The following is a 57671-nucleotide window of genomic DNA, read 5'->3' as shown; positions in this document are numbered from 1 at the left end:
CATGACCTGGGCCTTTCGGAAACCGACCTGTTGCCCCGTGGCACCCGGGGTTCAACGCTATTCGCCGCGGATATGGTCTGCGTGCTGCCGGAAGGTCACGAACTGCTGGCCAGGTCCGAACTGACTCTGGCCGATTTCCAGGGTCGTCCGTTCATCAGCCTGTCCGGCCTGGATATCTACCGGCAAAGCCTGGACGCCCACTTCCTCGCCGCAGGAGTGGAACGCCGCATGGTGGTGGAAACCAGCACCGCTGCCTCGCTCTGCGCCCTGGTTCGCCAAGGGCTCGGCCTGGCCATCGTCAACCCGCTGAGTGCGCTGGACGAAGCCGGGCGTGGGTTGCAGATACGCCGTCTGCGAACCTCGATTCCGTTCCGCGTGCAGTTGGTCCGGCCGGAGTATCGGCCCTCATCGGCATTGGTGGATGAGGCGGAGGACGTGTTGAAGGATGTAGCGGCGGGATTCCTGGAAAGGCTGGAATCCCGGCTGCGCGGACTCATTCCGTAGGGTGCGCCGCGCTGTGTATGAATTGAGTGCTGCAAGTAGCTGCATTGCCTGTAGGAGCTGGCTTGCCAGCGAATGGCGCCTCTTCGCTAGCAAGCTAGCCCCTACAAGGCTCCTGGAACGTCGATTTCTGGCAACAGCTAACGCAGATACAGCCAATTCATTCGCCAAGCAGGCCGTCAGGCCTGCCCCATTCCCTCACTGCGCGCTGTTCTGCACCGTCGCCTGGCGAATCTGGTTGTCCCTGTACTGGCGGTAGTTCTTCGCCGCCGCGGGGACCGGGCCGCTCTTGCCGGTTTCCAGCCAGCGACGCATGCGCGTGGCGTCGGCCACATGGGTGTACTTGCCGAAGGCATCCAGCAGCACCATGGCCACCGGACGGCCATTCATCTGGGTCAGCATCACCAGGCAGTGGCCGGCTTCGTCGGTAAAGCCGGTCTTGGTCACCTGGATGCTCCAGCCTGGCTTGCGCACCAGGTTGTTGGTGTTGCGGAAGCCCAGGCTGTAGCGCGGCTTGACAAAGGTGATGGTCTTTTCCGGGGTGGTACTGAGCTGGCTCAGCATTGGGTACTTGCGCGCTTCCTTGAGCAGCAGCACCAGGTCGTGGGCGCTGGACACGTTGTGCAGCGACAGGCCGGTGGGTTCGACATAGCGGGTATTGCTCATGCCGATGGCGCGGGCCTTGGCGTTCATCGCCTTGATAAAGGCCGGGTAGCCGCCCGGATACGCCGTGGCCAGGGCAGTGGCGGCACGATTTTCCGAGGACATCAGGGTCATCAGCAGCATGTCGTGGCGATTCACCTGGCTGCCCACGCGTACCCGCGAATACACGCCTTTCATGTCCGGGTTGTCGCGGATGGTCACGGTGATGATCTCGTCCATCGGCTGCTTGGCGTCCAGCACCACCATGGCGGTCATCAGCTTGGTCACCGAGGCGATAGGGGCAACCAGATTGGAATTTCGGGAATACAGGATCTTGTCGGTATTCAGGTCCAGCAGCATCACGCTGCCGGAAGCCAGGTGCAGCTGTGCCGGGTCGCGAACCGGCAGTGGCGCCTCCTGAGCTTGAACGGGCGAGCCTGCAAGAACGAACAGGCAGGAACCGAGAACGAACAGCTTGGCGATCGAACTGCGAATTTTCACGATGCGTCCAGTAACAAAGATGAAGGAAAAGAGAGAAATGAAGAGTAGGACCTATACCGTAGAAGTATAGGAACGAAGGCGCTGAATACTCAGCGCCTTCTGTCGTCGGGGCGCGATTTTGCGCCTTTGGTCGAATGACCGCCAGAGGGAAGTTCGCGGCGAAATCGCCTGGGAAATCAGCGAATCGAGGCGCCGCGCTCAGCCAGCAATTGACGCAGCACGGAGCGATGGCAATGTGCCTCATCCTCGCAGTAGCAGCCGACTGCGAAGTGGCTGCTGTGGGAAAGCGCTGACAGCAGGTCCAACACCCGGGCCCCTTCCCCGCCCTCCATCTCGGCGCGATAGCGCTTGGCAAAGCGCGCCCAATCGGCATCGCTTTCAGCGGCCTTGCCCTCGGCCATCAGCTCGGCGCTCGGTGCCAGCAATGGCAGCCAGGTGTCGTAGTAGTCACGGCTGGCGAATTCGGCCTTGGGTACACCCCTTGGCGGCCGGCGCACGGTGCCGATGCGCAGCCCTTCTCCGTCTGCTCGCGGCGTTCCCAGCTGGACGATGCTGATACTCATCTCCCCTCCTCCTCAGCGGCTGCTACCGGGCAGTACGCGGAAATCCTCACTCTCTTCCAGGGCCTGAAGTGCCTCCAGCAGAGCGGGTGGTGGAACCACGAGCTTGCGTTGCTCCAGGTCGAACCAACCGGCGGTGGAGGTGACCCGCGCCGCCAGGGTGCCGCCACGATAGAACTCGTTGCGCAGCATCATCCGGCTGCCGTCCTCGGACAGGCCGGACAAGCGCATGCTGATGTCCATTTCGTCCAGCAGGTGGAATTCGCGGAAGTACTCGATCTCGTCCTTCATGATCACCGGTCCCAGGCGCAGGCGGCGGAACTCCGACATCGGAAAGCCGCGATCGGCGAAATACATCATGCGCACGTCGGCGGACTTGTCGAGGTAGGCGGTGTTGCGCATGTGGGAATTGAAGTCCATGTCGCCCCAACCGGCGATAAGGGTCTTCCGGAACATGATGAGTCTCCGCAGCAAGGGGGTGTGGGGCTCACTTTATGGCCCATCGCCCCTTTGCCATACTGGCGCGATTGACAACTTTGGTAGCGATCTCGCCATGAAGATCACCGTCCTCGCCCTCGAAGGGGTGTTCGATACTGGCCTGGCCACCGTCCTCGATGCACTGACCACCGCCAACGAACTGGCCGCCCTGCATGGCCTGCCCTGCCCCCAGTTCGAGGTGGCTCTCGCGGGGGTACGGCCGCAGGTGCAAAGCTCCCTGGGGTTCGGCGTTCCTGTGCGTCCAGCCATGGATTGCCCGACGCCGGAATGGGTGATTGTCCCGGCCATGGGCTACAAGATGCCCGAGCCGTTGCAACAAGCCCTGACGCGCCCCGACGTCGCCGATGCTGTCGCTGCCCTGCGCGGCTGGGCCGAAGGCGGCGCACGCATCGCCGCAGCCTGCATCGGCACCTTCGTACTGGCGGAAACCGGTTTGCTGGACGGCCACGAAGCCACCACCACCTGGTGGCTGACACCGCTGTTCCGGCAACGTTATCCACAGGTGCAGCTGGATGCCGGTCGGATGATCGTCAACTCCGGGCAACTGGTGACCGCTGGCGCCGCCCTGAGTCATCTGGACCTGACCCTGTGGCTCATCCGCCAGACCAGCCCGGAGCTGGCCGCCCTCGTGGCACGCTACCTGATCGTCGACTCGCGGCCGTCGCAATCAGCCTATGCCCTCTCCGACCACCTGGCCCATGCCGACCCGCTGGTACAACGCTTCGACCGCTGGGTACGTGAGCGCCTGGCGGAAGGCTTCAACCTCGATGCCGCAGCCGGCGAACTGGCCACCAGCAAGCGCACCCTTGCCCGGCGCATTCACGAAGTGCTGGGCAAGACACCCCTGGCCTACGTCCAGGACCTGCGCATCGAACGCGCCGTGCACCTGCTGAAAACCAGCGAGCACAGCGTCGACCAGGTCGCTGGCCTGGTGGGCTACGCCGACGGCGTGACCCTGCGCACCCTGCTGCGCAAACGCCTCGGCAAGGGCATTCGCGAGCTTCGCGCCGGCTGAGCGGCGATCGTTAGTCCCCTCGGACGATGCCGCCTCCGAGGTTGGGTGGGAGTTTTGCCCCGGCAATACCCCATCCATGAGGAGCAGGAGAAACAGCCGATGAAAATGCTGGAAGGCAAGGTGGCATTGGTGACGGGCGGTGGTCAGGGCGTGGGCCAGGGGATCGCCCTGGCGCTGGCGGCCGAAGGCGCGCACGTAGCGGTGGCCGGGCGCACCCTGGCCACACTGGAACAGACCTGTGGGCAGATCACGCAACGCGGAGGCCGCGCCCTGGCGGTGACCTGCGACGTGATGGACGCGGGGGATATCGAGCGCTGCGTCAGCGAGGTGGTGGACACCTTGGGTGGCCTGAATATCCTGGTGAACAACGCGCAGATCGTGCCGTTGGGACGCATCCTCGACGTCACCGACGAGGAGTTCGGCAAAGGTCTCGACTCCGGCCCGGTGGCGACCCTGCGGCTGATGCGTGCCTGCTATCCGCACCTCAAGGGCGACGGTGCGGTGATCAACCTGGCGTCCTCCGCCGCCGTGCGCTGGGACGCCTCGGGCTACGGGCACTACGCCGCCACCAAGGAAGCCATCCGCGCACTCAGCCGCGGCGCGGCCTGCGAATGGGGGCCGGACGGCATCCGCGTCAACGTCATCGCCCCCCACGCCCTGTCACCCGGTCTGCGTGGCTGGATGGAGGCCTGTCCGGAAGAAGCCGCAGCCTTCGTCCGCAGCATTCCGCTGGGCCGGGTCGGTGATTGCGAGGACGATATCGGCCGCACCGTGGCCTTCCTGGTCAGCGACCATGCCCGCTACCTGACCGGAGCCACCATCCCCCTGGACGGCGGTCAGGCGTACTGGGGCTGATGGATGGAACGAAAAAGGGGCGCTACCAAGCGCCCCTTTCTCCTTCGTCTCAGATCACCCGTGCCGGGTGCTGCTGGCGCGGACTGCCCAGCATTTCACGGTAGGACGGCGGCTGCCGGCCTTCGGCTTCGCTGATGCCATATCCCTCGGCCAGCTCGGCAGTCACCAGGGTCTGGCCGGACAGACCGGAGAGTTGCGGGTCATTCAGCAACGCGTGGATCACCCGGCCGTTGAATTCCGGCGTTTCCGCCACGGCGAGGAAGGCCTCGTACTGGTCGGCCCGCTCGGCGCCGGCAATGGCGGTGCGCTCGGTACGCTGCGGCCCCAGCCACAGGGACACGGCGCTGACGCCTGTACCTTCGAAGTCCACCGCCATGTCCGCAGCGAACTTGTCCACACCCGCCTTCTGCGCGCCATAGGCCGGACCGTGCATGTAGCAGCCGGCGCCGTACGACGAGACGAAAGCGATCAGACCGTGGCCGTTCTTCACCAGCAAGGGTGCCGCATGGTAGCTGGCGATATAGGCCGAGCGCAGACCGACGTCGAGGATGTCCACCAGCTCCAGGGGCTTCTCCCAGAACGGGCCGGGATCGATCAGGTTCTCGTGGAGGAAGGCGGCATTGTTCACCAGCAAATCGAGACGGCCTTGCTCCCGTTCGATACGGGCGAAAAGTTCACGCACTTGCTCGTCGTCGCGATGGTCGCAAGGCACGGCTATGCCCTGGCCGCCGGCACGGGTTACTGCTTCTGCGGTTTCGGCGAGACTGCCGGGCAGCAACTGGCCACGCAGACGGCTGGCGCTTTCGATGCCGGAGCGACCGCTGAGGTAGACGGTCATACCGGCGGCGCCGAGGGCAAGGGCGATGCCCTTGCCGACGCCACGGCTGGCACCGGTGACCAGGGCGATGCGGGGTTTATCGGTTGTCATCGAGAGAACTCCTTTGAATGGGTTGCTCTGTTGTGGGGAGTGAACTCATTGGCTATGTCTGCATTAAGTGTTGTAAGCAGCTGCATTGCCCGTAGGAGCTGGCTTGCCAGCGAATGACGCCTTTTCGCTAGCAAGCTAGCTCCTACAAAATGGCGGCGAAGCTGCCCTCAATTGGCGGTCAGGAGGGCAGACCTGCGGCCTGCTTGGCGAATGAATTAACCCCTACAGGGTTCTGCTCTGCGTCGTGGATATGACTGGCAGCCAGGAAGCCGAACACCATGGCCGGGCCGATGGTGGAGCCGGCGCCGGGATAGGTGCGGCCCATCATCGAGGCGGCGGTGTTGCCGATGGCATAGAGGCCGGCGATGGGGCTGCGATCTTCGCGCAGCACGCGGGCATGCACATCGGTGAGCAGGCCGCCCTTGGTGCCAATGTCGCCGGCGTCGACCTTCACGGCGTAGTAAGGCGCCTGCAGCAGCGGTGCGAGGCAGGGGTTCGGCTGCGCGGTGGGGTCGCCGTAATAGCGATCGAACAGCGAGTCGCCCTTGTGGAAATCTTCATCCCGGCCCGCTTCGGCCATGGGGTTGAAGCGTTCGACGGTGCGCAACAGCCCGGTCGGATCGACGCCGATCTGGCCGGCCAGTTCCACCAGGCTGTCGGCCTTGTGGAAGTATCCCTGCAAGTGCTTCGGCAGCCGGCTGTCGGGCATCGCGTAACCCGGTAACAGCGCACCGCAAGGGTACTTGCGGCGGAACTCGGCATCGAACACCAGCCAGCACGGCACACTGCGTGCGCTTTCGCTGTCGTGCTGGTACATCGCGTAGACGATGTCGGTGTAGGGCGCGGCTTCATTGACGAAACGCTGGCCGGCGGAATCGACCATGATGCAGCCCGGCAAGGTGCGCTCGACGAACAGCGCGCGCTGCTTCTCCTCGCCTTCCACATGGGTGGTCGGTGCCCACCAGCTGTGGTCCATCAACGCGGTAGCCGCGCCCAGGGACTGGCCGGCGCGAATGGCGTCGCCGGTGTTATAGGGCGGCGTGGCGCTCCAGGTGCTGCGGGACGGCTGCGGATGATACTGGCCGCGCATCTCCTGGTTGCGCTCGAAACCACCGGCGCCGAGCACCACCCCACGGCGGGCGCGAATCAGCAAGCGTCGGCCATCACGAATCACCTCGGCGCCCAGCACCCGACCGTCCTCCTCGATCAGGCGTTCGAGCCGGCAGTTGAGCCACAGCGGCACCTCGCGGTCCAGCAGGGAGCGGCGCAAGGCGGCGATAAGGGCGTTGCCGAGGGTCAGGAAGCGGTCGCGCTTCGAGAGCAGGCGCCCCGGCAGGTCGCGCCAGTAACGCCAAAGAATCTTCAGGGTCAGGCCGAACCAGCCGGGACCACGGCACAGCAGCACCTGCGCCTCTTTCATGGTCATGGTCATGCGGCCCATCATCAGGGTGCCGGGAGAAGGCTCACGCATGCGGGCGAACTCGTCCCCCAGCAGACGCGCGTCGAAGGGCAGCGGGTCCATGGAGCGGTAGCCGGGCTTGCCGCCGGGCACTTCCGGGTAGTAGTCGGCGTAGCGTGGCTGGGCTTCGAAACGCACACGTGAATTGGCTTCGAGGTAGCGCACCACCTGGTGCCCGTGTTCCACGTATTGCTCGATGCGACCGTCATCGATCTCGCCATGGGTTACGGCGCGGATGTAGGCAATGGCTTCCTCCGCCGAATCCTCGCCGCCGAGGGCTTCGATGCGGTGGTTGCAAGGTATCCAGATACCGCCACCGGACACCGCCGAGGTGCCGCCATAGCGGTCGCTTTTCTCCACCACCAGCACCGTCGAACCGAGGTCTCGGGCCCGGAGCGCAGCGGTCATGGCGCCGGCTCCCGATCCCACCACCAGTACGTCGCAACTCTCGTCCCATTGCAGGCTGTTCGCGCTCATCGGGTTACTCCCTTGTTGTTCTGTATGCGCAATCCAGCCGGATTCTCGACAGCCCTCCGCGCAGCAACATCGTCCGTTGGGACTAGCGGCGACGGGGCTGCGACTCACCCAAGGCGCTTAGTCTTTTCGGACGATGTTGCTGTCGTTCGCTGACCACATAGTCGGGCCGCCTCATCCACCAACCCCTAGGTGCGGTCCGCGTGCGGCTGCGCCACGACTCCCCGGAGAGGGACCCGATGATAAAAACAACAATCGCCAACACTAGAACTCCGCTCAGCAGGGCAATCCATATCGCCCTGGTAGGCCTGCTCGGCGGGCTGGCCACACAGAGCCAGGCAATGAGCTTCAACCCCAATCCCGATATCAAGGTCGACTGGGATACCACCCTGAGCTATGGCCTGGCCTGGCGCCTGGAGGACCGCGACCATCAGTTGAGCGACGAGGCACGCAATCCCAACGGCAACGACGGCGACAACGCCTTCGACAAGGGCAGCCTGATCAACAACCGGGCCAGCTTCCTCACTGAAGCCAACCTCAGCTGGCGCGAAGACTTTGGCGTGTTCGTGCGCGCCACCGGCTTCTACGACGCGGTCTATGACCAGGGCAATGACAACGGCACCGGCACCTCCAACTGCTTCGCCGGCGGCAAGTGCTCACGCCCCGACCGCTTCTCCGATGAGACCATCGACCAGCACCGCGACGACCTGCGCTTCCTCGACTACTACGCCTACGGCACCTGGGACGTGGCTGGCCACGCCTTCAACCTGCGGGTCGGCGACCAGGTCGTGAGCTGGGGCGAGAGTCTCTTCTACCAGGGCATCTCTTCCGCCCAGAGCCCGGTGGACGCAACCAAGGCCACCAGCCCCGGTGTCGAGGTCAAGGAAATCCTCCTGCCGGTTGGCCAGGTGTTCGCCCAGTACAGCCTGACCGACGACCTCAACCTGCAGGCCTACTACCAGTACGAGTGGGAGGAGACCCAACTCTTCGGCGTTGGCAGCTACCTGTCCACCACCGACTTCATCGACGAAGGCGGCTTCAACGATGCCTCCGGATTCGTGCGCCGCTTGCACGACGACAAACCGTCCGAAAGCGGCCAGTACGGCGTGGCCATGACCTACACCGCCGAGTCGCTGAACAACACCGAGTTCGGCCTCTACTACTCGCGCTTCCACGCCAAGACCCCGATGCTCGACTTCCAGACCGACCTCGGCAGCTACCGCGCACGCTACTTCGACAACATCGACCAGTACGGTGCCAGCTTCGCCACGGTTCTCGGTGACACCAGCTTCGCCGGTGAAGTCAGCTACCGCGACGGCCAGCCGGTGTTGGTCGACAACGCCTTCAGCAGTGCCGTGCGCGGCCAGACGCTGCAAGCGCAGACCTCGCTGATCCATGTGGTCGGCCCCACCTCCTTCGCCGACAACACCACCCTGGTTGGTGAGCTGGTCTACAACACCGTGCTCGACAACGACGAGTCGGAACCCTTCAGCCCCTTCCCCGGCTTCAGCTTGCCGGGTACCGACACCCTGGTCGGCGACCGCGACGCCTGGGGTTACACCGTGCAGGCCTCGTTCGATTACAACAACGTGTTCAGCGGCTGGGACCTGACCGTACCGCTCACCTACAGCACCGCTGCGCAGCACGACAGTGCCCTGCTCGGCTCGATCAACAACGGACAGGGTGACGACCGCATGAGCGTCGGCACCAACTGGCGCTACCTCGGCAACTTCTCGGTCGAGGCGCTCTACAGCGCCTACCTCGGTAATGCCAACAACGCGCCGCTCGCGGACCGCGACAACATCGCCCTCACCTTCAAGTACCGCTTCTGAAGCCCCCATGGAGGAGCGCAGCATGTCCATGATCACCCCCACCCTGTTTCGCACGACCCTGGCGGTCGCCCTGCTCGGCAGCAGCCTGACCATCCAGGCCAAGGTCAGCGAATCGGAGGCCGCACGCCTCGACCAGGATCTGACGCCGATGGGCGCCGAGAAAGCCGGCAACGCCGACGGCAGCATTCCAGCCTGGAGCGGCAAATGGCGCGGCACCCCGCCGCACGTGAAATTCGGCGGTGCCGGCAGCGCCTACCCGGACCCTTACGCCGACGAGAAGCCGCTGTTCGTCATCACCGCGCAGAACATGGAGCAGTACGCCGAGAATCTGTCTGACGGCGAGAAAGCCCTGCTCAAGCGTTATCCGGACACCTTCAAGATGCCGGTCTATCCGAGCCACCGCGACTTCCGTCTGGACGCGAAGATGGAGGAGGCCATCAAGAAGAACGCGCTGCAGGCCGAACTGTCCTCGGACGGCTACGGCACCAACAATGCCTGGGGTGCCTCGCCGTTCCCGATTCCGAAGAGCGGCAACGAGCTGATCTTCAACCACACCATGCAGGGACGCGCCGCCACCGAGGAAGCGACCTACGTGCAGGCCGTCAACTATGCCGACGGCAACAAGGTGTTCGAGAAGGTCAACTACAAGATCTATTCGATCTGGTCGTCGGCCGACCATGACCTCAGCAACTCCGAAGGCATCCTCTCGCACTTCCTGCTGACCAACCTCGAACCGGTCCGCAAGAAAGGCGAGATCATCGTCGGCCACGAGTACATCAACGCCGTCACCCAACCCCGCCAGGCCTGGCAATACACGCCCGGACAGCGCCGCGTGCGTCGCGCCCCCACCGTTGGCTACGACTCGCCCACCGGCGCCGGCGGCTTCCGCGTGTACGACGAGGACCGCCTGTTCAACGGCGCGACTGACCGCTACGACTGGAAAATCGTCGGCAAGAAAGAGGTGTACATCCCGTACAACAACTACAAGATCGACGACCCCAGCGTAAGCCAGGCACAGTTGCTCTCCAGCACCGGGCACATCAACCCCGAGTACATGCGCTACGAGAAGCACCGCGTCTGGGTGCTGGAGGCCAAGCTCAAGCCAGGCGCCCGGCATATTTACGCCAAGCGCGTGCTCTACCTCGACGAGGACAGCTGGGCCGCCACCCTGGCCGACAACTACGACAGCCGCGGCCAGTTCTGGCGAACCAACATGCAGACATCGATCTACGCCTACGACATGCAGCGCTTCCACGCCCGCCTGGGCATGTACCACGACCTGATCGCAGGCTCGTACATGGTCGACCGCCTGCTCGACGAGCAGAAACCCGCGCTGCTCAACGCCAGCGGTTTCAACTCCAGTGACTTCACCCCGGGCAACCTGCGCAAGCTGGGCACGCGTTGACCCGCTTTCCGGCCGGCGCCCTGCGGCGCCGGCCGGACGGCCTCCCCTGAGCGCAGGACAGCGCCCCGCCCTCACGTCACCTGGTGAGCGGCCTGACAACAAGGAAACCGGACATGAAGAAACCCGCCTTTCTCTGGTCGATTTCCACACGGGTCACCGCGATCCGAGGTGGCCTGCCGACCCTTTCCCTGTTCCAGGCAATCTCGCTTGCCGCGTGGTGCCTCGTCCAGGCTTCACTGGTACAGGCCGGCGATGCCGCCGCGAAGCAGATCGATCCAACCCTGACACCGACTGAAATCCGCCAGTTGAGCAAGCAGGCCTTCTTCTGGGGCATGCAGCAGGCGGGCTTCTACGAGCTGCGCTACCTGTTCACCCAGCAAGACAAGGCCCCGACCTACCGTGGGCTTAATCGCCTGCAGCACGGCCGCCAACTGTTCACCGCCAAGCAACGCTTCGCCACCACGCCGAATGCCTCGACCCTGTACTCCGGCGGCTTCTTCGACCTGCGCGAAGGGCCGGTGGTGGTCCTCTCCCCTGAGGTGAAGGACGGCCGCTACTGGAGCATCCAGGGCATGGACCAGTACGCCCGCTGGTTCTTCATGAGCGGCAGTCCGTTCAGCGGCAACGGGCCGCAGCAATACCTGATCGTAGGTCCGGACTGGAACGGCAGTTTCCCAGCCGGATTCAGCGCCACCGAGATCGTCCGCGCGCCGTCCAACGCCATCGTGATGACGCTGCGCCTCGCGGTGAAGGACAAACACTCAGCGGCAGACCTGGCCGCCGCCGGCAAGATCATGGACGGCGTGGCCATCCTCCCGCTCAAGCTCTGGCTGCAGCACGACCGTCAGGCGCCGGCCCTGGAAAAGCAGCCCATCGTCAAGGCGAGCTACGCCAGCTTCCCGCGCATGGCGCAGATCGGCGACCTGACCCGAAGCATGACGCCGATGGATTACCTGCAACTGGTCAGCCTGGTGCTCAACGATGCCTCGATGACCCCGCGCAACGACTCGCAAAAGGAACTGGAAACCCTGCGCGATCTGGCACGCATCGGCCTGCGCCCCGGAGTGATATTCGACCCCGCGGGTCTCAGCGACAGCCAGCGCAGCGCCCTTGAAGCGGGTTTCCTCGAAGCGCGCCAGGAGGCACGCCAAGCCTTCCAGCACGCCTTGCGCGACATGAAGGGCTGGAAGCTGCAAACCAGCCTCGGCTACGACGACAACGATTACGTACTGCGCGCTGGCGCCGCCGAGATCGCCTGGGGCAGCCCCGTTCCCTACCAGTCGCACACCATCGCCTACGGCCTGCAGGATGCCGACGGGCAGCCTCTCGATGGCCGGCACCGCTACACCCTGACCTTCAACCTCGACCAGCTGCCGCCAGTGACGGAATTCTGGGAGCTGCCGATCTATGACGACTACGGCTATTTCGTCGACAACCCCATCGACCGCTACAGCACCACCAGCTACATGCATCGCAACGGAGATTTCACGGTCCACGACGGCAAGCTCACCTTCTACTTGCAAAGCACCCGGCCAGAGGTCCCGGAGCAGGCGCGCAACTGGCTGCCGACACCGAGCAGCGGTCAGTTCCGCCTGGCGCCGCGATTCTACGGGCCGACGTCGGCCCTGATCGACGGCTCTTACCCGATGCCGAAAATCGTCCGCGTGCCTGACTGACACACGAACCCGATATTCGATCCGGCTGAATCAACTTCACCTACCCGTGCAGGAGCCTTGCATGCGCCGTCTCACTCAACTTGGACTCACCTTCTGCCTGTCCTTCGGCCTGCTGAGTGGAACGCCCCAAGCGAACGTCCTCGACGCCGAGCAGAAGCTCATCAGTGAGGCGTTCTACTACACCTATCCGCTCTACAAGCTGTCCGACTACCGCTGGATCGCCCTCAACGACGCGACAGCCCGTACCCATACCCAGCTCAACAAATTCACCCATTCCCGCGAGATCACGACGCCGGAAGATCGCTGGGCCAATGCGCCAATTGTCGATGCGCTGTACTCGACCGCCTGGATGGACCTCGCCAGCGGCCCGGTCACCTTGCACGTACCCAATACGGGCAAGCGTTACTACGTGCTCACCCTGATCGACTTCTACAGCAACACCTTCTCCTATACCGGTACTCGCGCGACCGGCAATGCTGCTCAGCGCCTGTGGCTGGTCGGGCCTGACTGGAAGGGCGACGTGCCGGCGGACGTGCGCCTGGTGCGGGCGCCAACCAACGATGTCTACGTGAACCTGCGGGTGCTGGTGGATGGCAAAGCCGACCTCCCGGCGGCGCACGCCGTGCAGGATGGCTTCCAGATCGAGCCCGCCAGCACGGCCAGCGCCAACACGCCGGTTCGCCCCCAGCCCCTGCGCGACGATGCCGAACGCTATCTGCAAGTGATCAACCAGATGCTCGAGCTGGATCCACCACCGCTGGAGCAGCGTCAGAAGCTGCAGGCGTTCGCCAAGGTTGGTGTCTGCGGCAAAGCCTGTAGCTGGGACAAACTGTCCACGTCGCAACAGCAGGCCTGGCGTACAACGCTGCCGAAACTGCAGGCTGCCTTCATGCAGACCTACCTGCAGATCAGTGCAGCCAACAGCTGGATTGACTACAGCCCGCCCGGCTCGCTGCTGGGTACCGACAAGCAACGGGACTTCCAGCAGCGGGCCTACGCGCTTGCCCTGGGCATGGGCATGCTTGGCCTGCGCAGGGAAGAGGCCAACTACTGGATCACCCTGCGTGACGGACGGGGCCACGCCCTGAAAGGTGATGCCCGCTACCGCTTGCGCCTGCCACCAGGCGGCCTGCCCGCGCAAGCGTTCTGGTCGATCAGCCTGTACACGGCCGGCAAGGACGGACAGTTCCTCTACGCCAACCCATTGAAGCGCCACCACCTGGGTGATCGCACCGGTCTCACCACCAACCCGGACGGTAGCGTCGACATCATCCTGCAGCCGCTGCCGCCCGCCGAGCTTCACAGCAACTGGCTGCCAACACCGGCCGATGGCCAGGAATTCGAACTGTTCGTCCGCGCCTACATACCCGCGTCCGAGGTACTGGCAGGCAGCTTCAAGATGCCGCCGGTGCACCGGGTGGACTGAACCTGGAACCGAACCTCTTCACCCTGGCGAACCTGCAAGGCCGGTTCGCTGATCCCGGGCATGCCGGGAGGCGGGCGCCGCGATGGCGCCGCCGCCCGGCAGTAGTTGCAACAGCACGTTGGAAGACCTGAAACAAACTGTCCGTAAAGTCAGCATTTCCTAACAGCTCACCTCACGAGGAAAACAACAATGAGAACACTGCTCCGCGCAGGCCTCGGCCTCGCCGCGCTCGGCCTGTCCGTGCACGCCAGTGCCTTGAACATTCTCCTGACCAACGACGACGGCTGCCGCGCCCCCGGTATCGATGCCGTCTACCAGGCGCTGGTCGCCGCCGGCCACCAGGTGACCCTGGTCGGCCCGCAGAACGACAGCAGTGGCATCGGCGCGGCCAGCGTCGTGGTGCCCGGCCAGGCCGTCGCCATCACCCAGCTCGCCCAGGGCAAGTACTGCGTCGGCGCTCCTGCCGGCTACACCCCGCCGGCCGGCAAGACCTCGGCCATCGGTACGCCGGTGGACGCGGTGAACGTGGGCCTCGACCTGCTGCTGAAGGACAACCGCCCGGACCTGGTGGTCTCCGGCACCAACTTCGGTGACAACGTCGGCCCGCTGACGCAGATGTCCGGCACCGTGAACGCCGCTGTCCGCGCCATGTTCAAGGGCGTGCCGGCGGTGGCAGTCTCCACCGCCATCGACCTGCAGCTGATCGCACAGAACCCGCAGGCCGGTTACCAGAAAACCCTCAACGCCATGGACGACACCGCGCGCTTCGCCGTTCGCGTGATCAACCGCGCCGCCGCCATCGGCGCCGAGGCCAAGCGCATCTGCGACAAGAGCCACGGCAAGGCCAAGCCCCACTGCGAGACCAACGTGATCGGCCTGCCGGGCAACACCGGGTTGAACATCAACTATCCGGCGCTGGAGTCGGGTGAAGTGACAGGCGTGGCCTTTGCGCCGATCAGTGACTGGGGCAACGTGGTCTTCCAGCCGCAGCAAGGCGCTGACGGCGTGGTACGGGTGAACCTCGTCCCTCCGCCCGCCCCCACCGCCGAGCAGAAGCAGGGTGACTCCTACCAGCTGTCCCTCGGCAAAGCGGTGATCACCCCCATCGACGGCAACTACACTGCCTCGCCACTGGTCCAGGCGCAGGCGAAGCTGATGCTGGGTGGCGTGAAGCCCTAAGCTTTCGGTGATGAAAAAAAGAGCCCCGCAAATGCGGGGCTTTTTTTGTGCGGCCTGTAGGTGGTGGCTGAGCTACGCGAAGCCCAACGGTGCCGACCTGATACCACGCCATGTTGGGCTTCGCTGCGCTCTGCCCAACCTACGAAAGGCGAATCGTGCGTTGTGGAAATTCTGGATGAACCACGAATGGTGGACCGGTGAAGCGTGGTCCACCCTACAAAAGCGCATCGTGCGTACAAGGGTGGATGTCGCTCTTCACATCCACCAGCGGAGTTCGGGTGAACCCCACGTCTTATGCGTCAAACGCCGTATCCCCCATCCACCGCCAGCACCTGCCCGGTGGTGTAACCGGCGCGATTGGAGGCGAGGAAAGCCACCGCTTCGGCCACCTCTTCCGCCATGCCCCAGCGCTTGATGCAGAGCTTGGCCTGCACCGCTTGCTTCCACTGCTCGTCGAAGGTGCCGTCGGCCCAGAGGCGGTGGAAGATACCGGCGTCGATCACGCCGATGGCCACGCTGTTGGCACGGATGCCGTGGCGGCCTTCTTCCTTGGCGATGCCCTGGATCAGTGATTCGATGGCCGCCTTGGGTGCCACGGACAACACGTCGCCCTCGGGCCAGCGGAACAGTCCGGCGGAGCTGATATGCACGATCGAGCCCCCGCCCTGCTCGCGCATATGCGGCAACAGGCACAGAACCAGGTTGAGGAAGCCGTTGAGGTCGGCGTCGATCACCCGCTTCCACTGCGCGAGGTCGAGATCGCCGATGCGCGGCTGGCTGATGTCCGAACCGGAGGCAATCACCAGGGTATGAATGCGCCGGCCGGCGGTGAGATCCTTTAGCGTCGCGGTAACGCCCGCTTCGTCGCCCAGCGTCAATTGCACCGCCTCGGCACGACGACCGCGCTCCATCACCGCGCCCACCACGGACTGCGCGCGTTCGGCGTTGCGGTGGTAGGTGAGTACGACATCGCTGCCAGCTTCGGCCAGGCGCTCGCAGATCGCCTGGCCCATGCCACCACTGCCGCCCACTACCAGGGCGACGCCGTCGGGGAATGCTTCACGAGTCATGGGGGTTCCTTGTTGTTGTGAATAACTCGGAGTCAAAGCTTCTTGTTGTGGGGGCGAATTCATTCGCTAAGCAGGCCGCAGGTCTGCCAGGGAGACTGCTTCGCAGTCCATAGCGAATGAATTCGCCCCCACAAGGGAAAAGCAGCGTCGAGTCAGGCAAACACCGACGGCTGGTTGAGCACGCAACGAATCCCACCCGGCAACCCCATGCTGGCCACGCACTGGTTGCAATGGGTGCAGGCGCTGCGCCAGGTCGAGCCTTCGTGCTGCAGGCGCTGCGGCAGCTGCGGGTCATTGAGCAGGGCGCGTCCGAGCGCGAGGAAATCGAAGCCTTCCTCCGCTGCCTTCGCCATGCCTTCGCCGCTGGCCACGCCGCCGAGGTACACCAGCGGCATGCTCACGGCACGCCGCATCTGCCGGGCGAGTTCGAGGAAGTACAGCTCCTCGAATGGCAGGCTGGGGAAGCTGGCGCCGCCGAACCATTTCATGGCGGTGCGCTGCAACGGGTTCTTCTCCAACGGCACCATCTGCGCCAGCGGGCTGTCGCCGCGGAAGAGGAACATCGGCGTGCGGCTGACCAGCCCGCCGCTCATGACGATGGCGTCCAGTCCCGCCTCTTCCAACAAGCGCGCGGCCTGGCAGGCTTCCTCGATCTGCAGGCCACCGGCAAAGCCATCGCTGAGATTGAGCTTGGCCAGAATGGGGAAATCGCGCCCCACCGCTCCACGCACGGCTGCCAGCACCTGCAGTGGCAAGCGCATGCGGTTCTCCAGTGCGCCGCCGTAGGAATCGCGGCGCTTGTTCAGGGCCGGCGAAATGAACTGGCTGAGCAGGTAGCCGTGTCCCATGTGGATTTCGATGGCATCGAAGCCCGCATCGCGGACCAGGCTGGCCGCTGCTGCGTACTCAGCAACGGTGCGGCCGATGTCGGCGATACTCATGGCACCGCCGAAGGGAATGCCGGAGAACAGGCCGTACTGGTTGATGCAGGCACTTGGGCCGCGAGGACGTGGAATGTTCTGCGGACGGTTGCGGCTGAAGTAGCCGCAGTGGGCCAGTTGGGCGGAAATGGCGCCGCCTTCGGCGTGCACAGCCGCCGTCAGGCGTTGCAGCTGCGGGAAGATGCCGGCGTGCATCCACATCTGGTCGGCGAAGGTCAGGCCGTCGGGCGAGACACCACAGTAGGCCACGGTAGTCATACCGACGCCGCCGCGAGCCATGCTCGCGTGATGGTTGATCAGGTCGTCGCCGGGAATTCCGCCGGGGCACATGCCCTCGAAGGTGGCCGTCTTGATCAGCCGATTGCGCAGCTGAAGTCCGGCCAGTCGAGCCGGTTGCAGCAAACTGTCGAGGTGCTGGTTCATGCCTGCTCCCGATCAAAGGGGACGAATTCGGCGACTTCCAGCTCGAAGCCGGACACCGCCTTGAAGTTCACCGGGAAGCTCAGCAGGCGCATCTTGCGAACGCCCACGTCCCGCAGGATCTGCGCGCCGATCCCCAGCGTGCGCTGCGGAAAGCTCGGCGCTCGGGGTTTGTGCTCACCCTGCTGGAGTTGTTCGATCAGCGCGGCCGGGGTTTCCTGATGGGCCAGCAGGACCACGACGCCAGCCCCCTCCTCCGCCACCTTTGCCAGTGAGCGGTCGAGGTTCCACTGCCCGGGGTGACTGTCGAGCAGGTCCCGCAGGGTTTCCGCCGCCTGCACCCGCACCAGCGCTGGCCGGTCGCGGCGGACTTCGCCACGTACCAGGGCCAGGTGCAGTTGTCCCTCGTAGTCGTCCAGGTATGTGATGACGCGGAACTCGCCGTGACGGGTCTGGATCGGATATTCGCCCGAGCGGCGAATGGTGCCTTCATGGAGGATGCGGTAGTGGATCAGGTCGGCCACGCTGCCCAGCGGCAGGCTGTGCCGCTGGGCGAAGTCGCGCAGGGCCTGGCCGCGTGCGGGTTCGCCGTCTTCGTCGAGAATGCTCACCAGCACGGCGGCGGGCATGAGGCCGGCGAGGCGCGCCAGGTCGCACGCGGCCTCGACATGTCCGGCACGCTGCATCACGCCGCCCGGCTGGGCACGCAGGGGGAAGATGTGACCGGGCTGCACCAGGTCGCTCGCGGCGCTCGCCGGGTCCACCGCGACCGCTACCGTGCGCGCGCGATCGGCCGCGGAGATGCCAGTGGAAACCCCGGTGCGCGCCTCAATGGACAGGGTGAACCCCATGCCGTGGCGGGCCCGCGAGTTGGGCACCATGAGTTCCAGGCCGAGGGCCTTGCAACGCTCCTCGGTGAGCGCCAGGCAGATCAGCCCGCGTGCTTCGCGGGCCATGAAGTTGATGGCGGCGGCATCGGCGCGGCCGGCGGCGATCACCAGCGAGCCTTCGCCTTCGTCTTCGTCGGTTACCACCAGCATCGCGCCGCTGGCCATGGCCTCGATCAGTCGCTGCGGGCTGTCCATGGTCACTCCTTTCAGTTCAATGCGCGGCGCAGGTCGGCACAGGCGGACTCCAGCGCCGCCTGGGCACGTCCAACGAACGCAGCCATGCTGATAAAACCGTGGATCATGCCTTCGCAACGCTCGAGGCGGACCTGCACCCCGGCCTGTTGCAAGCGCTGGGCGAAGGCTTCGCCTTCATCGCGCAGGGGGTCGTATTCGGCGCTGATCAGGGTGGTGGGCGGCAGGCCGGCCAGGTCCTCGGCGCGCACCGGGGAGGCCAGGGCGTCGTCGACCAGTTCGGTGCGCGGCAGGTATTGGCTCCAGAACCAGCGCATCTGTTCGCGGGTGAGGAAGTAGCCCTCGGCAAAGGCTTCATGGGATGCGCTGTCGCAACGAGCATCGGTGGCCGGATAGAACAGGCACTGCCAGGCGATGCGCGGGCCCTTGCGAATGTGCGCCAGTCGGCTCACGGCAATGGCGAGGTTGCCCCCGGCACTGTCTCCGGCCACGGCCAGGCGACTGGCATCGAAGCCCAGTTCACGGGCACGCTCCACCAGATCGCAGGTGGCGCGGTAGCAGTCGTAAGGCGCCGCCGGGAAGCGGCTCTCCGGAGCCAGTCGGTAGGCCACCGACACCACTACGGCGTTGCAGAGGCGCGCGAGGCTGCGGCAGAGGTTGTCGTGGGTATCGATGTTGCCGATGACGAAGCCACCGCCGTGGAAGAACACCAGCAGCGGCAGGTCGTTGCGATCCTCCGGGCGGTAGAGGCGCGCCTCCAGCTCACCCTCGGCGCCGGCCAGGCGGAGGTTGCTCACCTCGAACAGGCGCTCACCAGGAATCGGCGGCATCAGGTTGTCGCAGAACTGCCGGTACTGCACGGGGTCGAGCTGGCTGTAGTCCGGTTGCGGCATGCCGCTGAATTGCTGGAGCACGGCGGCGATCTGGGGATCGAGGGACATGGTGGCAGTCCTTAGGCTTCGGCCATCTGGAAGACCGGGTTGGTCTCGTCGAGGATGCTGGTGAGGCGCCGTTCCAGCGCCGGTTTGAAATTCTTGTGGGGCAGCAGCCAGAAGCGTCCGGCCTCGATGCCGGCGAAGACTTCGCAAGCGAGCTCACGGGGGTCCATGCCCTGGCGGATGCTGCTGTCGAGCAGGGCATCGAGCTGGCCGGTGGCGGCGCCAGCGACCCGGTTGGACGTCATGATGTCGCTGGCCACGGGCCCAGGGCAGAGCACCGCAACACCGACCTGGGACTGCAACACAGCCAGTTCGTAGTGGAGGGTTTCCGACAGCGCCACCACCGCCTGCTTGCTGACGGTGTAGGGACCGAGCATGGGGCTGCAGACCAGTCCGGCCAGGGACGCGGTGTTGACCACCTGTGCCGGGCGTTGCTGGGCGAGCAACAGCGGGACGAAGCTGCGGATGCCGTTGATCACGCCACCCAGGTTGATATCCAGCAGGCGCTGCCAGCGGCTGGCCTCGATTTCCCAACTGAAGCCGGTCTGCATGATGCCGGCATTGTTGAACAGCAGATCGACGCCGCCGAAGCGTTCGACAGCGAGATCGCGCAAGGCATCCACCTGGTCCGCGTCCCCCACGTCGGCTACGCGGCTGGCCACTTCGACACCCTGCTCCTGAAGCTGCGCGGTAAGGGCCGCCAGGCGCTGCGGGTCCACATCGCTCAGCACCAGACGCAGACCACGTGCGCCCCCTTCTTCCGCCAGGCCGCGACCTATGCCGCCGGCCGCACCGGTGATCACCGCCACCTGGCCCTGTTCGATTCGCATGGCTGACGCCCCTTGCTTTTGTTGTTGTCGGAGCCAGTAGAGCCGCTTCGGCTGGCCAATCCATCGTCCGAGCGGACGAGGACGTGACTTACTCGGCGACTTGCAGGACCTGCTTGCGCCGCACGCGTCCCTGCTGGAGGCGTTCGTGGGCACTGGCCACCTCAGCCAGCGGCAGCAGGTCGAGGGCTGGTGGGCGCACTCGGCCAGCGGCCAGCAGGGCGGCAATGCGTCCCAGCATTTCGCCGCTGGGCATGCGGCTGTAGGCCACCGCCGTGCGCAGTCCGCGCCGAGCCGCTTCGGCATGGTCGGGGCCAGAATCGCCCGGTGCCAGGGTAAGTATGGCGACGAGGGCACCACCGGGGCGCAACAGGTCGAGACCGTTCGGCAGGCTGCCGCCCCCGATGCAATCGAGCACCAGGTCCACACCTTCCGGAGCCCATTGCCCAAGTGCCTTGTGGATATCTTCGGATCGATAGTCGATGGCGAGCTCGGCACCCAGGACGCATGCCTGGCTGGCGTTGGCGGCGCTGCACGTTGTGGCGATCCGCGCCCCGGCACAGCGGGCGAACTGGATGGCGAAGCCGCCTACCGCGCTGCCGCCACCATGAATCAGGACGGTCAGGCCAGGACGCAGCGCGCCTTCTTCGAACAGGCCGGTCCAGGCTGCCAGTGCCGGAGTCGGCACGGCCGCAGCAGCAGCGAAGTTGAGGTTGTCCGGCATGGGTACCAGGGAATCGCGGGATACGCAGGCGTACTCGGCGTAGGCCCCCCATTTGCCGGCGCCGACATCGCTCTGGGCGAACACCCGGCTGCCCGGAACCAGATCATTCACACCTTCACCCAGTTCGGCGACGGTACCAGCGAGGTCGAAGCCAAGAATGAATGGGAAGCGATAGTCGAGGAAGCCGCCCAGGTAACCCTCGCGACACTTCCAGTCCGCCGGGTTGACCCCGGCGCAGACCACCCGCACCAGCACTTCACCGGGGCCAGGGCGGGGGCGTTCGACTTCCGTCAGTTGCAGTACCTCGGCTCCACCAAGGCGTTCGATGACCACTGCGCGCATGCGAGTCTCCGAGTCAGTTTCCAATTGAGTGGCGCGCCTGGGAGCAGTCTTGCCCGAAGGGACAAATGGCATGGGCGACGCACATCGGTTGATGTCAGCGCCTGTTTGTTGCGCTTGCCCGCAGTAAAACCGCGGCGTCGACCAGGGCCATCGTCCGATCAGACGATGCCGGGAAATGCTGGCTCCGCAGAATCCGTTCAGTGCATCCGCTGCGCCGGTCTGCCTGAGCCGCAAGCAGCCCTCGAGAACCCCGATGGGAGAACAAGAACATGAGTACCCTGCACCGAATCGAAGCCAAGCAGCTGGAACCCCGCTTCGCGCGAGGCTGGCATTGCCTGGGTCTGGCCGCGCAATACCGCGACGGCAAGGCGCACCGCCTGGATGTGTTCGGCACCCGCCTGGTGGCCTTTGCCGGGGAAGACGGGCAAATCCGCATCCTCGACGGTTTCTGCCCGCACATGGGTGCGGACCTGAGCCAGGGCTGCGTCGAAGGCGACGCAATCCGCTGTCCCTTCCACGAATGGCGCTGGCGCGCCGACGGCGTGTGCGATGACATTCCCTACGCCAAGCGCATCCCCCCACGGGCGAAGATCAAGTCCTGGCCGGTGTCGGAGCAGAACAATCTGCTGTTCGTCTGGAACGATCCGGAAGGCAATGGGCCGATCGAGGAGCAAGCAATTCCTCGCATCGACGCCTCCTTCAGCGATGAGTGGGCCGACTGGGAAGTGGCGGAGCTGAAGATCGACACCAACTGCCGCGAGTTGATCGACAACATCTCCGACATGGCTCACTTCGATGCCGTGCACGGCACCGACCTCAACCACTTCAGCAACACCTTCGAGCGCCACATGGCAGTGCAGGTGATGCGCGGCTGCAGCGCGCGCCTGTCCGGCGACAGTGAGCTGACCACGGTGGCGACCTACTACGGCCCGGCCTACCAGATCACCGAAATGACCGGGGCCATGGGCGGCGTGCCGATCCATTCGATCCTGCTCAACTGCCACGTCCCCATCGACCTGAACAGCTTCACCCTGCGTTACGGCGTGCTGGTGAAGAAGGTGCCCGGCCTGACCGACGAGCAGAACCGCGAAATGGCCAAGGCCTATGTGCAGCAGGCCCAGAACGCCTTCTACGAAGACGTGGCCATCTGGCACAGCAAGACCCGTGTGGACAACCCGCTGCTGTGCGATGGCGACGGTCCGGTCTACCAGTTGCGCAAGTGGTACGACCAGTTCTACACCGACATCGCCGAGCTGCCCGCAAGCCTCGCCGAGCCGCGTTCTTTCGTTGTACTGGACATCACCGAGACCGCCTGAGTCCGTTAGGGATCGATCGTCTCCCGATCAGTGGGAGACGATCAGTCTTGATGAACGGTCCCTTTAGTCTGTAAGAAGCTCCCTACAAAAATAAAATGCGGTTCAGGTATGGCACACAATCTCACGCTCGATGAGTTCAGCGGGATGCTCGGCAACCTCTATCAGGGGCCGCTGGAAGACATCCCCTGGGCAACCTTTCTCAATCAGTTGAACCAGTACCTGCAGAGCAAGTACGTCACGTTCATCCTGCGACCGCCGAGCGAGCATGCCGAGGGCCTGATGGTCAACACCACGGGCAGCTCCTCCGAAGTCACGGCGTCCTACAACAAGCATTTCTTCGCCCTGGACCCCTTCGTCGACCTGCCCAACCGACAAGTGGTGACAAACAGCGAATTCCTTTCCCGCACGGATTGGGAAGAGTCGGAGTTCTTCAAGAGCTTCCTGGAGCCGGTGGGGGTATTCCATATCCTCGGCGCGGACATCCGAACCAGCGACGGCGCGCAATGCCGCATCCGCGTCAGCCGGGGCCGCGAGGACGCGGAGTTCACCGACGACGACAAGGCGCTGGTGGCGCAGTTCATCCCGCACCTGGAACGCTCGATCAAGATCCACATGCAGCTCAATCGCATCGAGACCGAGCGCAACCTGTACGCCGGCGCGGTGGACCAGCTCGCCGTGGGCACCATCATCCTCGACGAGGACGGCAAGGTGCTGCAGACCAACCGCGTGGCCGAACGCCTGCTGCATGACAAGGACGGTCTCAAGCTGATCAACGATGGCCTGCAAGTGGGCAACCCGCGGGATACGCAGGAGTTCCGCCGCCTGGTGAAGCAGGCCCTGCAATCGCAGAAGAACAACCTGCCCTCAGTGGTGGAGGCCCTGCGCGTGCAGCGGCCGTCCGGCAAGGCGGACCTCGGCATCATCGTGCGTTCGGTGCCGCTGTCGGCCTGGAACGAAGGCAAGCAGTGCCCTTCGGTGGTGATTTTCATCAGCGATCCGGAGCAGGAATCCAGCGCGCCCCAGGAGATCGTCAAGGCGCTGTTCGACCTGACACCCGCCGAAGCCCAACTGGCCATGCTGCTGGCCAACGGCCTGACCCTGGACGAGGCGTCCGACGCCCTGGGGATCAGCCGCAATACCGCACGGGCGCACCTGCGCTCCACCTTCTCCAAGACCGGCGTGACCCGCCAGACCATGCTGGTGCGCTTGATCCTGCGCAGCGTGGCGACACTGGGCTGAGCGGTCTGTCCCGCGCCGTTTTTGTAGGAGCGAGCTTGCTCGCGAATAGCCCCCGCGCGCAGCCCTTCGCCAGCAAGCTGGCTCCTACAGCGAGTGCGACGTTGGGCTGAGCGATCTGGCCCGCGCCGTTTTTGTAGGAGCGAGCTTGCTCGCGAATAGCCCCCGCGCGCGGCCGTTCGCCAGCAAGCTGGCTCCTACAGTGTCACCTGCAAGCTCTAGCTCCACCAGTGACGTAGTCCATCCAGACGATGCCCCAAGGCCCGATGCGCGCGACGCTCTGTCAGGTCCGCCAAGGGAGCCCGCCATGCGCAGCCTGCCCACCATCCTCAAGACCGAACTGCGCGCCAGGAGCGACTGGTTCCAGATCGAAGCCCTGCACCTGGAGTTCGCCAACGGCCAGCAGCGGGTTTACGAGCGTCTGCGGGGCTCCGGCTATGAATCGGTGCTCGTCGTGGCGCTGGCCGATCCACAGCACGTGCTGCTGGTGCGTGAGTACGCCGTCGGCGTGGAGCAGCGGGTGCTGGGCCTGCCCAAGGGCGGGGTCGAGCCCGGGGAAACCACACTACAGGCGGCCAATCGTGAACTGATGGAGGAAGTCGGTCTGCGCGCCGGTTATCTCCGTGAACTGGGTGTACTGACCCTGGCGCCCGGACACCTGTGCCATAGCTGCCGCGTGGTGCTGGCTGAAGACCTGCAGCCCTGCACCGCCACGGGCGATGAGCCGGAACCCCTGGAAGTCATGCAGGTTCCCCTGTCACAGCTGCCGGCCCTGGTGGCGTCAGGTGAGCTGCAGGAAGCGCGCGCCATTGCCGCGCTCTTCATGGCACTCAGCAGGTCGCCCCGAATCTAGTCCATTCGGACGAGGCAGCTTGTCGCAGCAGTTCCTAGTCTTGCCCCACAACAAGATGTCCCTCCATCGCAGAGGAATGACCATGACAACAAGAACAAAGCTGTGCCTCGCCGTTGCCATCTGCGCCTTCGGTGCTGCCTACACCGCAGTGCTGATGCGCCCCCTGCCGCAGCCCCTGGCCGCGACCCAGTACTGTCCTCCGGCATACCCCACGTGCATCATGCCGGTTGCCACCATAGGGTCGATGTTGCGCTGATCGCTGTGCTGCGGCACACCGCGACCGGATGCCGCACAGCTGCCATGAATTCCACCGCTAGGTGCCCACGCCACGCGTGTTGCGGCTTGGCGCCCCATCACGGCTCATCTGATATGGTTTTTACCGTCTGATCTGAATCTGTTTTGCCGATCAGTGCCTTCCTATAGTCCGTCTCGCCGTAACAGCCTGATGGGCACTGATCATGAGCGAGAGAATTCCAGCGCAGGTAATAGAGGTCACCCCCAGCCTGCCGCCGATTGCAAGCAAACCCCTTTCCGCCTCCAACGGACCTGTCCACACCCGTAGCTTCACCGGTTTCTACCGTGACCTGCGCCGCGTCGGCGCGGGTCTGCTGTGCTTGTTGTTCTTCGGCACGCTCTGGCTCGACTGGGGTGGTCGACAAGCGGTGCTGTGGAGCCTGGAAGACAGCAAGTTCTATATCTTCGGCGCCACGTTCTGGCCCCAGGACTTCATCCTGCTGTCGGGGCTGCTGATCATCTGCGCCTTCGGCCTGTTCTTCATCACGGTGTTCGCCGGCCGCGTCTGGTGCGGCTACACCTGCCCACAGAGCGTCTGGACCTGGATGTTCATGTGGTGCGAGCAGGTCACCGAAGGCGACCGCAACCAGCGCATGAAGCTCGCCGCCGCGCCCTGGAGCGCAAGCAAGTTGCTGCGCCGCTCCGTCAAGCACGGCCTCTGGCTCGCCATCAGCCTGGCAACCGCCATCACCTTCGTCGGCTACTTCACGCCGGTGCGCGAACTGGTGACGAACCTGGCCACCTGGGAAGTCGGCGGCACCGCGCTGTTCTGGGTGATCTTCTTCGCCGCCGCCACCTATATAAATGCAGGCTGGATGCGCGAGCAGGTGTGCATCCACATGTGCCCTTACGCCCGCTTCCAGAGCGTGATGTTCGACAAGGACACGCTGATCGTTTCCTACGACGCCACCCGCGGCGAATCCCGTGGGCCGCGCAAGAAAGGCAGCGACCCCAAGGCCCAGGGCCTGGGGGACTGCATCGATTGTCAGATGTGCGTGCAGGTCTGCCCCACTGGCATCGACATCCGCGACGGCCTGCAGATCGCCTGCATCGGCTGCGCCGCCTGCATCGACGCCTGCGACTCGATCATGGATCGCATGGGCTATGCCCGCGGGCTGGTGGGCTATAGCTCGGAGCGTGCGCTGGAAGGTGGCAAGACCCACTTGCTGCGGCCACGACTGATTGGCTATGCCATTGCCCTGGTGCTGATGATCGTCGCCCTCTTCTGGCTGGGCGCCACTCGCCCGCAGCTGTCGGTGGACGTGATCAAGGACCGTGGCATGTTCCGCGAGAATGCCGCTGGCGAGATCGAGAACATCTACAACCTCAAGCTGATCAACAAGACCCAGCGGGAGCAGCGCTACATAGTGGAGCTGGAAGATGTCCCCGGCTTCCGCCTGCAGGGCGAGCACGAGGTCAGCATCGGTGCGGGCGAGATTCTGTCCCTGCCGGTTTCCGTGGCGCACACCGACGACAGCGGCCCGGCCGGCTCCCGCCCGCTCCGCTTCGTGGTGCGCAGCCTGGACGACCCGGCCACCGAGGCGAGCGCCAACAGCACCTTCGTCAGCCCGAGGCGCTGAAGCATGGCCCGGGATCATGGCGGCGCACGCGCCGAGCGCTTAGAGTTGGGCACCGCATTGCCGCTGCCCAACCAGGAAAAGATGAAGCGCTACGAGAAATTCGCCGACGAAATCGCCGAACTGATCCGCACCGGGGTGCTGGCCCCAGGGCAGAAGGTGCCCTCGGTGCGCCACGCGAGCCGCACCTACGGCGTGAGCGCTTCCACCGTGTTCCAGGCCTACTACCTGCTGGAGAGCCGCGGGCTGATCATGGCCCGTGCGCGCTCGGGCTACTTCGTCTGCGAGCATGTACGCCGGCCGCTGCCGGAACCCCAGCCCGGACCGAGGGAAGCCGCAACCACCGAGGTGGACGTCAGCGAACTGGTGTTTTCGGTGCTCAGCTCCATCAAGGACCCGGACACCGTGCCTTTCGGCTCGGCTTTCCCCAGCCCGGAACTCTTCCCCCTGCAGCGTCTCGCTCGCTCCATGGCCCATGCGGTGCGGGAGATGGACCCGCGCTCGACGGTGGCCGACATGACGCCGGGCAACCATGCCCTGCGCCGGCAGATTGCCTTGCGCTACATGGTCGGTGGCCTGCCGCTGCCCATCGAGGAACTGGTGATCTGCAACGGCGCGCTGGAGGCGCTGAACCTCTGCCTGCAGGTGGTGGCCCGCCCCGGTGACCTCGTCGCCATTGAGGCGCCAGCCTTCTATGCCAGCCTTCAGGTACTCGAGCGGCTGAAACTGAAAGCAGTGGAAATTCCCGTGCACCCGCGCGATGGCATCGACCTGCAAGTACTGGAAGACAGCCTGGAGCGGCTGCCGATCAAGGCCTGCTGGTTCATGAGCAACTTCCAGAATCCGCTGGGCGCCAGCCTTTCCGAAGACAAGAAACGCGAACTGGCGGCGCTGCTGGCCAAGCACCAGGTGCCGATGATCGAGGACGACGTCTACGCCGAGCTGTACTTCGGCCAGCACGCCCCCAAACCGGTCAAGGCCTTCGACACCGAAGGCCTGGTGATGCATTGCAGCTCCTTCTCCAAGAGCCTGGCGCCCGGCTACCGGGTGGGCTGGGTTTCAGGTGGGCGCTTCGCCGGGCAGATCGAGCGGCTGAAGCTGATGACCAGCATCTCCGCTTCGGTGCCGGCCCAGGCTGCAATCGCCGACTACCTGCAACATGGCGGCTATGACCGCCACCTGCGCAAATTGCGTTACGCCCTGGAAAGCCAGCGCAATGCGATGCTTGCGGCAGTGGCCCGGCACTTCCCCGAAGAAACTCGCGTCAGCCGCCCTGAAGGCGGCTACTTCCTCTGGCTCGAATTCCCCGAGCAGGTGGACTCGCTCCGCCTGTTCCAACTCGCCCTGGCCCAGGGCATCAGCATCGCGCCGGGGCCTATTTTTTCGGCAACACGGCGTTTCGGCCATTGCGCTCGCCTCAACTATGGCCATCCCTGGAGCAATTCCAGTGAACAGGCAATGGAAACTCTCGGCAGGATAATCCGGTCTCTTCTGGGCAACTCCTGATACTGCAAGTGCAGATATCCGTCACATGAATGGGAAGCTCCAACAATGGAGCTTTCCCATTTGCTTGTTATACTCGGGACTGTTCCATCTGGGCTCTTACAGAAATCGACATCTAATCCCAGATTATTCGCAGGGACTTTCCGTAGTACGCGGTTAAGTCCCGACTAGTTGCGAGTAACGAACATTGTCCTACAAGAAGGTCGCATCGACGGCCTCTACCGGGTGACCGACGCCAAGGGGGCCAAAGCCTCTAGATCACCCGCTGCAGCTGAAGACCATTAATCAGAGAGATGGATTAACCACGTGACGAAAGACGAACTGCGCGCCGAACTCGAGCGCCAGGCGCAACGTTACAAGGATGTATACGGTGGCGAAGTAACCACCTACGCTGCGCAAAGGGACCCCGAGCGCAAGCCCTGGCGAAAGAAACCCAGCCTGCTCGACAAGAGCTTCGAAAGAGAGCTGGAAAAGATCGAGAAAGAGTTGCGAGAGGAACCCTGACAGATTGTCGCACCCCGCCCGTCGGGAGAATCGCTCGTATTGATTTGCGACAACTTCAGTAGGGAACGTTGGAAGCCGCTCGGCGTCAGGGACTGGGCGACGACCGGTTTTCTGGCATAATCGCGGCCCCTTCATGACCTCAGTCACAAAACTTTCATGTTCGATCTCTTCAGCGGGCTAGATGCCTGGCTGGTGCTGAGCCTCTGTCTCGCCCTGGCATTCGTCCTGACCTTCGAGTTCATCAACGGTTTCCATGACACCGCCAACGCGGTGGCCACAGTCATCTACACCAAGGCCATGTCGCCCTACCGGGCGGTGTTCCTTTCGGGAGTCTTCAACTTCCTCGGTGTGTTGCTGGGCGGCGTTGGCGTGGCCTATGCCATCGTCCACCTGCTGCCCGTGGAACTGCTGATCAATGTCAATACCGGCCATGGCCTGGCCATGGTGTTCAGCCTGCTCACCGCGGCCATCGCCTGGAACCTGGGCACCTGGTACTTCGGTATTCCGGCTTCCAGCTCCCACACCCTGATCGGTTCGATCCTCGGTGTCGGCCTGGCCAACGCCGTTCTGACCGAAGTTCCGCTTGCCGAAGGCGTGAACTGGGGCAAGGCCATCGATATCGGCCTGTCGCTGATCTTCTCGCCGGCAGCCGGTTTCCTGGTCGCTGCCCTGGTGCTGCTCAGCCTGAAGTGGCTGTATCCGCTGTCGAAGATGCACAAGACGCCGGAAACCCGTAAAGAACTGGACGAGAAGAAGCACCCGCCCTTCTGGAACCGCCTGGTGCTGGTACTTTCCGCCATGGCCGTGAGCTTCGTGCACGGTTCCAACGACGGCCAGAAAGGCATCGGCCTGATCATGCTGGTGCTGATCGGTATCGTGCCGGCCAAGTTCGTCCTGGACCTGAACAGCACCACCTACCAGATCGAGCGTACCCGCGACGCGGCGACCCACCTGAGCCAGTTCTACCAGCGTCATACCGACACCCTCGGCGAGATGCTGGCGCTGGGCAAAAGCAATGGCAGCGAGATGCCGCAGCTTTATCGCTGCGATCCCAAGCAGACCGAGCCGACCATCGCCGCCCTGCTCAACAGCCTCAACGGCGTGGCCAACTACCGTGACCTGAGTGACGAAACCCGCGTGGAAGTCCGCCGCTACCTGCTCTGCCTGGACGACACCGCGAAGAAGGTAGGCAAGCTCTCCGAACTGCCGGCCCGCGAAAAGGCCGACCTGGAGAAGCTGCGCAAGGACCTGACCGCCACCACCGAATACGCACCGTTCTGGGTGATCCTGGCCGTGGCCCTGGCCCTTGGCATCGGCACCATGGTGGGTTGGAAGCGCGTGGTACGGACCGTCGGAGAGAAGATCGGCAAGCACGGCATGACCTACGCACAGGGCATGAGCGCGCAGATCACCGCGGCCTGCGCCATTGGCCTCGCCAACGTCTACAGCCTGCCGGTGTCTACCACCCACGTGCTGTCCTCCGGCGTCGCCGGCACCATGGTCGCCAACAAGAGCGGCCTGCAAGGTGGCACCGTGCGCAACATCCTGATGGCCTGGGTGCTCACCCTGCCGACCACGATCGTGTTGTCCGCCGCCCTCTTCTGGCTGGCCATCACCTTCATCGTCTGATTCGGACGAGCATGAAAAAGGGCGCCTTGTGGCGCCCTTTTTCGTTCTGTAAATCGCTGCGCTTCTGTAGGGGCGAATTCATTCGCCAAGGGCGGCGAAGCTGCCCCCAAGTGAATCGCAGGGCAGACCTTCGGCCTGCATGTCGATTGAAATCGACCCCACAAAGGCAACCGCACACCTCAACGGCGCTTGCTACCACCCAACAACGATCCCATCAGGCCGCGCACCAGTTGCCGGCCGAGCTGGTTGGCCGCCTGGCGCACCGCGGTCTTCATCGCCTGACTGGCGAAGGAGCCCAGTAACTCACCGGCAAGATCTCCCATGCCAGGTGGGCTGGCCTGCGCCTTGCCGCCCTTCTGCGCCGGCTCTTCGGCGGGTGCCTGGGCGGCACGGGCGGTGAGCATTTCATAGGCGGATTCGCGATCGATCGGCTTGTCGTAACGCCCGGCCTGTGGCGAGCTTCGCACCAGCGCGGCGCGTTCGCTGTCATTCAGTGGGCCGATTCGTGACTGAGGCGGTGCGATGGCTACGCGCTGGACCATGGCCGGGGTGCCCTTCTCTTCCAGCGTCCCCACCAACGCCTCGCCGATGCCCAGTTCAGTGAGCACGCTCAATGAGTCGAACGCGGGATTCGGGCGGAAACCATCGGCCACTGCGCGCAGCGACTTCTGTTCCTTGGCGGTGAAAGCGCGCAGGCCATGCTGGATGCGCAAGCCGAGCTGCGCCAATACGTCATCCGGCAGGTCGCTGGGGGATTGAGTGACGAAGTACACGCCAACACCCTTGGAGCGAATCAGTCGCACCACCTGCTCCAGGCGCTCCTGCAGGGCCTTCGGGGTACCGGCGAAGAGCAGATGCGCCTCATCGAAGAACAGCGCCAGCACCGGCTTGTCCGCATCGCCACGCTCAGGCAATTGCTCGAAGAGTTCGGCCAGCAGCCAGAGCAGGAAGGTGGCATAGACCTTGGGCGCCTCGTGGACGAGCCGACTGGCGTCCAGTAGATGGATGCGCCCACGGCCGTCGCGGTCCGGCTGGAGAATGTCCTCCAACTGCAGTGCCGGCTCGCCGAACAGCGCCTCGGCACCCTGCTGCTCCAGGGTGGCCAGGCGTCGCAGGAGGGCCTGGGCGGAGGCGCCAGCGAACAGGGCACGGTCCTCCCCCAGCAGTTCCGGGTGATCCTTGAGATGGTTGAGCAGCGCCTTGAGGTCCTTCAGGTCGAGCAACAGCAGGCCTTCGCGGTCGGCGACCTGGAAGGCGGCATAAAGCGCGGCCTGCTGGCTGTCGGTCAGCTCCAGCAGGTTGCCCAGTAGTAACGGGCCCATCTCGCTGAGGGTGGTGCGCAGCGGATGGCCAGAGTGCCCGGCGACATCCCACAGGGTTACCGGGTAAGCCTGCGGCCGATGACCAAGCCAGGGCATGGAAGCGATGCGCTCGGCCACCTTGCCCTGGGGATTGCCCATGGCGCCAAGGCCGCAGAGATCGCCTTTGATATCCGCCGCGAACACCGCCACACCGGCATCGCTGAAGACTTCGGCCAGGCGCTGCAGGGTCACTGTTTTGCCGGTGCCGGTCGCGCCAGCGATAAGACCATGGCGATTGGCCAGCTTCATGGCCTGGGAGACGGCAGTGCCCTGGGGGTCAGCGCCGAGAATCAGGGAGTTTTGATCGGGCATTTCGCCTTCCTCGGTTAAAGCTTTCATTGATTCCCGCCGATATATAAACCGACGTTTCTACTCAGTTTTTCAGCACTCACGTGCCATGAAGACTGGTGCCTGACCCAACCGGACGCAAGCAAACATGATCAAAAACCTCAGGTTCAGCCACAAGATTCTGCTCGCCGCCTCGCTGGTGGTCATTGCAGCCTTCTCGCTGTTCACCCTGTACAACGATTACTTGCAAAGGAATGCGCTCCGAGACGATCTGGAAAACTATCTGCAGGAAATGGGCGATGTCACCGCCAGCAATATCCAGAACTGGCTTTCGGGCCGAATTCTGCTGGTGGAAAGTGTGGCCGAATCCCTTGCAGCCAACCCTTCAGCCGATGCCGTACCTGCACTGCTGCAACAGCGGGCACTGAGCTCGACTTTCGCGTTCACCTACTTCGGCACGCAAGACGGGCAATTCACCATGCGCCCGAATAGCGCGATGCCCGATGGCTACGATCCGCGCACCCGCCCCTGGTACCAGGGCGCCAAGAGTGCCGGCGGCACCACGCTCACCGAACCCTACGTGGATGCGGCAACCGGCCAGTTGATCATGACCATTGCCACGCCGGTGCAGTCCCTCGGCGTCGCGGGCGGCGACCTGAGCCTGCAGACACTGGTGCAGATCATCAATGCGCTGGACTTCGACGGCATGGGCTACGCCTTCCTGGTCAGCGCCGACGGCAAGGTCCTGGTGCATCCGAACAAGGACCTGGTGATGAAGAGCCTGCGGGACATCTATCCGCAGAACACGCCCGCCATCAGCACCGGCTTCAGCGAAGTCGAAGTGGACGGCACCACGCGCATCCTCACCTTCGCCCCGGTTAAAGGACTGCCCTCGGTGAACTGGTACATCGGCGTATCGGTGGACAAGGACAAGGCCTACAGCATGCTCAATGAGTTCCGCGCGTCGGCCATCATCGCCACCGTGATCGCCGTGGTGATCATCATGATCCTGCTCGGCATGCTGATCCGCGTGCTGATGCAGCCTCTGCACATCATGGGTCGCGCCATGCAGGACATCGCCCAGGGTGAAGGCGACCTGACTCGCCGCCTGGCGATCCACACCCAGGATGAGTTCGGCGAGCTGGCCAGCGCCTTCAACCGTTTCCTCGAGCGTATCCACAGTTCGATCCGCGAAGTGTCTTCGGCCACTAATCAGGTCAATCAGGTCGCCAAACTGGTGCTCAACGCCTCCAACTCGTCCATGAGCAACTCCGACGAGCAGGCCAACCGCACCAACAGCGTCGCCGCCGCGATCAACGAACTCGGCGCCGCGGCCCAGGAAATCGCCCGCAACGCCGCCGACGCCTCGAACCAGGCGTCTTCCGCGCGCACCCTGGCCGAGGATGGCCGCCAGGTGGTGGAACGCACCATCTCCGCGATGAACGAGCTGTCCGGGAAGATCCGCGCCTCCTGCGGCAACATCGAGACGCTGAACAGCAAGACGGTGAACATCGGCCAGATCCTCGAAGTGATCAAAGGCATCTCTGAACAGACCAACCTGCTGGCGCTCAACGCCGCCATCGAAGCCGCCCGCGCCGGGGAAGCCGGCCGTGGTTTCGCCGTGGTGGCCGATGAGGTACGCAACCTGGCCCACCGCACCCAGGAGTCGGCGCAGGAAATCCAGCAGATGATCGAGGAGCTGCAGGTCGGCGCCCGCGAGGCGGTCACGACCATGACCGAGAGCCAGCGCTACAGCGAGCAGAGTGTGGAAATCGCCAACCAGGCCGGCGAGCGCCTGGGCAGCGTGACTCACCGCATCGGCGAGATCGACGGCATGAACCAGTCGGTGGCCACCGCCACCGAGGAACAGACCGCCGTGGTCGACTCGCTGAACATGGACATCACCGAGATCAACACCCTCAACCAGGAAGGCGTGGAAAACCTCCAGGCAACCCTGCGCGCCTGTGCCGACCTGGACCAGCAGGCCGCGCGCCTGCAGCAGTTGGTGGGCAGCTTCCGGATCTGACGGCTACCCTCTCCCCCGGCCCCTCTCCCTGAAGTGGAGAGGGGTGACTCGCGCCTGGCAATTCGTCGCAAGCCTGCACGATCTACTCCCTCTCCCTTCAGGGAGAGGGTTGGGGAGAGGGAAACCAACCCGCAGCAGAGCCACAAACAAGAAAGGCGCCCTAGGGCGCCTTCTTCGTTTCTTCCTCTTCCTGCGTCTTTCGCCACAACTCCGCCGCGCCGGGGAACTCGGTGCCGTTCTCCTCGCTCAGCTCATCGGGGTCATAGCGTCGTACGCAGCCTTCGCCAAGGGTGGGCGGCGGGTTGGAGGTGGCTCGGTCAAGTGGGTCAGCCATGGGGCAATCCTCAGACTTCCGGGGGTTGTTCAGCGTCATGCCGGGCAAAACCTTTCACGGCAAGCAACACATCGCGTCGACTGATTTGGCCGATCAGCACGCCCTCTTCGACTACCGGGAAGCGCTGACGCTTGTCGCGCAGGAAACGCTGGCAGATGTCGATGATGTCAGCTTCGGGGGAGACGGTCTCCAGCTGGGTCGACATGCATCCGCCGACACTGCCAATCGCAGCCTCGCAATGGGCGCCGGAAAGAATGCCGCCCAAGCAGTCGCCTTCCGAAAGCATGCCGATCAGATGGCCCTGGGAGTCCACCACGGGAGCACCGGAAATCCGGTGCTCCAGCAGCCGCTCGATGGCGAGGAGAAGATCGGTGTCGGACCTGAAGGTCACCAGGTGGCGCGTCATGCAGTCGCGCACCTTGATCGACTTGAGCATGGGCGGGCTCCTCTGCCGGTTGGCCGGAGTGGATGCCCACCAAGCTCGTCAGTTGAACACGACGGTCTTGTTGTCGTGCACCAGCACCCGGTCTTCAAGGTGATAGCGTAGCCCACGGGACAACACCATCTTTTCCACGTCCTTGCCGAAGCGAACCATGTCGTCGACGCTGTCGCGATGGGTCACGCGCACCACGTCCTGCTCGATGATCGGACCGGCGTCCAGCTCTTCGGTGACGTAGTGGCAGGTGGCGCCGATCAGCTTCACGCCCCGCAGCGATGCCTGGTGGTAAGGCTTGGCGCCCACGAAGGACGGCAGGAAGCTGTGATGGATGTTGATCACCTGGTGGGCGTAGCGCTGGCAGAGTTCCGGCGGAAGGATCTGCATATAGCGGGCAAGCACGACGGTATCGGCGTTGTGCTCTTCCACCAGGCGCGAAACCTCATCGAAGGCCGGCTGCTTGTTCTTCGGATCCACCGGCACGTGGAAGTAAGGGATACCGTGCCATTCCACCATGCTGCGCAGGTCGTCGTGGTTGGCGATCACGCAGGGGATCTCGCAATCCAGTTCGCCGCTGTGCCAGCGGTGCAGCAGGTCGGCCAGGCAGTGGGACTCGCGACTGGCCATCAGTACGACGCGCTTCTTCACCTCGGAGTCGGTCACCCGCCAGTCCATGGCGAACTCACGGGCGATGGGCGCGAACGCCTGGCGGAAACCATCCAGATCGAAAGGCAGGGAATCGGCACGGATTTCATGGCGCATGAAGAACCAGCCGCTCTGATTATCCGAATGATGGCTGGCCTCGGTAATCCAGCCGTTGTAGGTAGCCAGGAAGTTACTGACCTTGGCTACGATGCCGACGCCGTCCGGACAGGCAATCACCAGACGAAATGTGCGCATTTGGGAACACTCCAGAGACTTCACGAAGGCGGCCATTCTAGCCAGTACGCACAAAAACTTCAGTAACCACGTGGCTTGCAGCGGATTGCCCGCCATCGGGAAGAAAACCCAAGGCACAACTAAGGGGCGAAAGCCGACATCGATATAGCGAGTGTACGAAGCGCAATTACGCACTTGAACGACCAGCGGACTAGTATGAAAGAAGAAGTCACCGACAATGCGTACAAAAGTTTTCCTGCTTATTTACTTGCAGATAATCGCTGTCTATTATTGATGACACTTCGCAATCGCAAGTCAACGTACGATTCCAACAAGGGACGCCGACATGTCGCTGATCAACGAATACCGGGCAACGGAAGAAGCCATCAAGGAGCTCCAGGAGCGCCTGAAGAACCTGTCCCAGGACGACAAGCTGAAAAAAGAACTTGAGTTCGAAGGCAAACTGCGCACTCTGATGGGCGAATATCAGAAATCCCTGCGCGACATCATTGCCCTGCTCGACCCCGATGCCCGCTCCGCCAAGGCGCCCCGCGCCGCCAAAGCCGCTGGTAGCGGCAGCAAGCGCGCCCGCAAGGTCAAGCAGTACAAGAACCCGAACACCGGTGAAGTCATCGAAACCAAAGGCGGCAACCACAAGACTCTTAAAGAGTGGAAAGCCAAGTGGGGCGCCGACGCCGTTGAAAGCTGGGCCACCATCCTGGGCTAAGCCTTCGGCAATAAAGAACGCCAGCATCTGCTGGCGTTTTTTATTGGCGCGAGTAAACCCCGGAATTACCCGGGGTATTTTCACAACTGATAGCGATGCCGCAGTTCCGTGGCATATCGACGCCACTCCAGCAACACCGCCTGTTGTGCGGGCTCGGCATTGAGCTGGAACTCATCCAGTGCCTTGAAAAAACTCTCCAGGGTATTAGGCGCCCCGTATTCCGGGCTATTCAGCCGATTCCTGCAAAATGCCTCCCATCGCGTGCGGTCGGAATCCGACAAAGTTTCAGGGAAGTTTCTTGCACGGTAACGGAACAGCAACTCCGGCAAGCGCGGGTCGTCGAACGGCCATTTCTCGCGGGACAATCGTTGCGGGTCGGCGCGTCGCACTTGTTCGCACAGTCTACGATCCCGGTCACCGAGGAATCCGTCATACAACTGCTGCTCCGGATCATCCGCCGACGCGAATTCTTCTTCCGCGTAAATAACCGGCAACTTCTCTTGCCAGATGGCGGCCTGCGCGGCGACCAGCTCGGCACGACGCTGGCAGAGTTCCAGATCGACGCCGAGGCGCTGCCGGTCAGCTTCGCGCAGCACCCCAAGGGGCGCGACTACCGGACACCGATTGATATGCAGCAACTTCAGCGGCACCGGCAGCTCACCTTCAGCCAGGTCATCGCGCCGGGTATAGAGGCGCTGGCGCAGGACTTCCGCATCCAGTTCGAGCAGCGGGCCCGGCTCCGACTGCAGGTCCAGCACGATCAGCGCGTTGCGATTGCGCGGATGCCAGGCAAGGGGTAGCACCACCGCCAGGTAATGACGTTCACCGGAGAAACGCCCAGAAATGTGCACCAGAGGTTGCAGCAGGCGCACCTGCTCCTGGACCTTGTGCTTGGTACGCAGCTGATAGAGATAGTCGAACAGCTTCGGTTGACGCTCGCGCAGCAGGCGCGCCAGGGCGATGGTCGCGCGGACGTCGGAAAGCGCATCGTGGGCCTGGCCATGGTCGATGCCGTTGGCCGCGGTCAGCAGCTCCAGGCGCAAACTGACGCGCCCGTCCTGTTGCGGCCACTCGATGCCCTCCGGCCGCAGCGCATAAGCGGTGCGCACCAGGTCGATCAGGTCCCAGCGGCTATTTCCGCCCTGCCATTCGCGGGCATAGGGGTCATGGAAGTTTCGATAGAGGCTGTAGCGGGTGACTTCATCATCGAAGCGCAGGGTGTTGTAGCCGGCGCCACAGGTGCCCGGCAGTGCGAGCTCGGCATGCACCCGATGCATGAATTCGGCTTCACCCAATCCTTTTGCCTCGAGGGTACTGGGCAGGATGCCGGTGACCAGGCAGGCGGCCGGGTGGGGCAGGATGTCGTCGCTGGGCTTGCAGTAGAGGTTGATCGGCTCGCCGATTTCGTTGAGCGCCTCGTCGGTCCGAATGCCGGCCACCTGCAGCGGGCGGTCGCAGCGCGGGTTGATGCCGGTGGTTTCGTAGTCGTGCCAGAAAATGCTGGATGTCACGGCGTCCCCCTTTTTCGTGAGCTGGGCAGTCTATCACCGGCGCGTAGGCGGCAACGGCGCTGAACAGACGGGGAAACTTCGCCATTCTCCGCCTTGCTGGGTGGTTTCCGGCGTGCCTAGAATCGCCGCCACTGGACGACCGCCCCGCCAAGGACTGCCCCATGCCCGTGCCTTTCGCGCTTCGCGCACGCACCCGCGCGCCATACGCCCTGTCGAAAACTCCAAATCTTTCACAGCATGCGGGCTGAGTCCTCGCCGCCAGGTTGCCTGGATACCGGCCGCTCGCTAGCATCGGGCTTTCCCCTTGGCGCCCAGCCGATGCCCGCAATCCGAGCCAGCTCCCCACCTGTCGATTCCCAGGCCCAACCGCTGGACACCCGCTACCAGGTGGAAACACCGGAAGGCATCGACCTGGTCCTGCGACCGGCTGGCCTGCTGCCACGCGCCCTTGCCTATGCCATCGACCTGGCCATTCGCGGCGCTATCATGCTGGTGCTGTTCATCGCCCTGGCCCTCCTCGGCCAGCTCGGTTTCGGTCTCGGCCTGATCCTCATGTTCCTGCTCAACTGGTGGTACATGGTGCTGTTCGAAGTGCTCAACCAGGGCCGCTCTCCCGGTAAGCAGGTCATGGGCCTGCGGGTCGTGCATGACGATGGCACCCCCGTCGGCTGGTCGGCCTCGCTAGTGCGCAACCTGTTGCGCTTCGTCGACCTGTTGCCCTTCGCCTACACCCTGGGCGCCCTCAGCTGCCTCCTGCACCCGACCTTCAAGCGCCTGGGCGACATTGCCGCTGGCAGCCTGGTGGTTTATCGCGACGAGCAGACCCAACGTCCCGAACTGCCGGAGGCCGCGCCCGAGCGCGCGCCATTCGACCTGACCCTCGCCGACCAGCGTGCCCTGCTGGGCTTCGCCGAACGCCAGTCCGACCTGTCGCCTGCCCGACGCGCCGAGCTCGCCGGCATCCTCGCCGCGCCGCTCAACGTATCGGCGGAACAGGCCCAGGCGCGCATCAATGGCATCGCCCGGGGCCTGCTGGGATCGGCTTCGCCATGAAACAGAATCTCTTCGAACGCCAGCACCAGGCAGACTGGAAAGCTTTTTCCGACCTGCTTGACCGCCTCGAACGTGGCAAGGCGGACGCCCGTGCCTGCGAAAGTTTCTCCGCCGACTACCGACAGGTCTGCCAGCAACTGGCGCTGGCCCAGGAGCGTGGCTACAGCAGCCACCTGGTGGAGCACCTGCAACAGCTCGCCATGCGCGGCCACCAGCAGTTCTACCGCCACCGCAGCCACCTCGGCGCGCGCCTGCTGGGCTTTCTCCTGGCTGGATTTCCGCGCCTCGTGCGCAGCCAGTGGCGCAGCATCGCCGCCGCCAGCCTGCTGTTCTACGGCAGCCTGCTGTTGATGGGGCTGCTGGTACACAACTGGCCAGACCTGGTCTACAGCGTGCTGGATCCGGAGCAGGTGTCGTCGATGGAGTCCATGTACGACCCGGATGCGCGGCGTATCGGCCCCATGAGCGAGCGGGACTCCGGCGACGACTGGATGATGTTCGGCCACTACATCATGAACAACATCGGCATCGCTTTTCAGACCTATGCCGGCGGCCTGCTCTTCGGCGTTGGCAGCCTGTTCTTCCTGTTGTTCAACGGCCTGCACATCGGCGCCGTGGCTGGACACCTGACCCAGGTCGGTTTCGGCGAAACCTTCTGGTCGTTCGTCATCGGTCATGGTGCATTCGAGCTCACCGCCATCGCCTTCGCCGGTGCTGCCGGGTTGCAACTGGGCTGGGCCCTGCTCGCTCCGGGCCGCTTGCCGCGTGGCGAAGCGCTGCGCCTAGCCGGCGCACGCAGCGTGCAACTGGTCGCTGGCGTGATACTGCTGCTGGTGATCGCAGCGTTCGTCGAGGCCTATTGGTCGTCGATGACCCTGGTGACGCCTCAGGTGAAGTACAGGGTGGGTGCGGGCCTCTGGCTGCTGGTCGCACTCTATTTCGGGCTGGTGGGCAGGAGGACTCATGCGCCTGACTGACGCCAGCGTCGCGATCCGCCCACGCAGCGCGTGGGAAGCCATGGACCTGGGCGTGCTCCTGGCGCGCCGTCACGCCGGTCTGCTGATGGCCAGCTGGGCACTGGTAACCCTGCCGGTGTTCGCCCTGCTCACGCTGGTCTGCTGGAGCTACCCGGGGCTGGCGGTCTTCCTCTTCTGGCTGCTGAAGCCCGCCTACGAGCGGCTGCCACTGTACATCCTCTCCCGCGCCCTGTTCGGCGACACGCCGACCCTCGGCGAAGCACTGCGCGCGTATCCGCGACTGCTGAAGCCGCAGTTGCTCGCGAGCCTCACCTGGCGGCGTCTCAGTACTACCCGTAGTTTCGACCTGCCGGTACTCCAACTGGAAGGCCTTTCCGGACAGGCGCGAAGCCAGCGCCTGGTCGTGCTGGGGCAGCGCAACGCGGGTGGTGCCACCTGGCTCACGGTGATCGGCGTCCACCTGGAATCCGCCCTCTGGTTCGGCCTCGTCACCCTGCTCTACCTGATGCTGCCCCAGCAGGTGGCGATCGACTGGGACTGGCAGAAGCTCCTGGAAATGGCCTCCGGCGAATGGATCTGGCTGGAGCACCTGTCCAACAGCCTCTACGTCCTGGTGCTGGTGATCTGGGGACCGGTGTATGTCGCCTGCGGCTTCACCCTGTACCTGAACCGCCGCACGTCCCTGGAGGGCTGGGACATCGAACTCCAGTTCCGTCGCATGCGTCAGCGTCTGACCGGCACTGCCTATGCGTTGCTGCTGGGGCTCGGCCTGCTGCTCAGCCAGCTGCCGCAACCGGCCATGGCGGACGACACGCCGGCCCTTTGCCTCGCGCCCCAGGCCTTCCTTGAAGGTCCCGATGCCGAACGCCTCACCCACCAGTCGCTGACCGGCAAGACCGCGAAGGAAGATATCGGCGCCCTGCTGGACGGCCCGCCCTTCCAGAACCGGGAAACCGTCACTCGCTGGCGCCTGGGCGAAGCAGCCGCTGACAAGGAACCCAAGCCAGAAGACGTCGAAGGCTGGGCCGAATTCATCCGCAACCTGTTCAAGCTGGCCGAGTACGCCAAGAGCCTGGACACCCTCGCCCTGGTCATCAAGGTGCTGCTCTGGGGTGCGCTGATCAGCCTCGTTGCGCTGCTGCTCTGGCGCTATCGCGACTGGATCAACACCTTCGCCGGCCGCCTGGGGCTGCCCCAACGCCGCACCCGTGAAGCGCCTTCAGTGCTGTTCGGACTGGAGCTGGCACCCGAGAGCCTGCCTGACGATGTCGCCACGGAGGCCGAACGCCTCTGGGCCAGCTATCCCCGCGAAGCCCTCGGCCTGCTCTACCGCGCCCTGCTGAGCCGCCTGCTGCATGACTTCCGCCTGCCACTCAGGCAATCCCATACCGAAGGTGAAGTGCTGCAACTGGTGCGCCGCCTGGACAACACCGAGCTGGAAGGTTTCAGCCAGGCGCTCACCGGGCACTGGCAGGACCTCGCCTACGGTCACCGCCTGCCCGCCGCCGAACTGCGCCAGGGTCTCTGCGATGGCTGGCGTCGCCTGTTCGCCGCCGGAGCCGCAACATGAAACCGCGCCTGCGCTTTCTCATTGGCGCCGGCCTGGCCCTGCTGCTAGGTCTGCTGGCGATCCAGATCGGCGGGCGCTTGCAGCCCTATCAGGACACCGTCGAGCACGGCCCGGCGCCCGAAGTACTGGGCAATCCGTACCTCGCGGCCGAACACTTCCTGCGCAAGCAGGGCCTGCAAGTGGCGCGGGCGGACGGCCTGGAAGTACTCGACAACCTGCCCAGCGCCGGTCACAGCCTGGTGCTGCTCGGCAGCCGCTCGCGCATGACGCCACGCCAGGCCGATCGCCTGCTGGAGTGGACGAGCAAGGGCGGGCACCTGCTGTTCATCGCCGAGCGAATCTACGACGAAGACGAAGGCAAGAGCGGCGATCTGTTGGCGGATCGTCTGGGCATCCAGCAGCACGAAGCCAAGGACCTGAAAGAAGATACGGGCCCTGAACCCGAGACGCCTGACGACACTCGCACCGAGGAGCAGGCCGAGGCCGCGGCATCTCCCCAGGACGAACAGGAGCCCGCCGAGGAAGACCCCTTCCCGGAGCTGACCAAGCTCTATCTGGAAAATGAACAAGCGCCGGCCTACGCCAGCTTCGACCCCGAGTTCCACCTCTACGACAGCCAGAACCGCGCCCACGCCTGGGCCAATAGCGCCAAGGCCACGCACATGCTGCAGCTGGACCACGGCGACGGCCTGGTCACCGTACTCACCGACGGCTGGATCTGGCAGACCCGCGATATCGACGAGTACGACAACGCCTGGCTGCTCTGGTATCTCACCCAGGACAGCACCGTCACCCTGCTTTACCGCGCAGAGCGCGACAGCCTGGCCACGCTGCTCGGACAAAACTTCCCCGAGGCCCTGGTGGCCCTGGCGCTGCTTATCGTCCTGTTGCTCTGGCACATTGGCCAACGCCAAGGGCCGCTGCAGGCACCGGCCAGCCGCGCGCGCCGGCAACTGGAAGAACACCTGCGCGGCAGCGCCGACTTCCTGCTTCGCCGCAGCGGCCAGACCAGCCTGCTGCAAGGCCTGCAACGTGATATCCAGCGTCGCGCCCGCCATCGCCATCCCGGATTCGAACGGCTCGCCGTGGCCGAACAGTGGCAAGTGCTGGGCCGCCTGACCCGACTCCCGCCCAGCGCCATCAGCCAGGCCATGCGGCCTCTGCCCAAGCAACGGCTCACCGCCACCGACTTCACCCGCCAGGTCGCCCACCTGCAAACCCTTAGGAACGCGTTATGAGCGAACAGATTTCCGACCCGTCGCAAACCGAAGCAGGCAGCGCTTCCGCCCCCTCGGCCGCCGTCCAGCGCCAGCGCGCCAGCCAGTTGGCCCAGGCGTTGCGCGTGGAACTGCAGAAGGCCGTGGTCGGCCAGGTCGCCGTGATCGACGACGTGCTCACCGCGTTGCTGGCGGGTGGCCACGTGCTGGTGGAAGGCGTGCCGGGCCTCGGCAAGACGCTGCTGGTCCGCGCCCTGGCCCGCTGTTTCGGCGGCGAGTTCTCGCGCATCCAGTTCACCCCCGACCTGATGCCCAGCGACGTCACCGGCCATGCCGTGTATGACATGCAGAGCGAGCAGTTCAAGCTGCGCAAGGGCCCGGTGTTCACCAACCTGCTGCTGGCGGACGAAATCAACCGCGCCCCGGCCAAGACCCAGGCCGCGCTACTGGAAGTGATGCAGGAGCGCCAGGTCACTCTCGAAGGCCGCGCCCTGCCGGTGCCACAACCCTTCCTCGTGCTGGCGACGCAGAACCCCATCGAGCAGGAAGGCACCTATCCCCTGCCGGAAGCCGAGCTGGACCGTTTCATGCTCAAGCTGCGCATGGACTACCCAGCCGCCGACGAAGAACTCAGCCTGGTGCGCCAGGTCACCCGCTCGCCTCGCGCCGACATGCTCGAAGTGGCACCGCTGCGCACGCTGCTGCAAGCCCGCGATGTCATGGCCCTGCAGAAGATCGCCAGCGATCTGCCGGTGGACGACCAGGTGCTCGACTATGCCGTGCGTCTGGCCCGCGCCACCCGCAGCTGGCCGGGCCTGGCCATGGGTGCCGGTCCGCGCGCCTCCATTGCCCTGGTGCGCGGCGGCCGCGCCCGCGCCCTGTTGCGCGGCGGCGACTTCGTGCTCCCGGACGACATCAAGGGCTGCGCCCTGGCGGTACTGCGCCACCGCGTGCGCCTGTCGCCGGAACTGGATATCGAAGGCCTGTCGGTGGATCAGGTGCTCCAGCAACTCCTCGACCAGGTGCCGGCGCCGCGCCTATGAAGCCGTCCCGCGCACTCTTGGCGCTGGTGGCCACGCTCTTCGGCCTGGCCCTGCTCCTCGGCGCCCTGCCGGCGCTGGGCGTCGGCCTGCCCGACCAATTGGGCCTGCTCTGGTGGGGGCTGCTCTGCGCCCTCATCCTGCTTGGCCTGGTGGATGGTCTCTGGCTGCGCCGCCTGCCGTCACCGCAGCTGGAGCGCAAGCTTCCCGGCAACCTGGCACTTGGCCGCTGGAGCGATGTCCGACTGACCCTCCATCACGGCTATGGCCGCTCCCTGGATATCGACCTGTTCGACCAGGTGCCAGCCGCCATGGAATTCGAGTCGCTACCCCAGCGTGTGGCCTTGCACCCGGGGGAGCGCACCGACTTCGGCTATCGGCTGCGACCACTCAAGCGCGGCCATTTCCACTTCCCTGCCTGCGAAATACAGCTGCCCAGCCCGCTCGGCCTCTGGCGGCACAAGCGCGTACTCGACCTGCCCGGCGAAGCCCGTGTCTACCCGGATTTCGCGCGCCTCTATGGCGCGCAACTGAAGGCTGTGGACGACTGGCTCAGTCAGCTCGGTGTGCGCCAGCGCCCGCGCCGCGGCCTGGGCCTGGAATTCCACCAGCTGCGAGAGTTCCGCGACGGCGACACCTTGCGCCAGATCGACTGGAAGGCCACGGCCCGCAAGCGCACGCCCATCGCCCGCGAATACCAGGACGAGCGTGACCAGCAGATCGTTTTCCTGCTCGACTGCGGCCGGCGCATGCGCAGCCAGGACGGTGATCTCTCGCACTTCGACCACGCCCTCAACGCCAGTCTGCTGCTCAGCTATGTGGCGCTGCGCCAGGGCGATGCGGTTGGTCTGTCCACCTTCGCCGCCGAGCGCGATCGTTTCGTGGCGCCGGTGAAGGGGCCGGCGCAGTTGAACGTGCTGCTCAATGGCGTCTACGACCTGGACAGTACGCTGCGCCCGGCTGACTACAGCGCCGCCACGGACGCGTTGCTGGCGCGCCAGCGCCGCCGCGCACTGGTGGTCCTGGTGAGCAACCTGCGCGACGAGGACGACGCCGAACTGTTCAACGCCGTGAAGCGACTCGGCCGCCAACACCGCCTGCTGGTGGTCAGCTTGCGTGAGGAAGTCCTCGACAGCCTGCGCCAAACCCCCGTCCGGGGCTTCGATGATGCCCTCGCCTACTGCGGTACGGTGGACTACCTGAACGCCCGCAACAGCCTGCATGAACGCCTGGCGGCCCACGGCGTGCCGGTGCTGGACGCCCGTCCCAGTGAGCTGGGACCGGAGTTGGTGAGTCGTTATCTGGCGTGGAAGAAGGCAGGGGCGCTGTAGTTCGAGAGTGGGCCCAGCGCCGCATCCGGCCCGTAGGTTGTGGCAGAGCTACGCGAAGCCCAACACGCGGAGTCATGGTCAACCTCGTTGGGCTTCGCTGCGCTCTGCCCAACCTACAAGAGCCGTCCGCACGGGGTCGATCCTGGCACTCTCCTGTAGAAGCGAATTAATTCGCGAAAGGGCCGCGCATCCGGCCGTAGGTTGTGGCAGAGCTACGCGAAGCCCAACACGCGGAGTCATGGTCAACCTCGTTGGGCTTCGCTGCGCTCTGCCCAACCTACAAGAGCCCCGTCCGCGCGGGGTCGATCCTGGCACTTTCCTGTAGGAGCGAATTCATTCGCGAAAGCGCCGCGCACCTGGCCCGTAGGTTGTGGCAGAGCTACGCGAAGCCCAACATTCGGAGTCACGGTCTACCTCGTTGGGCTTCGCTGCACTCTGCCCAACCTACAAGAGCCGTCCGCACGGGGGCGATCCTGGCACTTTCCTGTAGGAGCGAATTCATTCGCGAAAGGGCCGCGCATCTGGCCCGTAGGTTGTGGCAGAGCTACGCGAAGCCCAACATGCGGAGTCACGGTCAACCTCGTTGGGCTTCGCTGCGCTCTGCCCAACCTACAAGAGCCGACCGCGCGGGGTCGATCCTGGCACTTTCCTGTAGAAGCGAATTAATTCGCGAAAGGGCACCGTGGGTTGTGGCAGAGCTACGCGAAGCCCAACACGCGGAGTCACCGGTGAACCTCGTTGGGCTTCGCTGCGCTCTGCCGAACCTGCAAGAGCCGGCGCTCATTCGCCAAGGAGGCCGCAGGTCTCCCCTTCCCTGCCCCCAAAGAAAAAGGCGAAGCACCTGGCTTCGCCTTTTCTCATTCCACTCGACCTCAGTGATGCTTGCGCGGCACCGGCTTGAGCAGTTCGGTCGGGGGCATCTCGCAGTTGATCTTGCGCCCCAGCAGTTCCTCGATCGGCGGCAGGGCGAAGGCATCGTCCTCGCCGGCGAAGCTGATGGAAGTGCCCGTGGCGCCCGCGCGGCCGGTACGGCCGATGCGGTGGACGTAGTCGTCCGGGTCTTCCGGCAGGGTGAAGTTGATCACGTGGCTGATGCCGTCGATGTGGATGCCACGGCCGGCGACATCGGTGGCCACCAGGACGCGGATCTTGCCTTCGCGGAAACCTTCCAGGGTCTTGATACGCTTGTGCTGAGGCACGTCGCCGGACATCTGGGCGGCGCTGATGCCGTCCTTGGTCAGGCGCTCCTCGATACGGCGCACCTCGTCCTTGCGGTTGGCGAAGACCATGACGCGGGTCCAGTCGTTCTGCGCGATCAGGTTGTAGAGCAGCTTGTACTTGTCACTGCCGGCCACGGCATAGACATGCTGTTCGACGGTTTCGCTGGCGACGTTTTCCGGCTCGATTTCGACGATGGCCGGGTCGACGGTCCACTGCTTGGCGAGGTTCATCACGTCTTCGGTGAAGGTGGCGGAGAACAGCAGAGTCTGGCGCTCGCCCTTGTATGGGGTCTGGCGAATGATCTGGCGCACTTGCGGGATGAAGCCCATGTCCAGCATGCGGTCAGCTTCGTCCAGCACCATCACTTCGACCATGTCCAGGTGCACTTCGCCGCGCTGGTTGAAGTCCAGCAGACGGCCGGGAGTGGCGACCAGGATGTCGCAGAAGCGCGATTCGAGTTGCTTGAGCTGCTTGTCGAAGTCCATGCCGCCGACGAAGCTCATCACGGTCAGGCCGCTGTGCTTGGTCAGGGCCTGGGCATCCTTGGCGATCTGCACCACCAGTTCGCGGGTCGGCGCGATGATCAGCGCACGCGGCTCGCCCATGTAGCGCTCTTTCGGCGGCGGGGTCTGCAGCAGCTGGGTGATGGTGGAAATCAGGAAGGCGGCAGTCTTGCCGGTACCGGTCTGGGCGCGTCCGATTGCGTCCTTGCCCTTCAGGGTATGACCGAGGACCTGCGCCTGGATCGGGGTGCAATAGGGGAAGCCCAGATCGTGGATGGCATGCATCAGACTCGGATCGAGGTTGAAGTCATGGAAGCGGGTTTTGCCTTCCTGAGGCTCCACCACGAAGTCTTCCAGCTTCCAGGTGCTCGCCGGGGCCGCGGCCTTGGCCGGACGCTCACGACGCGGCTTGTCGGATTTGGGCTTGTCGCTGCGGGGCTTTTTCTCGCCACGGGAAGCGCGTTCGCTGGAGCCTTCGGCCTTTTCGCCTGCTTCGCGAGGCGCTTTCTTCGGTTTGGCCGGACGCTCTTCCTTGTCGGTACGGGCGGGGGCTGGAGCGGTTGGGGTGGGGCCGGCCTGCGGCTCTTCACCCTTGCTGAAAATCTTCTTGAGTGCTTTGAGCACGGTGGTCTCGTCGATTGATTAAGGAATGAACGGCCGCCAGTGTAAAGCAAGATGCCCGCAGGGCGAAGAGCTGCGGGCATTCAAGGGCTTGACTTGGTCTAAGGAAGGGACTCCAGCAGCAGTCGGCGAACGTTGCCGCCCATGATGAGGGCGATGTCCGCCTCGTTGAATCCGGCGTCCTTGAGGCCCTGGGTCAGTTGCGCCAGGCCGCTGGTGTCGAATGGCGTGTGCACGGCACCGTCGAAGTCAGACCCCAATGCCACATGCTGCACGCCCACCTTGTCGGCGACATAGCGAATGGCCTTGACGATGGCTTTCACCGAGGTTTCGCAGACTGCAGTGTCCCAATAGCCGATGCCGATCACCCCACCGGTAGCGGCAATGCGCTGGATATGCGCGTCGGTGAGGTTGCGGGTGCCCGGGCAGGTGCCTTCGACACCGGTGTGGGACACCAGCACCGGACGCTCGGCCATATTCAACACGTCATCGATCAGTGCGCGAGACGCATGGGCCAGGTCCACCAGCATCTTCTTCTCTTCCAGGCGGGCGATTACCCGGCGGCCGAAGGGAGTCAGGCCGCCCTTCTCCAGGCCATGGGCGGAACCACCGACCTCGTTATCGAAGAAATGGGTCAGCCCCATGATGCGGAAGCCCGCGTCGTACATGCGGTCGACGTTCTCCAGCTTGCCTTCCAGCGGATGCAGGCCTTCGGTGGCGAGGATCGCGGCGACCTGGTTCGGGTTCTTCTCCCAGGCCGCGAGGTACCGGGAGAAGTCTTCGCGGTTGCGCACCTGGGTCAACTTGCCCTGGCTGCCGGCAGCGGCCTCTTCCAGTTTCTTGCCTTGATAGAGGGCGCGCTCCAGCAGGCTGTGCCAGGTCGCACGCGGCCAGCGCTGGGCCATGACCAGGAGGGTGATGTCGTCGGTGTCCGAACCGTTGCGCTCGTAGTTGAGGCCGCGCGGCGTCTTGGTGACAGTGGAAAACACCTGCAGGCCCACATGGCCTTCGAGCAGGCGCGGCAGGTCGCTATGGCCGAAATCATGGCGTTCCAGCAGATTGCGGTTCCACAGCAGGGCATCGTCGTGCAGATCGGCGACGAACAGGGTCTTGTGCAGTTTCTCGGCCTCGTCGGAGGCGTGATAGGGCGGCGGCGCGGCCACCGTGTTCATTTCACGGTCGAGGAAACCCGGCAGGTAGAAGAAGATCCCCAGGCCAACGGCCACCAGCAAAAGCAAAGCGATCAGGAGTTTGCGCATGTCCAGCTTCCGGCTGTCTTGTAGTGAACGGACTCTAGCAAACAGACGTTTGAAAGAAGCGGAAATGCAATGCAGGGCCGAAATCAGCCGTTCAGCCGGTTACGCCCATCCTGCTTGGCCTGGTACAGCGCGTTATCGGCCCGCGAAATCATGCCCTGCAGGCTGTCCGGACGCTGCATTTCCGCCAGGCCGATGGAGATGGTCACGCCCGGCAATACGCCCAGCGGTGAATAGAAGGAAGGGATCTGTTCCAGGCTGGTCCGCAGCCGTTCACCAATCGTGCGGGCCTCGTCGCAGCCCATCTCGGGCAGCAGGATGACGAACTCCTCACCGCCATAGCGCGCCATGCTGTCCTTGGGCCGCAGCTGATTGCGCAGTGTGTGGGATACGAGGCACAGCGCGTAATCGCCCGCCAGATGCCCATGGCAGTCGTTGTAGGACTTGAAGTGGTCGACATCCAGCATGAGCATCGACATCGGCTGCTCGTTGAAGGAACAGCGGGTGCTTTCGCGCTGGTAGATCTGCTCCAGCCAGCGCCGGTTGAAGAGCCCGGTCAAGGTGTCGATCTTCGCGTTCTGCTCGGTATCGAGAATGATCCGGTTGCCCTGACGCACACGGTCACACAGCACTTCCAGCAGGTTCTGCATCAATTGCGGCGACTGCTGGAACAGGCTGACCAGCGATTGCCGGTGCAGTCGCAATGCGGTGGTGGGCTCCGCTGCGACCACGTAGGCCGAAGGGTGGTCGTTGTCGATGAAGCTGATCTCGCCGGCGCACTCGCCCGGCTCGATGGAACTGACGGGGTTGTTGTCCAGGGAACCCAGGTAGACCTTCAGCCGCCCACTCACGACGAGATAAAGGTACTGGTTGCGATTGAACGGACTCAGCACGATCTCGCCGGCGTCCAGGTCGCAGGCGCGAAACTCCTTGAGCAACAGCTCGAGGCTGTTCGCGGTGACGTTCTGGAACAGACGCAGTCGGCCCAACAGGGCCATGTCTTTTTGCCAGTGGACATGCTTCATGGCTGCAACGGCCTCGGATGGCAGTCGAAGCGGACGGCACCGCTAACGATCCCTGTCTCAGTTGTTAACGCAGTGCGACAGTATTCCCGCACTTTTCGTCTGGCAATGCCCGTCCAAAGTTGGGCCGACAGGCGGCCGGATATCGGTAAGGAACGCGACAATTCCTGATGTTCGCCACAATTTCGCAACATTTCTCTGAACGCACGAAAACACCCCGGCGACTGCTCGGAGCGTAGGGACGCGAAAACTGAATGGCGCAGTGACCAGAAGACCGCCCAGAGGCGGCCTTTGGTGGCCAGTATAGATGGCCTCAAGCCATCAGGCGGAATTTCACCGAATAGCCCGCCATGCGAGCTTCCAGCAGCGTACGCAGCGGCTCATCCAACCCCGGTGCGCGAATCTCCGCGATCTGTCCGTGGCGATCATCGTTCACCACCTCCACCCGCACGCCCGGAGCGATGGCCCCCAGCACGTCTTCCAGCACGCGACAGGTAGCGTCGAAGCGAAGCGCCGGCTTGAAGGTCTTGCCCACGGCGGTCACCGGAATTGCGTCGATGATCCAGACATGCTTGGGCACCGCGGCACGCTCGGGCACATGCTGCGCCGCGTGTGCCAGCAACTCGGCTTCGCTGGCGACTGCACCGGGCTTGAGCTGCACATAGGCCACCGGCAGCTCGCCGACCTTGTCGTCCGGCTTGCCGACGGCCGCGGCCATGGCAACGGCGGGATGTCGATGCAGGGCTTCCTCGATCATCTGCGGATCGATGTTGTGTCCACCTCGGATGATCAGGTCCTTGCTGCGGCCGGTGAGCCAGATGTAGCCGTCGGCGTCCATGCGCCCGAGATCCCCGGTGTTGAACCAGTCGCCATCGACCCAGATGTCCTTGTTCTTGCTCGCCTGCAGGTAGCCCTTGAACACGGTCACGCCGCGCACGCAGAGGTTACCGATTTCATCGGGCGCGGCATCCCGCAGGTACTGGCCCTGTTCGTCGAGCACCGCAACTTTCACCTGGCAATAGGGCATGCGCATGCCGATGGAACCCGGCCGGCGCTCACCGTGGGCCGGATTGCCGCAGGTACCACAGGTGGCTTCAGTCAGGCCGTAGCCTTCGATCAGCTTGAGGCCGGTCTTGGCCTCGAATTGGCGAATCAGCTCCACCGGCATGGGCGCCGCGCCACACAAGGCGTAGCGCAGGCTGGACAGGTCGTGGCCCTCGCTGGGGACCTGCAACAGCCCCGCGTAGATGGTCGGCACCCCGCTGAAGAAACTCACCCGATAACGTTCGATGACTTTCCAGAAGTTCTGGATCAGCCGCGTATTGCGATAGCCCTGGGGCGTGGCGATGAGGAACTCGGCGCCCGCGAAGATCGGGGCGAGGCCGGTGACCATCACGCCGTTGACGTGGAACAACGGCAGGCCGCAGAGCGTGTTGTCGCCCTCCCCCAGGTTGATCGCGTAGGCGAGAATCATCGCCATGGCCACTTCGTTGCGGTGGCTGTGAGGCGCCAGCTTGGGCGTGCCGGTGGTACCGCCGGTGTGGAAGTAGGAAGCCACGTCATCCGCTGCAATCACGCGGCCGCTCTGCAGGTGGTCGGCGGGGAAGCGGTCAAGCAGCTCGTCGAAATCCAGCACCCCTTCCGGCAACGCACTGCGCTGGGCCTTGATGGCACTGCGTTGCGGCTCGGGCAGCAGGTTCGCCAGGTCAACCGTGACGATGGCCTCCAATTCCGGCAGGCGGTCACGCAAGCTGGCGACCTTGTCCCAGAGGTCGGTACCGGGGAACGGCGCCAGGGTCACTAGCACCTTGGAGTCGGCCGCATGGATCAGCTCGGCGATGTGTTCCGGCTCCAGCAATGGATTGATCGCATTGACCACCCCAGCCGCTTCGCCGCCCCAGATGGTGAAGTGCGTATGGGGCAGGTTCGGCAGCAAGAACGACACCGCCTTGCCCGGACGCACGCCCAGATGGTGGAAGGCATTGGCGGCCTGGGTCACCCGCGCCAGCAGTTCCCCATAGGTCACCTCGACAGGTGTCTCCTCAGCGTCGCCCTGAAGCAGGAAGGTCATGGCGCGCTTGCTCGGATTGCGTTCGGCGCTGCGGCGGATCAGCTCGTAGGTGCTGTTCGGCATGCCGCGCTGTTCCAGCGAAAGACGTTCGAGTTCTTCGATATCGCGCAGATTGGCGATGGGCGGAGCTGAGGTCTGGGCCATGGTCGCTTCTTGTTCTGAAGGGTTGGAGATCAGCTGTGCAGCCGTTCCACCAGCCAGGTGCCGATGTCGCGGATCTGCTGCGGCAGTACTTCGTGGGCCATCGGATAGTCGCGCCACTCCACGGGAACACCGGCGGCGGCCAGGCGATCGTGGGCGGAGCGGCCCATCGCGGGCGGGACCACATCGTCGAAAGTGCCATGCAAGCAAAGGACCGGCAGTTGTCGTTTTGTATCCGACAGTGTCATGTCATCGCTGAAGGTCGGTGCATAGGTGGAAAGCGCCAGCACGCCGCCCAACTCATCCGCCCAACGCAGGAAGGCGGTGTGCAGGACGACGGCGCCGCCTTGGGAGAAGCCGGCGAGGAAGATGCGGCGCGGCTCGATGCCGCCGTCGATCTGTGCCTGCGCCAGGGCCATCACATGCTCCGCCGACTCCTCCAGCTGGGCCAGGTTGATGGCGCGCTCCGGGCTCATGGCGAGGATGTCGTACCAGGAAGGCATGGCCCAGCCACCATTGATGGTCACGGCACGGGTCGGCGCCTGCGGCAGCACGAATCGGGTGGTGCCCAGCGCTTCCTGCAGGGCCTCGGCCACCGGCAGGAAGTCATAGCGATCCGCGCCCAGGCCGTGAAGCCAGATTATGCAGGCATCGGCGCGATGTGGGGGCTCGAGAATCAGTGTGTCGCTCATGTGTGGCTCCGTTGTGGCGCATCTGCACAGTTGTGGGGCGATGCCATTCAAAGGGGTGGTTTGATAACTGAAAAAGATGTCGCACCGCTAAAACTTTACCTATTGACCTATCGGAATAGGCCTACTGGCACCTCGCTGGTACGCCCTTTGCTAACGAGCACCAGACTGAAATTTGCGCCGGGGCTCGGTAACACTTGCCCTGGCGTGCAACGGGTTGGGTCGCAACTCAGGTTGCTACCTTGCAGGCGATCACCTGGTGCCATTCGTGGTGCAAGGGTGGCGCAATCCGTCTCCAGCCCATTTGACCAATGGGCGAGGAAAGGTCTGGTGGCGAGCGGAGCAGCGCCAACTAGACTCCTTCCTTAGGTCTGACACCCCGGTTGACCTTTTCCAGTGCATGAAAGGTTGAACCTGCCTCACGAGGGTACGGCGGTGGGACCGAGACTCCAACACCAATAAAAGCAACTGGAGGTTTTGATGAAGATGGTGAAATCCACCCTGGCCGTGCTGACCGCGGCAACCGTTCTCGGTGTCAGCGGTTTCGCGCAAGCGGGCGCCACCCTGGACGCGGTGAAGAAAAAAGGCTTCGTACAATGCGGCATCAGCGACGGCCTCCCGGGCTTCTCGTATGCCGATGGCAAGGGCAACTACAAAGGCATCGACGTTGACGTTTGCCGTGCCGTTGCCGCTGCCGTGTTCGGCGATGCCAGCAAGGTCAAGTACAGCCCGCTGACCGCCAAGGAACGTTTCACCGCGCTGCAGTCCGGCGAAGTCGACGTCCTTTCGCGTAACAGCACCTGGACCAGCTCCCGTGACGCAGCCATGGGCCTGAACTTCACCGGCGTGACCTACTACGACGGTCAAGGCTTCCTGGTGAACAAGAAGCTCGGCGTTTCCAGCGCCAAGGAACTCGATGGCGCCACCGTCTGCATCCAGGCCGGCACCACCACCGAGCTGAACCTGTCCGACTACTTCCGCGCCAACAACCTGAAATACACCCCCATCACCTACGACACCTCCGACGAGAGCGCCAAATCGCTCGAGTCCGGTCGTTGCGACGTGCTGACCTCCGACCAGTCCCAGCTCTATGCGCAGCGCATCAAGCTGGCTGCCCCGGACGAGTACGTGGTACTGCCGGAAGTCATCTCCAAGGAGCCCCTCGGCCCGGCCGTACGCCAGGGTGACGAGGAGTGGTTCGACATCGTGCGCTGGTCGCTGTTCGCGATGCTGAACGCCGAGGAACTGGGCATCGACTCGAAGAACGTCGAAGAAACCGCCAAGTCCACCAAGAACCCCGACATTGCCCGTCTGCTGGGTACTGAAGGCGAGTTCGGCAAGGACCTGAAGCTGCCGAAGGACTGGGCGGTGCAAATCGTCAAGCAGGTCGGTAACTACAGTGAAATCTTCGATCGCAACATCGGTGCCGGTAGCGACCTGAAGATCGACCGCGGCATCAACGCCCTGTGGAACAAGGGCGGTCTGCAGTACGCACCGCCGGTGCGCTGACCGTCTCCCGGCGGCCACATGAAGTGGCTGCCGGGTTCGAGTTCCGTTTCAACGCGAACCCTGGCCGCCGTCCCCCATCCGGCCGGCCAGTGGTTCCCAGAGGGCTGTCATGCAAAAACCTGCCAACGCCCCGCGTGCCCCGAAAGGTTCGATCTGGACCGATCCCAAGGCACGCGCGTGGCTATTCCAGATCATCGCCGTCGTCGCAGTCGTGGCACTGGGCTGGTACCTGTTCCAGAACACCCAGCACAACCTGCAACAGCGCGGCATCCTGTCCGGCTTCGATTTCCTCGAGCAAAGCGCCGGCTTCGGGATCTCCCAACACCTGATCGATTACAACGAAAGCCACAGCTACGGCCGCGTCTTCGTCATCGGTCTGCTCAACACCCTGCTGGTTTCGGCTATCGGCATCGTCTTCGCCACCATCCTCGGCTTCATCCTGGGCGTAGCGCGCCTGTCGCCGAACTGGCTGGTACGCAAGCTGGCGACCGTCTACATCGAAACCTTCCGCAACATTCCACCGCTGCTGCAGATCTTCTTCTGGTATTTCGCGGTGATGCTGCCCATGCCGGGGCCGCGCCAGAGCATGGCCATCGGCGAGCACTTCTTCCTCAACAACCGCGGTCTGTACATGCCGGCGCCGACCATGGCCGAAGGCTTCTGGCCGTTTCTGGTCAGCCTGGGACTGGTGCTGGTGGCGATCATTGCGATGGCCCGCTGGGCGAAAGCCAAGCGTGAATCCACCGGTCAACGCTTCCCGGTGCTGCTCAGCGCCCTGGCGCTGCTGGTGGTGATTCCAGGCCTGGTGTCCCTGGTATTCGGCACGCCCTTCGAGTGGAGCATGCCGGTGCTGCAGGGCTTCAACTTCCGCGGCGGCTGGGTGGTGATTCCGGAACTGATCGCCCTGACCCTGGCGCTGACCGTGTACACCGCGGCGTTCATCGCCGAGAACGTGCGCTCCGGCATCCAGGCGGTTAGCCACGGCCAGACCGAGGCCGCGCGCTCCCTGGGCCTGCCCGCTGCCAAGACCCTGCGTCTGGTGATCATTCCGCAAGCCCTGCGCGTGATCATCCCGCCGCTCACCAGCCAGTACCTGAACCTGACCAAGAACTCGTCTCTGGCGGCCGGCATCGGCTACCCGGACATGGTCTCGCTGTTCGCCGGTACGGTGCTGAACCAGACCGGCCAGGCGATCGAGGTGATCACCATCACCATGAGCGTCTACCTGGCCATCAGCATCAGCATTTCCCTGCTGATGAACTGGTACAACAAGCGCATTGCGCTAGTCGAGCGGTGAGGTCCGAACCATGACGACACACGTATTCAAGCCCGACCAGCCGCCACCCCGGATGAGCGTCGGCGTAGTGGGATGGCTGCGCGCCAACCTGTTTTCCAACTGGTTCAACACCCTGTTGACCCTGTTCGCCATCTACCTGGTCTGGCTGATCCTGCCGCCACTGATCAAGTGGGCCTTCCTCCAGGCCGACTGGAGCGGCACCACCCGTGCCGACTGCACCAGCGAAGGCGCGTGCTGGGTGTTCATCAAGATGCGCTTCTCGCAGTTCATGTACGGCTTCTATCCCGAAGAACTGCGCTGGCGAGTGGACCTGGCGGTGTGGGTCGCGATCATCGGCGCTGCGCCGCTGTTCATCCCGCGCTTCCAGCAGAAGGCCAAGTACGGCCTGGCATTCCTGGTGATCTACCCGATCGTCGCTTACTGGCTGCTGCACGGCGGCTTCCTCGGCATGTCCACCGTCTCCACCAGCCAATGGGGCGGCCTGATGCTGACCCTGGTGATCGCTGCCGTGGGTATCGTCGGTGCGCTGCCGCTGGGCATCCTGCTGGCCCTGGGACGACGTTCGAACATGCCGGCGATCAAGGTCATCTGCGTGACCTTCATCGAGTTCTGGCGCGGCGTGCCGCTGATCACCGTGCTCTTCATGTCCTCGGTGATGTTGCCGCTGTTCCTGCCTGAAGGCCTGTCCTTCGACAAGCTGCTGCGGGCGCTGATCGGCGTGATCATGTTCCAGTCGGCCTACATCGCTGAAGTGGTGCGTGGCGGCCTGCAGGCCATCCCCAAGGGCCAGTACGAAGCCGCTGCCGCGATGGGTCTGGGCTATTGGCGCATGATGGGCCTGGTGATCCTGCCGCAAGCCCTGAAGCTGGTGATCCCCGGCATCGTCAACACCTTCATCGCGCTGTTCAAGGACACCAGCCTGGTAATCATCATCGGCCTGTTCGACCTGCTCAACAGCATCAAGCAAGCCACCACCGACCCGGCCTGGCTGGGTATGGCCACCGAAGGCTACGTCTTCGCCGCCCTGGTGTTCTGGATCTTCTGTTTCGGCATGTCCCGCTACTCCATGAGCCTGGAGCGCAAGCTGGACACCAGCCACAAGCGTTAGGAGTCGTCCCATGACTGAAGCAAGCAAGAAAACCGCCGGCGAGCCGATCATCCGACTGCAGGGCGTGAACAAGTGGTACGGCCAGTTCCACGTGCTGAAGGACATCAACCTCGACGTGCAGCAGGGCGAGCGCATCGTCCTCTGCGGCCCGTCCGGTTCCGGCAAGTCGACCACCATCCGCTGCATCAACCGTCTGGAAGAACACCAGCAGGGTCGCATCGTCGTCGACGGCACTGAGCTGACCAACGACCTCAAGCACATCGAGGCGATCCGCAGCGAAGTGGGCATGGTGTTCCAGCACTTCAACCTGTTCCCGCACCTCACCGTGCTGCAGAACTGCACCCTGGCGCCCATGTGGGTTCGCAAGATGCCCAAGCGCCAGGCCGAGGAAGTCGCCATGCATTACCTGGAGCGCGTGCGCATTCCGGAGCAGGCGCACAAGTTCCCGGGGCAGCTTTCCGGCGGCCAGCAACAGCGCGTGGCGATTGCCCGTGCGCTGTGCATGAAGCCGAAGATCATGCTGTTCGACGAACCCACCTCGGCGCTCGACCCGGAGATGGTGAAGGAAGTGCTCGACACCATGATCGGCCTGGCCCATGACGGCATGACCATGCTCTGCGTGACCCACGAAATGGGCTTCGCCCGCACCGTGGCCAACCGGGTGATCTTCATGGACAAGGGCGAGATCGTGGAACAGAACGAACCCAACGCGTTCTTCGACAACCCGCAGAACGAGCGGACCAAGCTGTTCCTCGGGCAGATCCTGCACTGAGGATTGGACGCTGAATGAAAAAGGGAGCCTTCGGGCTCCCTTTTTCATTGGCGCGTGCCACCCCTGTGGGAGCGAATTCATTCGCGAAAGGATTGGCACCCAGCCAGCCCGAAACCACCCTCTCCCCCGGCCCCCGCTCTGCGCCCCAGCCTGATCGCTTCGCGCTCAGGCGTTCATCGGCACCGGAAGCGGTGCTTCCGAAAGCGTGCCTCTTCACCCCGCAGCGGGAGAGGGGTGACTCTCGGCTCACCTTCAGCACTAGCACAATCCTGTGGTGCCGATTTCAATCGCCAAGCAGGGCGCAGCCCTGCCTGCCTTTGTAGGAGCGAATTCATTCGCGAAGGGACTGGCACCAAGCCAACCCGAAACAACCCTCTCCCCCGGACCCCTCTCCCGCAAGCGGGAGAGGGGTGACTCTCAGCCCACCCTCGGCGCCCGCACAATCCTGTGGGGGCGATTTCAATCGCCAAGCAGGGCACAGCCCTGCCTGCCTTTGTAGGAGCG

Annotated in this window: 49 protein-coding genes (1 of these 49 cut by a window edge); 28 read left to right on the top strand and 21 right to left on the bottom strand. The window is 64.1% G+C overall.

All coding sequences use genetic code 11. The features are described from left to right. Positions 1 to 504: the 3' portion of a LysR family transcriptional regulator gene (locus tag E8E95_RS30355; protein ID WP_280356135.1), read on the top strand. 426 nt of this gene lie to the left of the window's left edge; 504 of the gene's 930 nt are visible here — the last part of the coding sequence; its start codon lies off the left edge, out of view; it ends in the stop codon at positions 502 to 504. A 195-nt stretch (positions 505 to 699) separates the two neighbouring features. Here E8E95_RS30355 and pbpG read toward each other — a convergent pair whose 3' ends face one another. From pbpG to E8E95_RS30340, 3 genes are all read right to left on the bottom strand, one after another. Beyond that, positions 700 to 1644, bottom strand: a complete 945-nt coding sequence (gene pbpG / locus E8E95_RS30350) for a D-alanyl-D-alanine endopeptidase (protein WP_179061613.1) — start codon at positions 1642 to 1644, stop codon at positions 700 to 702. Between the two features lie 176 nt (positions 1645 to 1820). Then, positions 1821 to 2207, bottom strand: coding sequence for a DUF488 family protein (locus E8E95_RS30345; protein ID WP_280356133.1), 387 nt, complete (start codon positions 2205 to 2207; stop codon positions 1821 to 1823). Positions 2208 to 2219: 12 nt separating this feature from the next. Further along, positions 2220 to 2660 (bottom strand): thioesterase family protein, encoded by a 441-nt coding sequence (locus tag E8E95_RS30340; protein WP_280356131.1) that lies wholly within the window; start codon positions 2658 to 2660, stop codon positions 2220 to 2222. A gap of 97 nt (positions 2661 to 2757) precedes the next feature. Here E8E95_RS30340 and E8E95_RS30335 point away from each other — a divergent pair, with 97 nt between their 5' ends. Next, on the top strand, positions 2758 to 3717 hold the full coding sequence (locus tag E8E95_RS30335) for a helix-turn-helix domain-containing protein (RefSeq protein ID WP_280356129.1): 960 nt from the start codon (positions 2758 to 2760) through the stop codon (positions 3715 to 3717). Positions 3718 to 3816: 99 nt separating this feature from the next. Then, positions 3817 to 4572 carry an SDR family oxidoreductase gene (locus E8E95_RS30330; protein ID WP_280356127.1) on the top strand — a complete coding sequence of 252 codons (756 nt, stop codon included), beginning with the start codon at positions 3817 to 3819 and terminating at the stop codon, positions 4570 to 4572. Between the two features lie 49 nt (positions 4573 to 4621). On the opposite strand, the gene E8E95_RS30325 is transcribed toward E8E95_RS30330, so the two are convergent. Further along, on the bottom strand, positions 4622 to 5500 hold the full coding sequence (locus E8E95_RS30325) for an SDR family NAD(P)-dependent oxidoreductase (protein WP_280356126.1): 879 nt from the start codon (positions 5498 to 5500) through the stop codon (positions 4622 to 4624). 178 nt (positions 5501 to 5678) lie between these two features. Next, a complete protein-coding gene (locus tag E8E95_RS30320) occupies positions 5679 to 7436 on the bottom strand; it encodes an FAD-dependent oxidoreductase (protein ID WP_280356124.1) in 1758 nt (585 codons plus the stop codon). Between the two features lie 236 nt (positions 7437 to 7672). Between E8E95_RS30320 and E8E95_RS30315 the strand changes: the two genes are divergently transcribed. The 5 genes from E8E95_RS30315 to E8E95_RS30295 all read left to right on the top strand — a co-directional run bounded on the left by E8E95_RS30315 (position 7673) and on the right by E8E95_RS30295 (position 14951). Beyond that, positions 7673 to 9265 carry a DUF1302 family protein gene (locus E8E95_RS30315; protein WP_280356122.1) on the top strand — a complete coding sequence of 531 codons (1593 nt, stop codon included), beginning with the start codon at positions 7673 to 7675 and terminating at the stop codon, positions 9263 to 9265. A gap of 22 nt (positions 9266 to 9287) precedes the next feature. After that, positions 9288 to 10670 (top strand): DUF1329 domain-containing protein, encoded by a 1383-nt coding sequence (locus tag E8E95_RS30310; protein ID WP_280356120.1) that lies wholly within the window; start codon positions 9288 to 9290, stop codon positions 10668 to 10670. Positions 10671 to 10783: 113 nt separating this feature from the next. Further along, a complete protein-coding gene (locus E8E95_RS30305) occupies positions 10784 to 12346 on the top strand; it encodes a DUF1254 domain-containing protein (protein ID WP_280356119.1) in 1563 nt (520 codons plus the stop codon). 61 nt (positions 12347 to 12407) lie between these two features. Beyond that, the gene (locus tag E8E95_RS30300) at positions 12408 to 13772 is read left to right on the top strand and encodes a DUF1254 domain-containing protein (protein ID WP_280356117.1); all 1365 of its coding nucleotides are present in this window, start codon (positions 12408 to 12410) and stop codon (positions 13770 to 13772) included. 189 nt (positions 13773 to 13961) lie between these two features. Continuing rightward, positions 13962 to 14951, top strand: coding sequence for a 5'/3'-nucleotidase SurE (locus E8E95_RS30295; RefSeq protein WP_280356116.1), 990 nt, complete (start codon positions 13962 to 13964; stop codon positions 14949 to 14951). Positions 14952 to 15250: 299 nt separating this feature from the next. On the opposite strand, the gene E8E95_RS30290 is transcribed toward E8E95_RS30295, so the two are convergent. The 6 genes from E8E95_RS30290 to E8E95_RS30265 all read right to left on the bottom strand — a co-directional run bounded on the left by E8E95_RS30290 (position 15251) and on the right by E8E95_RS30265 (position 21295). Further along, the gene (locus tag E8E95_RS30290) at positions 15251 to 16021 is read right to left on the bottom strand and encodes an SDR family NAD(P)-dependent oxidoreductase (protein WP_280356115.1); all 771 of its coding nucleotides are present in this window, start codon (positions 16019 to 16021) and stop codon (positions 15251 to 15253) included. Positions 16022 to 16173: 152 nt separating this feature from the next. After that, a complete protein-coding gene (locus tag E8E95_RS30285; protein WP_280356114.1) occupies positions 16174 to 17385 on the bottom strand; it encodes an NADH:flavin oxidoreductase in 1212 nt (403 codons plus the stop codon). Further along, complete coding sequence (gene ribB, locus E8E95_RS30280; RefSeq protein WP_280356113.1) at positions 17382 to 18467, bottom strand: 3,4-dihydroxy-2-butanone-4-phosphate synthase; 1086 nt, start codon at positions 18465 to 18467, stop codon at positions 17382 to 17384. The genes E8E95_RS30285 and ribB overlap by 4 nt, the downstream gene beginning before the upstream one ends. Before the next feature lie 11 nt (positions 18468 to 18478). Continuing rightward, positions 18479 to 19405 carry an alpha/beta hydrolase gene (locus E8E95_RS30275; RefSeq protein ID WP_280356111.1) on the bottom strand — a complete coding sequence of 309 codons (927 nt, stop codon included), beginning with the start codon at positions 19403 to 19405 and terminating at the stop codon, positions 18479 to 18481. An 11-nt stretch (positions 19406 to 19416) separates the two neighbouring features. Beyond that, a complete protein-coding gene (locus tag E8E95_RS30270) occupies positions 19417 to 20232 on the bottom strand; it encodes an SDR family NAD(P)-dependent oxidoreductase (protein WP_280356109.1) in 816 nt (271 codons plus the stop codon). An 88-nt stretch (positions 20233 to 20320) separates the two neighbouring features. After that, positions 20321 to 21295, bottom strand: a complete 975-nt coding sequence (locus E8E95_RS30265) for an NADP-dependent oxidoreductase (RefSeq protein WP_280356108.1) — start codon at positions 21293 to 21295, stop codon at positions 20321 to 20323. Positions 21296 to 21564: 269 nt separating this feature from the next. Here E8E95_RS30265 and E8E95_RS30260 point away from each other — a divergent pair, with 269 nt between their 5' ends. The 8 genes from E8E95_RS30260 to E8E95_RS30225 all read left to right on the top strand — a co-directional run bounded on the left by E8E95_RS30260 (position 21565) and on the right by E8E95_RS30225 (position 30207). After that, a complete protein-coding gene (locus E8E95_RS30260) occupies positions 21565 to 22611 on the top strand; it encodes a Rieske 2Fe-2S domain-containing protein (RefSeq protein WP_280356106.1) in 1047 nt (348 codons plus the stop codon). A gap of 108 nt (positions 22612 to 22719) precedes the next feature. Continuing rightward, positions 22720 to 23850: a LuxR C-terminal-related transcriptional regulator gene (locus E8E95_RS30255; RefSeq protein WP_280356104.1), complete on the top strand. Its 1131-nt coding sequence runs from the start codon at positions 22720 to 22722 to the stop codon at positions 23848 to 23850. A gap of 304 nt (positions 23851 to 24154) precedes the next feature. Further along, on the top strand, positions 24155 to 24700 hold the full coding sequence (nudE, locus tag E8E95_RS30250) for an ADP compounds hydrolase NudE (RefSeq protein WP_280356103.1): 546 nt from the start codon (positions 24155 to 24157) through the stop codon (positions 24698 to 24700). 82 nt (positions 24701 to 24782) lie between these two features. Next, complete coding sequence (locus E8E95_RS30245) at positions 24783 to 24956, top strand: hypothetical protein (RefSeq protein ID WP_280356102.1); 174 nt, start codon at positions 24783 to 24785, stop codon at positions 24954 to 24956. A 202-nt stretch (positions 24957 to 25158) separates the two neighbouring features. Further along, positions 25159 to 26574 carry a cytochrome c oxidase accessory protein CcoG gene (gene ccoG / locus E8E95_RS30240; protein WP_280356101.1) on the top strand — a complete coding sequence of 472 codons (1416 nt, stop codon included), beginning with the start codon at positions 25159 to 25161 and terminating at the stop codon, positions 26572 to 26574. Positions 26575 to 26655: 81 nt separating this feature from the next. Then, a complete protein-coding gene (gene mapR / locus E8E95_RS30235; RefSeq protein ID WP_280356200.1) occupies positions 26656 to 28077 on the top strand; it encodes a GntR family transcriptional regulator MpaR in 1422 nt (473 codons plus the stop codon). A gap of 303 nt (positions 28078 to 28380) precedes the next feature. Beyond that, complete coding sequence (locus E8E95_RS30230; RefSeq protein ID WP_077522498.1) at positions 28381 to 28578, top strand: hypothetical protein; 198 nt, start codon at positions 28381 to 28383, stop codon at positions 28576 to 28578. Positions 28579 to 28734: 156 nt separating this feature from the next. Further along, entirely contained in the window at positions 28735 to 30207 is a 1473-nt protein-coding gene (locus tag E8E95_RS30225) for an inorganic phosphate transporter (protein WP_179061633.1), read from the top strand. 179 nt (positions 30208 to 30386) lie between these two features. On the opposite strand, the gene E8E95_RS30220 is transcribed toward E8E95_RS30225, so the two are convergent. Further along, positions 30387 to 31880, bottom strand: a complete 1494-nt coding sequence (locus tag E8E95_RS30220) for a helicase HerA-like domain-containing protein (protein ID WP_280356100.1) — start codon at positions 31878 to 31880, stop codon at positions 30387 to 30389. 124 nt (positions 31881 to 32004) lie between these two features. On the opposite strand from E8E95_RS30220, the gene E8E95_RS30215 reads away from it, so the two are divergent. Continuing rightward, the gene (locus tag E8E95_RS30215) at positions 32005 to 33882 is read left to right on the top strand and encodes a methyl-accepting chemotaxis protein (RefSeq protein WP_280356099.1); all 1878 of its coding nucleotides are present in this window, start codon (positions 32005 to 32007) and stop codon (positions 33880 to 33882) included. 160 nt (positions 33883 to 34042) lie between these two features. Here E8E95_RS30215 and E8E95_RS30210 read toward each other — a convergent pair whose 3' ends face one another. From E8E95_RS30210 to purU, 3 genes are read right to left on the bottom strand one after another with little or no spacing between them, the layout of a single operon-like run. Then, entirely contained in the window at positions 34043 to 34216 is a 174-nt protein-coding gene (locus tag E8E95_RS30210; RefSeq protein WP_280356098.1) for a hypothetical protein, read from the bottom strand. A 10-nt stretch (positions 34217 to 34226) separates the two neighbouring features. Beyond that, positions 34227 to 34652, bottom strand: a complete 426-nt coding sequence (locus tag E8E95_RS30205; protein WP_280356097.1) for a CBS domain-containing protein — start codon at positions 34650 to 34652, stop codon at positions 34227 to 34229. Positions 34653 to 34700: 48 nt separating this feature from the next. Then, positions 34701 to 35552 (bottom strand): formyltetrahydrofolate deformylase, encoded by an 852-nt coding sequence (gene purU, locus E8E95_RS30200; protein ID WP_280356096.1) that lies wholly within the window; start codon positions 35550 to 35552, stop codon positions 34701 to 34703. Between the two features lie 325 nt (positions 35553 to 35877). On the opposite strand from purU, the gene mvaT reads away from it, so the two are divergent. Beyond that, positions 35878 to 36258, top strand: a complete 381-nt coding sequence (gene mvaT / locus E8E95_RS30195; protein WP_280356094.1) for a histone-like nucleoid-structuring protein MvaT — start codon at positions 35878 to 35880, stop codon at positions 36256 to 36258. An 80-nt stretch (positions 36259 to 36338) separates the two neighbouring features. Here the strand turns inward: mvaT and sbcB are convergent, their stop codons facing one another. After that, the gene (gene sbcB / locus E8E95_RS30190; RefSeq protein ID WP_280356093.1) at positions 36339 to 37769 is read right to left on the bottom strand and encodes an exodeoxyribonuclease I; all 1431 of its coding nucleotides are present in this window, start codon (positions 37767 to 37769) and stop codon (positions 36339 to 36341) included. Positions 37770 to 38087: 318 nt separating this feature from the next. On the opposite strand from sbcB, the gene E8E95_RS30185 reads away from it, so the two are divergent. From E8E95_RS30185 to E8E95_RS30160, 6 genes are read left to right on the top strand one after another with little or no spacing between them, the layout of a single operon-like run. Further along, on the top strand, positions 38088 to 38822 hold the full coding sequence (locus E8E95_RS30185; RefSeq protein WP_280356092.1) for an RDD family protein: 735 nt from the start codon (positions 38088 to 38090) through the stop codon (positions 38820 to 38822). Beyond that, positions 38819 to 39799, top strand: a complete 981-nt coding sequence (locus E8E95_RS30180) for a stage II sporulation protein M (RefSeq protein WP_280356091.1) — start codon at positions 38819 to 38821, stop codon at positions 39797 to 39799. The genes E8E95_RS30185 and E8E95_RS30180 overlap by 4 nt, the downstream gene beginning before the upstream one ends. After that, complete coding sequence (locus E8E95_RS30175) at positions 39786 to 41369, top strand: DUF4129 domain-containing protein (protein WP_280356089.1); 1584 nt, start codon at positions 39786 to 39788, stop codon at positions 41367 to 41369. The genes E8E95_RS30180 and E8E95_RS30175 overlap by 14 nt, the downstream gene beginning before the upstream one ends. Further along, positions 41366 to 42607, top strand: coding sequence for a DUF4350 domain-containing protein (locus E8E95_RS30170; protein WP_280356087.1), 1242 nt, complete (start codon positions 41366 to 41368; stop codon positions 42605 to 42607). The genes E8E95_RS30175 and E8E95_RS30170 overlap by 4 nt, the downstream gene beginning before the upstream one ends. Then, positions 42604 to 43629 (top strand): MoxR family ATPase, encoded by a 1026-nt coding sequence (locus E8E95_RS30165; protein ID WP_280356085.1) that lies wholly within the window; start codon positions 42604 to 42606, stop codon positions 43627 to 43629. The genes E8E95_RS30170 and E8E95_RS30165 overlap by 4 nt, the downstream gene beginning before the upstream one ends. Then, complete coding sequence (locus E8E95_RS30160) at positions 43626 to 44957, top strand: DUF58 domain-containing protein (protein ID WP_280356084.1); 1332 nt, start codon at positions 43626 to 43628, stop codon at positions 44955 to 44957. Before E8E95_RS30165 ends, E8E95_RS30160 begins: the two co-directional genes overlap by 4 nt. Positions 44958 to 45829: 872 nt before the next feature. Here the strand turns inward: E8E95_RS30160 and rhlB are convergent. From rhlB to E8E95_RS30135, 5 genes are all read right to left on the bottom strand, one after another. After that, positions 45830 to 47305, bottom strand: a complete 1476-nt coding sequence (gene rhlB / locus E8E95_RS30155) for an ATP-dependent RNA helicase RhlB (RefSeq protein ID WP_280356082.1) — start codon at positions 47303 to 47305, stop codon at positions 45830 to 45832. Positions 47306 to 47403: 98 nt separating this feature from the next. Beyond that, positions 47404 to 48561, bottom strand: a complete 1158-nt coding sequence (locus E8E95_RS30150; RefSeq protein ID WP_280356080.1) for a dipeptidase — start codon at positions 48559 to 48561, stop codon at positions 47404 to 47406. 83 nt (positions 48562 to 48644) lie between these two features. After that, positions 48645 to 49583: a GGDEF domain-containing protein gene (locus E8E95_RS30145; protein WP_280356078.1), complete on the bottom strand. Its 939-nt coding sequence runs from the start codon at positions 49581 to 49583 to the stop codon at positions 48645 to 48647. Positions 49584 to 49893: 310 nt separating this feature from the next. After that, on the bottom strand, positions 49894 to 51795 hold the full coding sequence (locus tag E8E95_RS30140; protein ID WP_280356076.1) for an acyl-CoA synthetase: 1902 nt from the start codon (positions 51793 to 51795) through the stop codon (positions 49894 to 49896). Positions 51796 to 51824: 29 nt separating this feature from the next. Next, complete coding sequence (locus E8E95_RS30135) at positions 51825 to 52484, bottom strand: alpha/beta fold hydrolase (protein WP_280356074.1); 660 nt, start codon at positions 52482 to 52484, stop codon at positions 51825 to 51827. Positions 52485 to 52961: 477 nt separating this feature from the next. Here E8E95_RS30135 and E8E95_RS30130 point away from each other — a divergent pair, with 477 nt between their 5' ends. From E8E95_RS30130 to E8E95_RS30115, 4 genes are all read left to right on the top strand, one after another. Further along, the gene (locus E8E95_RS30130; RefSeq protein WP_077522532.1) at positions 52962 to 53990 is read left to right on the top strand and encodes an amino acid ABC transporter substrate-binding protein; all 1029 of its coding nucleotides are present in this window, start codon (positions 52962 to 52964) and stop codon (positions 53988 to 53990) included. Between the two features lie 109 nt (positions 53991 to 54099). Next, positions 54100 to 55287, top strand: a complete 1188-nt coding sequence (locus tag E8E95_RS30125) for an amino acid ABC transporter permease (protein ID WP_280356073.1) — start codon at positions 54100 to 54102, stop codon at positions 55285 to 55287. Positions 55288 to 55297: 10 nt separating this feature from the next. Further along, the gene (locus tag E8E95_RS30120) at positions 55298 to 56395 is read left to right on the top strand and encodes an amino acid ABC transporter permease (RefSeq protein ID WP_280356072.1); all 1098 of its coding nucleotides are present in this window, start codon (positions 55298 to 55300) and stop codon (positions 56393 to 56395) included. A 10-nt stretch (positions 56396 to 56405) separates the two neighbouring features. Next, positions 56406 to 57167 carry an amino acid ABC transporter ATP-binding protein gene (locus tag E8E95_RS30115; protein WP_077522538.1) on the top strand — a complete coding sequence of 254 codons (762 nt, stop codon included), beginning with the start codon at positions 56406 to 56408 and terminating at the stop codon, positions 57165 to 57167. Positions 57168 to 57671 lie beyond the last annotated feature (504 nt).

The sequence above is a fragment of the Pseudomonas sp. BN414 genome (genome assembly GCF_029871275.1).
GTDB classification, from domain to species: Bacteria; Pseudomonadota; Gammaproteobacteria; order Pseudomonadales; family Pseudomonadaceae; genus Metapseudomonas; species Metapseudomonas resinovorans_C.
Note: the sequence above shows the minus strand (reverse complement) of the source record. Positions and strands in the feature narration are given on the sequence as shown.

Coding starts and splice junctions, on each gene's coding strand:
- E8E95_RS30345 (WP_280356133.1), bottom strand. CDS start 2,207: ATGAGTATCAGCATCGTCCAGCTGGGAACGCCGCGAGCAGACGGAGAA.
- E8E95_RS30340 (WP_280356131.1), bottom strand. CDS start 2,660: ATGTTCCGGAAGACCCTTATCGCCGGTTGGGGCGACATGGACTTCAAT.
- E8E95_RS30335 (WP_280356129.1), top strand. CDS start 2,758: ATGAAGATCACCGTCCTCGCCCTCGAAGGGGTGTTCGATACTGGCCTG.
- E8E95_RS30330 (WP_280356127.1), top strand. CDS start 3,817: ATGAAAATGCTGGAAGGCAAGGTGGCATTGGTGACGGGCGGTGGTCAG.
- E8E95_RS30325 (WP_280356126.1), bottom strand. CDS start 5,500: ATGACAACCGATAAACCCCGCATCGCCCTGGTCACCGGTGCCAGCCGT.
- E8E95_RS30320 (WP_280356124.1), bottom strand. CDS start 7,436: ATGAGCGCGAACAGCCTGCAATGGGACGAGAGTTGCGACGTACTGGTG.
- E8E95_RS30315 (WP_280356122.1), top strand. CDS start 7,673: ATGATAAAAACAACAATCGCCAACACTAGAACTCCGCTCAGCAGGGCA.
- E8E95_RS30310 (WP_280356120.1), top strand. CDS start 9,288: ATGTCCATGATCACCCCCACCCTGTTTCGCACGACCCTGGCGGTCGCC.
- E8E95_RS30305 (WP_280356119.1), top strand. CDS start 10,784: ATGAAGAAACCCGCCTTTCTCTGGTCGATTTCCACACGGGTCACCGCG.
- E8E95_RS30300 (WP_280356117.1), top strand. CDS start 12,408: ATGCGCCGTCTCACTCAACTTGGACTCACCTTCTGCCTGTCCTTCGGC.
- E8E95_RS30295 (WP_280356116.1), top strand. CDS start 13,962: ATGAGAACACTGCTCCGCGCAGGCCTCGGCCTCGCCGCGCTCGGCCTG.
- E8E95_RS30290 (WP_280356115.1), bottom strand. CDS start 16,021: ATGACTCGTGAAGCATTCCCCGACGGCGTCGCCCTGGTAGTGGGCGGC.
- E8E95_RS30285 (WP_280356114.1), bottom strand. CDS start 17,385: ATGAACCAGCACCTCGACAGTTTGCTGCAACCGGCTCGACTGGCCGGA.
- ribB (WP_280356113.1), bottom strand. CDS start 18,467: ATGGACAGCCCGCAGCGACTGATCGAGGCCATGGCCAGCGGCGCGATG.
- E8E95_RS30275 (WP_280356111.1), bottom strand. CDS start 19,405: ATGTCCCTCGATCCCCAGATCGCCGCCGTGCTCCAGCAATTCAGCGGC.
- E8E95_RS30270 (WP_280356109.1), bottom strand. CDS start 20,232: ATGCGAATCGAACAGGGCCAGGTGGCGGTGATCACCGGTGCGGCCGGC.
- E8E95_RS30265 (WP_280356108.1), bottom strand. CDS start 21,295: ATGCGCGCAGTGGTCATCGAACGCCTTGGTGGAGCCGAGGTACTGCAA.
- E8E95_RS30260 (WP_280356106.1), top strand. CDS start 21,565: ATGAGTACCCTGCACCGAATCGAAGCCAAGCAGCTGGAACCCCGCTTC.
- E8E95_RS30255 (WP_280356104.1), top strand. CDS start 22,720: ATGGCACACAATCTCACGCTCGATGAGTTCAGCGGGATGCTCGGCAAC.
- nudE (WP_280356103.1), top strand. CDS start 24,155: ATGCGCAGCCTGCCCACCATCCTCAAGACCGAACTGCGCGCCAGGAGC.
- E8E95_RS30245 (WP_280356102.1), top strand. CDS start 24,783: ATGACAACAAGAACAAAGCTGTGCCTCGCCGTTGCCATCTGCGCCTTC.
- ccoG (WP_280356101.1), top strand. CDS start 25,159: ATGAGCGAGAGAATTCCAGCGCAGGTAATAGAGGTCACCCCCAGCCTG.
- mapR (WP_280356200.1), top strand. CDS start 26,656: ATGAAGCGCTACGAGAAATTCGCCGACGAAATCGCCGAACTGATCCGC.
- E8E95_RS30225 (WP_179061633.1), top strand. CDS start 28,735: ATGTTCGATCTCTTCAGCGGGCTAGATGCCTGGCTGGTGCTGAGCCTC.
- E8E95_RS30220 (WP_280356100.1), bottom strand. CDS start 31,880: ATGCCCGATCAAAACTCCCTGATTCTCGGCGCTGACCCCCAGGGCACT.
- E8E95_RS30215 (WP_280356099.1), top strand. CDS start 32,005: ATGATCAAAAACCTCAGGTTCAGCCACAAGATTCTGCTCGCCGCCTCG.
- E8E95_RS30210 (WP_280356098.1), bottom strand. CDS start 34,216: ATGGCTGACCCACTTGACCGAGCCACCTCCAACCCGCCGCCCACCCTT.
- E8E95_RS30205 (WP_280356097.1), bottom strand. CDS start 34,652: ATGCTCAAGTCGATCAAGGTGCGCGACTGCATGACGCGCCACCTGGTG.
- purU (WP_280356096.1), bottom strand. CDS start 35,552: ATGCGCACATTTCGTCTGGTGATTGCCTGTCCGGACGGCGTCGGCATC.
- mvaT (WP_280356094.1), top strand. CDS start 35,878: ATGTCGCTGATCAACGAATACCGGGCAACGGAAGAAGCCATCAAGGAG.
- E8E95_RS30185 (WP_280356092.1), top strand. CDS start 38,088: ATGCCCGCAATCCGAGCCAGCTCCCCACCTGTCGATTCCCAGGCCCAA.
- E8E95_RS30180 (WP_280356091.1), top strand. CDS start 38,819: ATGAAACAGAATCTCTTCGAACGCCAGCACCAGGCAGACTGGAAAGCT.
- E8E95_RS30175 (WP_280356089.1), top strand. CDS start 39,786: ATGCGCCTGACTGACGCCAGCGTCGCGATCCGCCCACGCAGCGCGTGG.
- E8E95_RS30170 (WP_280356087.1), top strand. CDS start 41,366: ATGAAACCGCGCCTGCGCTTTCTCATTGGCGCCGGCCTGGCCCTGCTG.
- E8E95_RS30165 (WP_280356085.1), top strand. CDS start 42,604: ATGAGCGAACAGATTTCCGACCCGTCGCAAACCGAAGCAGGCAGCGCT.
- E8E95_RS30160 (WP_280356084.1), top strand. CDS start 43,626: ATGAAGCCGTCCCGCGCACTCTTGGCGCTGGTGGCCACGCTCTTCGGC.
- E8E95_RS30150 (WP_280356080.1), bottom strand. CDS start 48,561: ATGCGCAAACTCCTGATCGCTTTGCTTTTGCTGGTGGCCGTTGGCCTG.
- E8E95_RS30145 (WP_280356078.1), bottom strand. CDS start 49,583: ATGAAGCATGTCCACTGGCAAAAAGACATGGCCCTGTTGGGCCGACTG.
- E8E95_RS30140 (WP_280356076.1), bottom strand. CDS start 51,795: ATGGCCCAGACCTCAGCTCCGCCCATCGCCAATCTGCGCGATATCGAA.
- E8E95_RS30135 (WP_280356074.1), bottom strand. CDS start 52,484: ATGAGCGACACACTGATTCTCGAGCCCCCACATCGCGCCGATGCCTGC.
- E8E95_RS30130 (WP_077522532.1), top strand. CDS start 52,962: ATGAAGATGGTGAAATCCACCCTGGCCGTGCTGACCGCGGCAACCGTT.
- E8E95_RS30125 (WP_280356073.1), top strand. CDS start 54,100: ATGCAAAAACCTGCCAACGCCCCGCGTGCCCCGAAAGGTTCGATCTGG.
- E8E95_RS30120 (WP_280356072.1), top strand. CDS start 55,298: ATGACGACACACGTATTCAAGCCCGACCAGCCGCCACCCCGGATGAGC.
- E8E95_RS30115 (WP_077522538.1), top strand. CDS start 56,406: ATGACTGAAGCAAGCAAGAAAACCGCCGGCGAGCCGATCATCCGACTG.